General features: G+C 62.6%; 57 protein-coding genes and 2 tRNA genes (1 of these 59 only partly in view). 43 read left to right on the top strand and 16 right to left on the bottom strand.

Annotated elements, in window-relative coordinates:
* From putA to RBA95_RS12985, 5 genes are all read left to right on the top strand, one after another.
* A protein-coding gene (gene putA / locus RBA95_RS13005; RefSeq protein WP_306017300.1) for a bifunctional proline dehydrogenase/L-glutamate gamma-semialdehyde dehydrogenase PutA crosses the window boundary here: on the top strand, positions 1-167 show its 3' portion. 2,977 nt of this gene lie to the left of the window's left edge; only the last 167 of its 3,144 coding nucleotides appear in the window; the start codon falls outside the window, past its left edge; the stop codon is at positions 165-167.
* 296 nt (positions 168-463) lie between these two features.
* A complete protein-coding gene (locus tag RBA95_RS13000) occupies positions 464-2,344 on the top strand; it encodes a ribonucleoside-diphosphate reductase subunit alpha (RefSeq protein ID WP_306017299.1) in 1,881 nt (626 codons plus the stop codon).
* Positions 2,345-2,687: 343 nt separating this feature from the next.
* Complete coding sequence (locus RBA95_RS12995; protein ID WP_306017298.1) at positions 2,688-3,494, top strand: lipid A-modifier LpxR family protein; 807 nt, start codon at positions 2,688-2,690, stop codon at positions 3,492-3,494.
* A 45-nt stretch (positions 3,495-3,539) separates the two neighbouring features.
* Entirely contained in the window at positions 3,540-4,553 is a 1,014-nt protein-coding gene (locus RBA95_RS12990) for a lipid A deacylase LpxR family protein (protein ID WP_306017297.1), read from the top strand.
* Between the two features lie 186 nt (positions 4,554-4,739).
* Positions 4,740-5,786, top strand: a complete 1,047-nt coding sequence (locus RBA95_RS12985; protein ID WP_306017296.1) for a ribonucleotide-diphosphate reductase subunit beta — start codon at positions 4,740-4,742, stop codon at positions 5,784-5,786.
* 80 nt (positions 5,787-5,866) lie between these two features.
* On the opposite strand, the gene RBA95_RS12980 is transcribed toward RBA95_RS12985, so the two are convergent.
* Entirely contained in the window at positions 5,867-6,148 is a 282-nt protein-coding gene (locus RBA95_RS12980) for a hypothetical protein (RefSeq protein ID WP_306017295.1), read from the bottom strand.
* A gap of 152 nt (positions 6,149-6,300) precedes the next feature.
* On the opposite strand from RBA95_RS12980, the gene RBA95_RS12975 reads away from it, so the two are divergent.
* Complete coding sequence (locus RBA95_RS12975; protein ID WP_306017294.1) at positions 6,301-6,807, top strand: GNAT family N-acetyltransferase; 507 nt, start codon at positions 6,301-6,303, stop codon at positions 6,805-6,807.
* A gap of 33 nt (positions 6,808-6,840) precedes the next feature.
* On the opposite strand, the gene RBA95_RS12970 is transcribed toward RBA95_RS12975, so the two are convergent.
* Positions 6,841-7,398 carry a GcrA family cell cycle regulator gene (locus RBA95_RS12970; RefSeq protein ID WP_306017293.1) on the bottom strand — a complete coding sequence of 186 codons (558 nt, stop codon included), beginning with the start codon at positions 7,396-7,398 and terminating at the stop codon, positions 6,841-6,843.
* 232 nt (positions 7,399-7,630) lie between these two features.
* On the opposite strand from RBA95_RS12970, the gene RBA95_RS12965 reads away from it, so the two are divergent.
* From RBA95_RS12965 to RBA95_RS12950, 4 genes are all read left to right on the top strand, one after another.
* Positions 7,631-8,467, top strand: a complete 837-nt coding sequence (locus tag RBA95_RS12965) for an ABC transporter permease (protein ID WP_306017292.1) — start codon at positions 7,631-7,633, stop codon at positions 8,465-8,467.
* Between the two features lie 63 nt (positions 8,468-8,530).
* Entirely contained in the window at positions 8,531-9,715 is a 1,185-nt protein-coding gene (locus RBA95_RS12960; protein ID WP_306017291.1) for an aspartate aminotransferase family protein, read from the top strand.
* Between the two features lie 26 nt (positions 9,716-9,741).
* Complete coding sequence (locus RBA95_RS12955) at positions 9,742-10,725, top strand: Hsp33 family molecular chaperone (protein WP_306017290.1); 984 nt, start codon at positions 9,742-9,744, stop codon at positions 10,723-10,725.
* On the top strand, positions 10,725-11,225 hold the full coding sequence (locus RBA95_RS12950) for a GrpB family protein (protein WP_306017289.1): 501 nt from the start codon (positions 10,725-10,727) through the stop codon (positions 11,223-11,225). The genes RBA95_RS12955 and RBA95_RS12950 overlap by 1 nt, the downstream gene beginning before the upstream one ends.
* Here the strand turns inward: RBA95_RS12950 and RBA95_RS12945 are convergent.
* On the bottom strand, positions 11,222-12,679 hold the full coding sequence (locus tag RBA95_RS12945) for a TrkH family potassium uptake protein (protein WP_306017288.1): 1,458 nt from the start codon (positions 12,677-12,679) through the stop codon (positions 11,222-11,224). The genes RBA95_RS12950 and RBA95_RS12945 overlap by 4 nt on opposite strands.
* Positions 12,680-12,698: 19 nt before the next feature.
* On the bottom strand, positions 12,699-13,091 hold the full coding sequence (gene apaG, locus RBA95_RS12940; RefSeq protein ID WP_306017287.1) for a Co2+/Mg2+ efflux protein ApaG: 393 nt from the start codon (positions 13,089-13,091) through the stop codon (positions 12,699-12,701).
* 185 nt (positions 13,092-13,276) lie between these two features.
* Between apaG and RBA95_RS12935 the strand changes: the two genes are divergently transcribed.
* The 3 genes from RBA95_RS12935 (at position 13,277) to RBA95_RS12925 (ending at position 15,198) form a co-directional block, all read left to right on the top strand.
* Positions 13,277-14,296, top strand: a complete 1,020-nt coding sequence (locus RBA95_RS12935; RefSeq protein WP_306017286.1) for a 2'-deoxycytidine 5'-triphosphate deaminase domain-containing protein — start codon at positions 13,277-13,279, stop codon at positions 14,294-14,296.
* 78 nt (positions 14,297-14,374) lie between these two features.
* A tRNA-Gly gene (locus RBA95_RS12930) sits at positions 14,375-14,448 on the top strand.
* 90 nt (positions 14,449-14,538) lie between these two features.
* The gene (locus tag RBA95_RS12925) at positions 14,539-15,198 is read left to right on the top strand and encodes a YqaA family protein (RefSeq protein ID WP_306017285.1); all 660 of its coding nucleotides are present in this window, start codon (positions 14,539-14,541) and stop codon (positions 15,196-15,198) included.
* 68 nt (positions 15,199-15,266) lie between these two features.
* Here RBA95_RS12925 and RBA95_RS12920 read toward each other — a convergent pair whose 3' ends face one another.
* The gene (locus tag RBA95_RS12920) at positions 15,267-16,838 is read right to left on the bottom strand and encodes a glycosyltransferase (protein WP_306017284.1); all 1,572 of its coding nucleotides are present in this window, start codon (positions 16,836-16,838) and stop codon (positions 15,267-15,269) included.
* 60 nt (positions 16,839-16,898) lie between these two features.
* Positions 16,899-17,396: a histidine phosphatase family protein gene (locus tag RBA95_RS12915; RefSeq protein ID WP_306017283.1), complete on the bottom strand. Its 498-nt coding sequence runs from the start codon at positions 17,394-17,396 to the stop codon at positions 16,899-16,901.
* A 117-nt stretch (positions 17,397-17,513) separates the two neighbouring features.
* On the opposite strand from RBA95_RS12915, the gene RBA95_RS12910 reads away from it, so the two are divergent.
* The 10 genes from RBA95_RS12910 (at position 17,514) to RBA95_RS12865 (ending at position 23,507) form a co-directional block, all read left to right on the top strand.
* Positions 17,514-18,149 carry a peroxiredoxin gene (locus RBA95_RS12910; protein WP_306017282.1) on the top strand — a complete coding sequence of 212 codons (636 nt, stop codon included), beginning with the start codon at positions 17,514-17,516 and terminating at the stop codon, positions 18,147-18,149.
* Positions 18,150-18,291: 142 nt separating this feature from the next.
* Positions 18,292-18,429: a hypothetical protein gene (locus RBA95_RS12905; protein ID WP_306017281.1), complete on the top strand. Its 138-nt coding sequence runs from the start codon at positions 18,292-18,294 to the stop codon at positions 18,427-18,429.
* A 22-nt stretch (positions 18,430-18,451) separates the two neighbouring features.
* On the top strand, positions 18,452-18,694 hold the full coding sequence (locus tag RBA95_RS12900; RefSeq protein ID WP_306017280.1) for a hypothetical protein: 243 nt from the start codon (positions 18,452-18,454) through the stop codon (positions 18,692-18,694).
* A gap of 30 nt (positions 18,695-18,724) precedes the next feature.
* The gene (locus RBA95_RS12895) at positions 18,725-19,138 is read left to right on the top strand and encodes a hypothetical protein (protein WP_306017279.1); all 414 of its coding nucleotides are present in this window, start codon (positions 18,725-18,727) and stop codon (positions 19,136-19,138) included.
* A complete protein-coding gene (locus RBA95_RS12890) occupies positions 19,135-19,335 on the top strand; it encodes a helix-turn-helix transcriptional regulator (protein WP_306017278.1) in 201 nt (66 codons plus the stop codon). Before RBA95_RS12895 ends, RBA95_RS12890 begins: the two co-directional genes overlap by 4 nt.
* Positions 19,336-19,427: 92 nt before the next feature.
* On the top strand, positions 19,428-21,023 hold the full coding sequence (locus tag RBA95_RS12885) for a lysine--tRNA ligase (RefSeq protein ID WP_306017277.1): 1,596 nt from the start codon (positions 19,428-19,430) through the stop codon (positions 21,021-21,023).
* Positions 21,024-21,291: 268 nt separating this feature from the next.
* Positions 21,292-21,543, top strand: a complete 252-nt coding sequence (locus RBA95_RS12880) for a hypothetical protein (RefSeq protein WP_306017276.1) — start codon at positions 21,292-21,294, stop codon at positions 21,541-21,543.
* 40 nt (positions 21,544-21,583) lie between these two features.
* Positions 21,584-21,838, top strand: coding sequence for a hypothetical protein (locus RBA95_RS12875; RefSeq protein WP_306017275.1), 255 nt, complete (start codon positions 21,584-21,586; stop codon positions 21,836-21,838).
* 636 nt (positions 21,839-22,474) lie between these two features.
* A complete protein-coding gene (locus tag RBA95_RS12870) occupies positions 22,475-22,801 on the top strand; it encodes a UrcA family protein (RefSeq protein WP_306017274.1) in 327 nt (108 codons plus the stop codon).
* Positions 22,802-22,976: 175 nt separating this feature from the next.
* Entirely contained in the window at positions 22,977-23,507 is a 531-nt protein-coding gene (locus tag RBA95_RS12865; protein WP_306017273.1) for an adenine phosphoribosyltransferase, read from the top strand.
* Positions 23,508-23,586: 79 nt separating this feature from the next.
* On the opposite strand, the gene RBA95_RS12860 is transcribed toward RBA95_RS12865, so the two are convergent.
* Together RBA95_RS12860 and RBA95_RS12855 are read right to left on the bottom strand one after the other, a co-directional pair.
* Entirely contained in the window at positions 23,587-25,080 is a 1,494-nt protein-coding gene (locus RBA95_RS12860) for a S10 family peptidase (RefSeq protein WP_306017272.1), read from the bottom strand.
* Between the two features lie 172 nt (positions 25,081-25,252).
* Entirely contained in the window at positions 25,253-27,820 is a 2,568-nt protein-coding gene (locus RBA95_RS12855) for a zinc-dependent metalloprotease (RefSeq protein ID WP_306017271.1), read from the bottom strand.
* A 147-nt stretch (positions 27,821-27,967) separates the two neighbouring features.
* On the opposite strand from RBA95_RS12855, the gene RBA95_RS12850 reads away from it, so the two are divergent.
* A complete protein-coding gene (locus RBA95_RS12850; RefSeq protein ID WP_306017270.1) occupies positions 27,968-28,861 on the top strand; it encodes a 23S rRNA (adenine(2030)-N(6))-methyltransferase RlmJ in 894 nt (297 codons plus the stop codon).
* Positions 28,862-28,867: 6 nt separating this feature from the next.
* On the opposite strand, the gene RBA95_RS12845 is transcribed toward RBA95_RS12850, so the two are convergent.
* The 5 genes from RBA95_RS12845 to RBA95_RS12825 all read right to left on the bottom strand — a co-directional run bounded on the left by RBA95_RS12845 (position 28,868) and on the right by RBA95_RS12825 (position 35,351).
* Positions 28,868-30,112, bottom strand: a complete 1,245-nt coding sequence (locus RBA95_RS12845; RefSeq protein ID WP_306017269.1) for a multidrug effflux MFS transporter — start codon at positions 30,110-30,112, stop codon at positions 28,868-28,870.
* A 44-nt stretch (positions 30,113-30,156) separates the two neighbouring features.
* Positions 30,157-31,032, bottom strand: a complete 876-nt coding sequence (locus RBA95_RS12840) for an enoyl-CoA hydratase-related protein (RefSeq protein ID WP_306017268.1) — start codon at positions 31,030-31,032, stop codon at positions 30,157-30,159.
* A 73-nt stretch (positions 31,033-31,105) separates the two neighbouring features.
* The gene (gene ychF / locus RBA95_RS12835; RefSeq protein WP_306017267.1) at positions 31,106-32,203 is read right to left on the bottom strand and encodes a redox-regulated ATPase YchF; all 1,098 of its coding nucleotides are present in this window, start codon (positions 32,201-32,203) and stop codon (positions 31,106-31,108) included.
* A gap of 103 nt (positions 32,204-32,306) precedes the next feature.
* On the bottom strand, positions 32,307-33,533 hold the full coding sequence (locus RBA95_RS12830; RefSeq protein WP_306017266.1) for a methyl-accepting chemotaxis protein: 1,227 nt from the start codon (positions 33,531-33,533) through the stop codon (positions 32,307-32,309).
* A gap of 117 nt (positions 33,534-33,650) precedes the next feature.
* The gene (locus RBA95_RS12825; RefSeq protein WP_306017265.1) at positions 33,651-35,351 is read right to left on the bottom strand and encodes a methyl-accepting chemotaxis protein; all 1,701 of its coding nucleotides are present in this window, start codon (positions 35,349-35,351) and stop codon (positions 33,651-33,653) included.
* A 288-nt stretch (positions 35,352-35,639) separates the two neighbouring features.
* Here RBA95_RS12825 and mnmA point away from each other — a divergent pair, with 288 nt between their 5' ends.
* On the top strand, positions 35,640-36,776 hold the full coding sequence (mnmA, locus tag RBA95_RS12820; protein WP_371933615.1) for a tRNA 2-thiouridine(34) synthase MnmA: 1,137 nt from the start codon (positions 35,640-35,642) through the stop codon (positions 36,774-36,776).
* Here mnmA and RBA95_RS12815 read toward each other — a convergent pair.
* Entirely contained in the window at positions 36,773-37,159 is a 387-nt protein-coding gene (locus RBA95_RS12815) for a type II CAAX prenyl endopeptidase Rce1 family protein (protein ID WP_306017263.1), read from the bottom strand. The genes mnmA and RBA95_RS12815 overlap by 4 nt on opposite strands.
* Positions 37,160-37,358: 199 nt before the next feature.
* Here RBA95_RS12815 and RBA95_RS12810 point away from each other — a divergent pair, with 199 nt between their 5' ends.
* Positions 37,359-38,546, top strand: coding sequence for a thiolase family protein (locus tag RBA95_RS12810; protein WP_306017262.1), 1,188 nt, complete (start codon positions 37,359-37,361; stop codon positions 38,544-38,546).
* Positions 38,547-38,603: 57 nt separating this feature from the next.
* Here the strand turns inward: RBA95_RS12810 and RBA95_RS12805 are convergent, their stop codons facing one another.
* On the bottom strand, positions 38,604-39,068 hold the full coding sequence (locus RBA95_RS12805; RefSeq protein ID WP_306017261.1) for a hypothetical protein: 465 nt from the start codon (positions 39,066-39,068) through the stop codon (positions 38,604-38,606).
* A 363-nt stretch (positions 39,069-39,431) separates the two neighbouring features.
* Between RBA95_RS12805 and RBA95_RS12800 the strand changes: the two genes are divergently transcribed.
* From RBA95_RS12800 to lpdA, 8 genes are all read left to right on the top strand, one after another.
* Positions 39,432-40,661 carry a thiamine pyrophosphate-dependent enzyme gene (locus tag RBA95_RS12800; RefSeq protein ID WP_306017260.1) on the top strand — a complete coding sequence of 410 codons (1,230 nt, stop codon included), beginning with the start codon at positions 39,432-39,434 and terminating at the stop codon, positions 40,659-40,661.
* Positions 40,662-40,664: 3 nt separating this feature from the next.
* Positions 40,665-41,678 carry an alpha-ketoacid dehydrogenase subunit beta gene (locus RBA95_RS12795; protein WP_306017259.1) on the top strand — a complete coding sequence of 338 codons (1,014 nt, stop codon included), beginning with the start codon at positions 40,665-40,667 and terminating at the stop codon, positions 41,676-41,678.
* A 2-nt stretch (positions 41,679-41,680) separates the two neighbouring features.
* Positions 41,681-43,006 (top strand): dihydrolipoamide acetyltransferase family protein, encoded by a 1,326-nt coding sequence (locus RBA95_RS12790; RefSeq protein WP_306017258.1) that lies wholly within the window; start codon positions 41,681-41,683, stop codon positions 43,004-43,006.
* Positions 43,007-43,741: 735 nt separating this feature from the next.
* Positions 43,742-44,191, top strand: coding sequence for a YiiD C-terminal domain-containing protein (locus RBA95_RS12785; RefSeq protein ID WP_306017257.1), 450 nt, complete (start codon positions 43,742-43,744; stop codon positions 44,189-44,191).
* Entirely contained in the window at positions 44,191-44,811 is a 621-nt protein-coding gene (locus tag RBA95_RS12780; RefSeq protein WP_306017256.1) for a TetR/AcrR family transcriptional regulator, read from the top strand. The genes RBA95_RS12785 and RBA95_RS12780 overlap by 1 nt, the downstream gene beginning before the upstream one ends.
* A 68-nt stretch (positions 44,812-44,879) precedes the next feature.
* Positions 44,880-45,977 carry a serine hydrolase gene (locus RBA95_RS12775; protein ID WP_306017255.1) on the top strand — a complete coding sequence of 366 codons (1,098 nt, stop codon included), beginning with the start codon at positions 44,880-44,882 and terminating at the stop codon, positions 45,975-45,977.
* Between the two features lie 58 nt (positions 45,978-46,035).
* Complete coding sequence (locus RBA95_RS12770; RefSeq protein ID WP_306017254.1) at positions 46,036-46,233, top strand: hypothetical protein; 198 nt, start codon at positions 46,036-46,038, stop codon at positions 46,231-46,233.
* 114 nt (positions 46,234-46,347) lie between these two features.
* Positions 46,348-47,766, top strand: coding sequence for a dihydrolipoyl dehydrogenase (lpdA, locus tag RBA95_RS12765; protein WP_306017253.1), 1,419 nt, complete (start codon positions 46,348-46,350; stop codon positions 47,764-47,766).
* A 5-nt stretch (positions 47,767-47,771) separates the two neighbouring features.
* Here lpdA and RBA95_RS12760 read toward each other — a convergent pair whose 3' ends face one another.
* Positions 47,772-48,287: a hypothetical protein gene (locus RBA95_RS12760; RefSeq protein WP_306017252.1), complete on the bottom strand. Its 516-nt coding sequence runs from the start codon at positions 48,285-48,287 to the stop codon at positions 47,772-47,774.
* Positions 48,288-48,443: 156 nt separating this feature from the next.
* Here RBA95_RS12760 and RBA95_RS12755 point away from each other — a divergent pair, with 156 nt between their 5' ends.
* From RBA95_RS12755 to RBA95_RS12720, 9 genes are all read left to right on the top strand, one after another.
* The gene (locus tag RBA95_RS12755) at positions 48,444-49,394 is read left to right on the top strand and encodes a cation diffusion facilitator family transporter (protein ID WP_306017251.1); all 951 of its coding nucleotides are present in this window, start codon (positions 48,444-48,446) and stop codon (positions 49,392-49,394) included.
* A 172-nt stretch (positions 49,395-49,566) separates the two neighbouring features.
* A complete protein-coding gene (locus RBA95_RS12750) occupies positions 49,567-49,893 on the top strand; it encodes a TonB family protein (protein WP_306017250.1) in 327 nt (108 codons plus the stop codon).
* A gap of 81 nt (positions 49,894-49,974) precedes the next feature.
* The gene (locus RBA95_RS12745) at positions 49,975-52,014 is read left to right on the top strand and encodes a methyl-accepting chemotaxis protein (protein ID WP_306017249.1); all 2,040 of its coding nucleotides are present in this window, start codon (positions 49,975-49,977) and stop codon (positions 52,012-52,014) included.
* A gap of 107 nt (positions 52,015-52,121) precedes the next feature.
* Positions 52,122-52,198, top strand: a tRNA-Met gene (locus tag RBA95_RS12740).
* A 327-nt stretch (positions 52,199-52,525) separates the two neighbouring features.
* Positions 52,526-53,098 (top strand): RHS repeat-associated core domain-containing protein, encoded by a 573-nt coding sequence (locus RBA95_RS14535; RefSeq protein ID WP_371933614.1) that lies wholly within the window; start codon positions 52,526-52,528, stop codon positions 53,096-53,098.
* The gene (locus RBA95_RS12735) at positions 53,091-53,573 is read left to right on the top strand and encodes a hypothetical protein (RefSeq protein ID WP_306017248.1); all 483 of its coding nucleotides are present in this window, start codon (positions 53,091-53,093) and stop codon (positions 53,571-53,573) included. Before RBA95_RS14535 ends, RBA95_RS12735 begins: the two co-directional genes overlap by 8 nt.
* A 166-nt stretch (positions 53,574-53,739) precedes the next feature.
* Positions 53,740-54,114, top strand: a complete 375-nt coding sequence (locus RBA95_RS12730) for a hypothetical protein (protein WP_306017247.1) — start codon at positions 53,740-53,742, stop codon at positions 54,112-54,114.
* 122 nt (positions 54,115-54,236) lie between these two features.
* Complete coding sequence (locus RBA95_RS12725) at positions 54,237-55,244, top strand: efflux RND transporter periplasmic adaptor subunit (protein ID WP_306017246.1); 1,008 nt, start codon at positions 54,237-54,239, stop codon at positions 55,242-55,244.
* On the top strand, positions 55,241-56,058 hold an 818-nt coding region (locus RBA95_RS12720; protein WP_306017245.1), incomplete at its 3' end, for an efflux RND transporter permease subunit. The genes RBA95_RS12725 and RBA95_RS12720, both read left to right, overlap by 4 nt.

Below are 56,058 nucleotides of genomic sequence, written 5' to 3'. Positions count from 1 at the left end.
TCACCGGCGCTGTGGTCGGCGTTCAACCCTTCGGGGGTGAAGGCCTGTCCGGCACGGGTCCGAAAGCGGGCGGTCCGCACTATATCTACCGCTTCGCGGCCGAGCACACCGTGACCATTAACGTGGCGGCCCAGGGCGGCGACCCCGAGCTTCTGTCTCTGGGTTAACCCGACCCACGTTGCGGGCTTTAGGGTTCGCAACAGATATCCACAAGAAACCGCATTTATCCCCGGGCCCGGACTCCTTAACGAGTCCGGGCCCGGAGCGTTTTCTGGTAGGACTTTGTTTACGAAAAAAGCGGCTGGCGGCCGGTTTGACCCGTTGACGGTCAGTGGGGACGCTAGCACTATATGTTGCGGTTTCCGGGGGAAGCCGCACACCATGTATAGGTTTTTCTTAAGCAGCGCGCGGGAAAAGGCCTCTCGCAGGCATAACGCGCGACGCTGAATTGGAGCGGGTAGAGATGACGCCTTTCGACCAAGCCCACGCTACCGGAGCCCGCGAGCAGGAGTCCGCTTCGGCCCTGCGCGGCAAGCCCAAGGCTGTTCAGCTTCGTCTGGTTGATAAGGTTAAGACGGACCCCAGCCGGGATGCGCTTCTGACCGATTTCGGCAAGAAGACCCTGGTCGACCGTTACCTGCTGCCCGGCGAATCCTACCAGGACATGTTTGCGCGCGTTTCGACGGCCTATGCCGACGACCTCGAGCACGCCCAGCGTCTTTATGACTACATGTCGAATCTGTGGTTCATGCCGGCGACTCCCGTGCTCTCCAATGGCGGCGCGGATCGCGGCCTGCCCATCTCATGCTTCCTCAACTCGGTGGACGATTCGCTGGGCGATATTGTGTCCACCTGGACCGAGAATGTGTGGCTGGCCTCCAATGGCGGCGGCATCGGCACCTATTGGGGCAGCGTGCGCTCCATCGGCGAGAAAGTGGGCCAGAACGGTCAGACCTCCGGCATCATTCCGTTCATCCGCGTGATGGATTCGCTGACGCTGGCGATCTCCCAGGGCTCGCTCCGCCGCGGATCCGCAGCCGTCTATCTCGACATCCATCATCCGGAAATCGAGGAATTCCTCGAAATCCGCAAACCGTCGGGCGACTTCAACCGCAAGAGCCTCAACCTTCACCACGGTCTCAACGTCTCTGACGCGTTCATGGAGGCCGTCGCCAAGGATGAAGAGTTCGAGCTGATCTCTCCGCGCTCCGGCGAGGTGGTGAAAACCGTCAACGCCCGCAAGCTGTGGCAGAAGATCCTGGAAGTTCGTCTTCAGACCGGCGAGCCCTACATCCTGTTCTCCGACACGGTGAACAATAATCTGCCTGCTCACCAGCGCAAGCTGGGCCTGAAGGTGCGTCAGTCCAATCTGTGCTCTGAAATCACGCTGCCGACTGGCGTGGACCATCTGGGCAATGACCGCACCGCCGTGTGCTGCCTGTCCTCGCTGAATGCCGAGAAGTTCCTCGAGTGGAAAGACGACGAACGCTTCCTCGAGGACATCTTCCGCTTCCTCGACAACATCCTGCAGGACTTCATCGAGCGCGCGCCCGATGAGATGGAGCGCGCGAAATACTCGGCGGCCCGCGAGCGCTCGGTGGGGCTGGGCCTGATGGGATACCATTCCTTCCTGCAGAAGATGAATGTGCCGTTTGAGTCCGCCATGGCCCAGTCCTGGAACAAGCGCATGTTCCAGCATATCCGCCAGGGCGCAGACAAAGCCTCGGTCAAACTGGCTGAAGAGCGCGGCGCTTGCCCTGACGCGGACGAGAACGGCGTGAAGGCGCGCTTCTCTCACAAGCTGGCGATCGCGCCGACGGCGTCGATCTCCATCATTTGCGGCGGCACTTCTGCCGGCATCGAGCCGATCCCGGCCAATGTCTACACGCACAAGACCCTGTCCGGCTCGTTCACCGTGAAGAACCCGTATCTCGAGAAGCTGCTTGAGGAGAAGGGCAAGAACACCCCGTCCGTGTGGGCGTCGATCCTTGAGCATGAAGGGTCCGTCCAGCATCTTGATTGCCTGGATGAGCTGGAGAAGGACGTCTTCAAGACCGCGTTCGAGCTTGATCAGCGCTGGGTCATCGAGCACGCGGCCGATCGCTCGCCCTATATCTGCCAGGCGCAGTCGCTGAACCTGTTCCTGCCGGGTGACGTGAACAAATGGGACCTGCACATGCTGCACTGGTCGGCGTGGGAGAAGGGCGTGAAGTCCCTGTATTATTGCCGCTCGAAATCGGTGCAGCGCGCCGCCTATGCCGGCGCGGGTGAAAAGGACGAGATGGCCAAATCGCTCAACGATGCTGCGCCCAAGGATTATGACGAGTGCCTCGCCTGTCAGTAGGCGCGAAAAAATTTCGGGCATAAACGAAGAACCCCGGCGCCAGCCGGGGTTCTTTGTATTTAAGCGTATGAATTTACAGGGCTAACTATTTTTATGAACCGTTAACTATAAAGAAGCCTCCTTGATCAAAGAATGGCCATTGTTCATGGTATGATTTGATCACGCTAAGTTGAAACCGATGGGGACCGGTATGATCACGCAACAGGAGTGTACAGCAGGACCAGCCGGCCGGAGCGCACCCGCTCTTGCTGCGCTGCTTGCTGCAGCAAGCCTGAGTGTGTTCAGCGGTCCGTCTGAGCGCGCTTTTGCACAGCAGGGGCAGGCATCTCAAGAAACGCGCGCCATGATTCTCGGCCCCCTTCAGGCCGAGTTTGCGCCCGGCGCCGCCGTTCGGTCGTCCAGCGACTATCAGAGCCGTCCGACCCTGGGGCGCTCGCCAGGTTACAGCGAATTTATCGGATCTGATTCGGCATCCGCGCGACCGGACGCGGCGCGTCTCGCCGGGGTGGCGCTCAGTGTTCGTTCCGACAGCGCGGCCATGGAGGGTTTTTCAGCGTTTTACCAGGCTGGGACCACGCTTGTGGAAATGCCCTCTGGCGGCCGGATATCGGTCTCCCTGTTCGACGGGCGAGCTCCGGATGCCGCGCTTTCGGTCCTGTCCGATTCCTATGCCGATATCGCCGGTAGCGAGCTTGACCCTTCCGGACGAGCCAATCGCCGCATGACACTGCGCTATGAGAATGCTTTTGACTCGCGCGGCGGTCTGGACGGTCTGGATGTCGGTGTGGCGCCGCGTGCAGGTGTGTCCATTGGTCAGAACGGCCCCGCAGCGGAAGCGGGCGCCACTGTGCGTCTGGGTCAGTATCTGGATGAAGGATTTGGCGAGGATCGTCCGGCCTGGTGGTTCTTTGCAGGGGCTGATCAACAGGCGCTGATGTATGATCCCGGCGCCGGTTTCAACATGCGCAATGCGCTGGCCATGGGGCCCTATGCCACCGTCGGTGATGCGCAGGCCGGCATTGCTGCTCGTTTTGGCGGCGCAGACATCTCCTTTGCCTATATTCAGCGTGAAACCCGCTATGCGCTTCCCACGGAATCCTGGGAAACATCAGAAGGGTTCGCAGCGTTCTCACTGACACTGCGTCGATAGGGCTTCAGAGCGTCGGACCTGAACGCGGCGGAAGGATTGCACGTCATGATAAAGCTGACCTCCGCGCTCTTCGGGGCGGCGGCATTGTTATGTGTGATCGCGACCCATGCTGAAGCGCGCGACCATCCCCGCAATGCGCCGCCTGAAGACGGCGGCGTTCTGACTCTTGTGGTCGAGAACGACCTGTTTGGCGGGACGGACCGGCATTACACCAACGGGGTGCGGCTGGAATGGGTGGCGCCCGAGGACGAGGTCAGCCGCTGGCTGACCCAGGCGGCGCGGACGCAACCCTTCGTCAATCTCAAGGGCGCGCGCGTGCGTCAGGGCTTCGCGCTTGCCCATACGCTTTATACGGCGAGCGATATCTCGCTTGAATCGCCGCCGCTCGATGACCATCCCTATGCGGCGCATCTGAACGTGAACTGGTTTGCATCCGCCCGGACTCCCAATAGCGAGCACACCATTCTCATCGATGTGGGCATGATCGGTCCGAGCGCCCAGGGCGAGTTCGTTCAGTCCAGCTGGCACCAGCTGATAGACGGCAAGGAGCCGCAGGGCTGGGACACCCAGCTTCATGACGAGCTGGTGTTCGCGATTTCAGGCCAGCGCACCGAGCGTCTGCATCAATGGCGATTCGGCCATTACGCCGCCGATATCATGGGACATGCCGGATTGACGCTGGGCACGCTGCGCACAGATGTGTCCGCCGGGGCGACGGTTCGCTTCGGTACGGATTTGCAGGATGCGTTTTCCCCGCCGCGTTTGCGGCCGGCGCTCGCGCCCTCCAGCCTCTACACGCCCACACAACATATTGCGGCCTACGTGTTCGCCGGCGTGGGCGGTTATGCCGTGGCGCGCGACGTTTTCCTGGACGGCAACACCTATCGTGACTCGCGCTCGGTGGATCGCAATGTCTGGGTCGGCGACCTGCAGGCCGGCGCGGCGCTGCACATCAATTCCTTCCGGCTGGCCTTTACCTATGTGGTCCGAAGCGAGCAGTATGCGAGCCAGAGCGGGCCGCAACGCTTTGGCGCGATTTCGCTATCGCGCGCCTTTTAGCCGATGGCCGGTTTGAGTCGCGTCCGGGTCAAGTTTCTTCCAACGTGGATAACCGGATTAATACACTGGAAACCAGACTCATTGCGACACAATATGTAGTGGACCTGAGGGGCTGAAGCGCTATCTGTCGTGCTGAAAACGTTCCTGCCCCTCATACCGAACGCGCAGAGCCGAGAAAGAAACGCCATGCTTACCGTCGCTTCAGACCGCCCGGGCCTTTTGACTCCCAGCCTGACCTACAAGCCGTTCCGCTATCCGTGGGCGTATGACTTCTGGAAGGTGCAGTCCCAGGTGCACTGGCTGCCTGAAGAGGTGCCGCTGGGCGAGGACTGCAAGGACTGGGCGACCAAGCTGACCGACAAGGAGCGCAATCTGCTGACACAGATCTTCCGCTTCTTCACCCAGTCGGATGTGGAAGTCGGCGCGAACTACATGGAAAACTACATGCCGCTCTTCAAACCGGTTGAAGTGCGCATGATGCTCGCCGCCTTCTCCAACATGGAGACGATCCACATCGCAGCCTATGCGCTGTTGCTGGAAACCATTGGCATGCCCGACACCGAGTTCTCCGCCTTCATGGAGTACGAGGAGATGGCGGCCAAGCACGACTATCTGGGCAAGTTCGGCTGTGAGACCGAAAAAGACATCCTGACTTCGATGGCGGTGTTCGGCGGCTTCACCGAAGGCCTTCAGCTGTTCGCCAGCTTCGCGATGCTGATGAATTTCCCGCGCTTCAACAAGATGAAGGGCATGGGCCAGATCGTGTCCTGGTCGGTGCGCGATGAGTCGCTGCATTGCGAAGGGATGATGAAGCTGTTCCACACCTTCGCCGATGAAACCGGTGCGCTGACCAAGAGCGTGAAGGACGACATCGCCGATTGCTGCCAGACAGTGGTCAAGCTTGAGGACAAGTTCATCGAGCTCGCGTTCGAGGCCGGCGAAGTCGAAGGCATGACGCCTGAAGACATCAAGAACTACATTCGCTACATCGCCGACTGGCGCATGAAGCAGCTCAAGCTGCCCACAATCTATGGCGTGGAAGAGCACCCAATTCCGTGGCTGACCGAGATCCTGAACGGGGTCGAGCACGCAAACTTCTTCGAAGCGCGGGCCACGGAATATTCCAAGGGCGCCACCCAGGGCGACTGGCATGGCGATGCCGGCGTCTGGTCGAACTTCGACAACATGATGATGAAGCGCGCGGTGAATGCCGGCGCAACGCCGGCGGAATAAGGCGGGCCCTTATCTCTGGTTCTGACAACCCCGGCGAGTTCTGCTCGTCGGGGTTTTTCATGGGATCAAGCGCGTTTCTGCTAACGACGTTCCGCACGGATATTGTGCGGTATGATCACAATATGGGCGATCAGAGGCGGCATGTAGATCAGGGCGAGCACGGGGAGCAGGTCATATGCATAGGCGACTGCCGCCAATGCCGTGACGAGGGCCAGAAAGGCCAGCACGATCCCTGTTAATCCACCGTGCCGGTGCACCCATTTCCATAATGGGTTGTCCTCTGCCTCGATGCCCCATCTCAGGATATTGTGGACTGTAAACGCCAGATCCAGGAGGGCGGGAAGTAGGCTGAGCCAGATCAAGTCAATCGCTCCGGAGCCAGGCGGAATAAAGCGCGAGCGAGAATGATCTCACTCTCCAGCGGTCAATGGGTCAAGCGCGACAGGCCATGTCTGGCTGGATCGTGACCGGCTATTGATTGGGCCTTCGCGCTTTGGCGCTATATTTCAGGGCCATGATTGACCAAGTCTCCTCATCCCTCCGCTTTGATGATCTGGGCGCTGTCCCGCCCGAGCAGCTCGTGACGCACATGAATGATCCGCGCGTGGCCGCCCACCTGCCGCTGCTGACGCATCCTTGGACCATACAGGACGCTCAGGCCTTTCAGGCTGCCAAGCGTCAACGCTGGATCAAGGACGGTTTGGGCCATTGGGCGATCTATTCAGGGGAGCGCTATGTGGGCTGGGGCGGGTTCGAAAAGGACGGCGAAACCTGGGATTTTGGCCTGGTTTTGACCCCGGAGGCGTTCGGCCTGGGGCGATCCGTTTTTCTCAAGGCGCTGGAGTTCGCCCGCCATGATGAGCGGATCGAGGTGATCAGCTTTCTTCTGGCGCCGTCACGCCGCTCCCTTTCAGCCCTGACGCGCTATGGCGCAGTGTATGCCGGAGAGGATGATCATGCCGGTCAGCGCTTTCTGAGATACGAGCTTTCGCTCGCGCCACGAAAAAGCCCCGGCCAATGACCGGGGCTTTTGTGAGTCTGATGTGAGGTCAGACTAGAAGTTCACGCGGCGCGCCGCCTGCAGGCTGTCGAGCACGGCCTTGGCGTCATCGCCGGGCTTGCGCTTGCGCTTGGCTTGAGGCTGGTAGGCCAGCTGGGCATGGGCTTCGCAATAGGCGTTGCCAATGCCGGAATGGCGGCCGCAAAAGCGGAATTCAGTGTCGGTCGGGTCGCCGATCGGCCATTTGCACATGCCTTCGCGCAGGGTCAGCACAGTGGCGTATTCGCCATTGGGGAGCTTCGCGGCATCCTTGGGAGCGGCCAGCGGCGCGGACTTGGCTTCGGCGACAACAGGCTTGGGCTTGGCCGGTGCAGCCTGCGGCGCAGTCGCTTTCGCCACGGCGGGTTTGGCCGCGGGACGCGGGGCCGGCCGTGGGGCCGGACGGCGCGCTGGGCGCGAGGGCGCCGCGCGGCCGGACAGGCCCAGACGGTGCACTTTGCCGATCACGGCGTTACGGGTGACCCCGCCCAGCTGCTTGGCGATCTGACTGGCGCTCAGGCCATCAGCCCACAGCTTTTTCAGGGTTTCCACACGGTCTTCGGTCCACGCCATGGCGGTGCGCTCCTCGCCCAATTAAGCTCATCCACATATTCTACACCTAGTGATAGGGTCATTGCCTTGCCCTACATCTGGGGTGTGAACACGAGATACAGTATCCCCTGCGTCGCTAGGCACAAGATGCCGACTCGATTCGCCCGTGGATAACTTCTTGCGCATTGCATGGCCTCAACAGGCCGCGACCGGCGTGCTAGATGCGCGTACAGAGCCTTAAGGGGAGTCGCTCATGTCAGATCAAGCCGCCTCGGCGCCGCAATCCACAGCTGTTTCCACACCCCCGCAGCCGCGACCGCTGGGCGCTGTGAACTGGCTCGGCTTGTGGACGCTCTACAAGAAGGAAGTGCGCCGGTTCCTGAAGGTCAGCTTCCAGACCGTACTGGCCCCTGTGGCGACGACTCTGCTTTACATGATCGTCTTTTCGCTCGCGATCGGATCGCGGCGGGGCGAGGTGATGGGCGTGGACTTCACTGCTTTTGTCGCCCCCGGCCTGATCATGCTGGGCATGCTCAACAACAGCTTCGCGAATTCCTCTTCCTCACTCATCGTGGCGAAGGTGCAGGGCAATACGGTGGATTTCCTGATGCCGCCGCTCTCGCCGGGCGAGCTGGCCGCCGCCTTCATTGGCGGCGCGGTGACGCGCGGAGTCATCGTCGGGACGGCTACGGCGCTCGCCGTTGCGCCCTTTGTGGACGTGTCGATCAGCCATCTCTGGGCGATGCTGTATTTCGGGCTCTCGGCGGCGGCGATGATGTCGATGATCGGTCTGATCGCGGGTCTGTGGGCGGAGAAGTTTGATCACCTCGCGGTGATCACCAACTTCATCATCATGCCCCTGGCGTTCCTGTCCGGCACCTTCTACTCGGTCGAGATCCTGCCCGAGCCGTTTTACACGATCAGCCATGTGAACCCGGTCTTCTTCATGATTGACGGCTTCCGCTATGGCTTCATCGGCGCCCATGACAGCCCGCTTCTGATCGGCGGTCTCGTGGTGCTGGCCATCAATATCGCGCTGCTGGTCGCGTCCTATCTGCTTCTGCGCTCAGGCTGGCGCTTGAAGAGCTGACGCGTCTGGTCCTAGATCAGCGCACCTCTCATTGTTCACCCCTTTCCACCCAGGGAGCCTCTCATGCCCAAGCCGTTGATGAACACCTATTCGCCGCCGGATCTCGATTTCGTCCGCGGTGAGGGCGCTTACCTGATCGAGAAGAATGGTGAGCAGTATCTCGATTTCATCTCCGGCATTGCGGTGAATGCGCTGGGCCACGCCCATCCCAAGGCGGTGGCGGCTCTGAAAGAGCAGGCGGACAAGCTCTGGCACACCTCCAACATGTTCCGGGTGCCGGGCCAGATCGAACTGGCGCAGAAGTATTGCCGCGACAGCTTTGCGGACCGGGTGTTCTTCACCAATTCGGGCACCGAAGCGGTGGAATGCGCGCTGAAATCGGCCCGCCATTACCATTTCGCCAATGGCCGTCCGGACAAGTATCGCATCATCACCTTCACCGGCGCCTTCCACGGTCGCTCCTATGGCGGCATCAATGCCGGCGGCAATCCCAAATACCTCGAGGGCTTCGGTCCGGCGATGGAAGGGTTCGATCAGGTCGAGTTTGGCGATCATGACGCCCTGAAAGCGGCCATCACCGAAGAGACCGCCGCGATCATCGTCGAGCCTGTACAGGGCGAAGGCGGCGTGCGCGCCATTCCGGATGTGTGCCTGCGCGGCTTGCGTGAGCTGTGCGACGAGCACGGCCTTCTGCTGATCTATGATGAAGTCCAGTGCGGCGCCGGCCGGACCGGCAAGGTCTGGGCGCATGAATGGGCCGAAACCGCCAAGCCCGACATCATGGCCGTGGCCAAGGGCGTGGGCGGCGGCTTCCCCATGGGCGCCTGCCTGACCACGGACGCCGCAGGCGAGCACATGGTCGTGGGCACGCACGGTTCGACCTTCGGCGGCAACCCGCTCGCCATGGCGGTCGGCAATGTCGTCTATGACGAGCTGACCAAGCCCGGCTTCATGGAGCACGTCAATGATATCTCGAACACGCTGCGCCAGGCCCTGTCAGGCGTTGCGGACGAGCATTCTGACAAGGTTGAGGAGCTGCGCGGCCGGGGTCTGCTGATCGGGCTGAAGCTCAAGGACGGCTTCGTCAACCGCACGCTTGTCGGCAAGGCGCGCGATCACCATCTCCTGATGGGCGCGGCCGGGGACAATGTGGCGCGCATGGCCCCGCCGCTGATCATCACTGAAGATCATGTGCGTGAAGCAGTCAGCGCTCTCGACAAGGCGCTTGGCGAGCTGCAGCCTGAGTAATCAACAAGCGGAACGAGACGGAACGTATGACTGATATGACTTCCACTCCTGGCCCTGACGCACTGGGCGCAGGCGACAATATCGTTCTTACGTTCCAGCTCGAAGGCTTAAGCGTGCGTGGACGGTTGGTCCGTCTGGGCGAAACGATCGACAAAATCCTGTCCACGCACAACTACCCGGCTTCTGTGTCCCGTCTGGTCGGCGAATGCGCCCTTGTGGCCATTCTGATCGGGGATTCCCTGAAATTTGACGGACGGCTGATCGTTCAGGCCAGTGGTCCGGGCTCTCAGGGGCAGGCGATTGAAGGCGATGGCGCGGTAGGCTTTGTGGTCGCCGATTTCGTGCCGGGGCAGGGCGTGCGCGCCTACGCCAAGTATGACCCCGACCGTGTTCAGGCGCTTGAAGCCCAGTCCGATGGCCCGCTCAAGCCTGTGGAGCTTCTGGGCAAGGGCCATTTCGTCATGACGATCGATCCCGGTGAGGGGATGGAGCGCTATCAGGGCGTGACGGCGATCGAGGGCGATACCCTGGCCGCCAGCGCAGAGCATTATTTCGCCCAGTCCGAACAGGTGCCGACCCGGCTGCGTCTGGCTGTGGGCCAGCAAATGCTCGAAGGCGGGCAGACCGTCTGGCGCGGCGGCGGGGCGTTGATCCAGAAGCTGGCGGCTGATGACAGCCGTCCGTCCGACGCCGAGGATTTCGAGCACGCGCTCGCCTTGTTCAACACGGTCGAGGATGACGAGCTGATCGATCCGGAGCTGACGGCGGGACGGGTGCTCTACCGCCTGTTCCATGAGGATGGCGTGCGGGTCCAGGCCGAGCGCGAGGTCGAACGGTACTGCACCTGTGGTCGGGCGCGACTGGCCGAGCTCCTGGCGCGCTTCCCTGCGGATGATCGCGAGCACATGGCCAAGGATGATGGCTCGATCGCGATGACCTGCGAGTACTGCAAGAGCGAATGGCGCTTCACCGCAGAAGAGATCGACGCCTTTGCAAAAGCGAACGATTGATGAGCGATGATTCCGCGCTCTTCCTGCTAAGCCCGGACCCCGAGGATGCGCGTCAACGCGCCTTGGCGGCGTTCGAGACATGGCGGCGTCAGCACGCCCGGCAACTGCCGCGCTCGGCCGAGGCGCTGCATGTGGGCGCAACCGCCATCGAAGGGTGCGAAACCAAGGGCGATCTCGATATCGCCGTGCGCGTGCCCGAAGAGGATTTTGAGGCGGCGCGCGATTATCTCGACCGCACCCACACCCCCAACCCTAGGTCCGCCCGGCGCAAGGGCTTTGTCGCCTATCTTGCCCCCGGCTACGCCATGGAGGTCGATGTGAAGCTCGTCGTGAACGGCGACGAGTTTGATCGCTTTACCGATTTTCGGGACGCGCTGCTGGCGGACAAGGCCCTGCTTGCCCGGTATAACGCGCTCAAGCGCGCCTATCGGGGGCGTGAGATGGAGCGCTATCGCGACGCCAAGGGCGCCTTCATCCGCGATATCCTCAAAGGCGTCTAGCCACGCCAGAAGCGCGGCGCCAGCAGCACGAAAATCACCATGATCTCCAGCCGGCCGATGATCATATTGGCGGTCATGACCCATTTGGCGGTCGCGGGCAGGGTCTGGAACGAGCCGGCGGGGCCGATGATGTCGCCCAGGCCCGGACCGACATTGGCGAGCGTGGTGGCGGCGCCGGTGACGGCGGTGACCGGATCCAGTCCGATCAGGGCGAGCAGCGAGGCGCTGATCCCGAAGGTCAGGAAGAACAGGAAGAAAAAGCCCAGAACCGAGCGCACCGTCTCATCGGGAACCGTCTGATTGCGATAGCGGATGGGTTTGACCGCATTCGGTCGTGCGTACTGGGCGATATAGGCGTTCATCGCTGAAGCGGCGATCTGATAGCGGAAAATCTTGACCGAACAGCTGGTCGATCCGGCGCAGCCGCCAATGAACATCAACACAAAGAAGATCCCGGCCGCGCCCCCGCCCCAGAGCCAGAAATCGGTCGAGGCGTAGCCGGTGCCCGTCAGCACCGAGACCGCGTTGACCGCGGCCAGTCGCCAGGCCGGCAGATAGTCATGGTCATGTGGATCCTGCACCACCAGAAACAGCGTCAGGATGAGTGAGGCGGTCACCACCACCAGGAGGAAGGCGCGCGCCTGAGTGTCGAAAATCAGAAGGTCCGGGCGCCCCTGGGCGGCGCGCAGGAACAGCACGAAAGGCAGCCCCGCCAGCACCATGAACACAAGCGCCACAAGATCGGCGCCGCCGCCGACAAAGGCGCCGATCGAGGCGTCATGCGTGGAGAACCCGCCGGTCGCCACCGTGGTCATGGCGTGGTTGATCGCCTGGAAGGGCGTCATGTCGGCGCCCAGATAGGCCAGGAAGCACAGGAAGGTCAGTACGAGATAGATAAGGCCGACCGCGCCTGCGATCTGCCCGGCGCGGGGCAGGGCCTTTTCAGATGTGTCAGAGCTTTCAAGCCGGAACAGCTGCATGCCGCCAATGCCCAGCAACGGCCAGATCGCCATGGCGGTGACGATGATGCCGACCCCGCCAATCCATTGCAGGATGGAGCGCCAGAGCAGGATGCCGGCAGGCAGGTCCTGAAGCCCGGTCAGCACGGTCGCGCCGGTGGTGGTGATGCCGGAGGTGGCCTCGAACAGGGCGTCCGTCCAGCTGATGTCCAACCCGGACAATTTGAGCGGGATTGCCGCGGCGACCGACAGCACGATCCACGCCCCTCCGGTCAGAAGGATGGCGCCGCGTGGCGTCAGGTCCTTGGCCGTGCCGCGGCCCATCAGGGTCATGATCCCGCCAAGCGCGAGCCCGAAGGCGCCGGCGCCAAAGAAGGCGTGCGCCGCCTGGCCGTCGTCTTGCAGGTCGGCGATCGCCGGTGCGAACATGGCGGCGGACAGGCTGGCGAGCATGACTCCCAGCACGAACAGAACGGTGCGGCCTGATGCGCTCAAAGGATTACTCGCAGCCGCTCTAGTGCAGGGTGACGGTGTTATAGGGGGAATCGAGCGCGAATCCGGGGATCACCGCCTCGAACTTCTCCCCGCTTTCTGTGCGCATGGCGTAGCTGCCGCGCATGAAGCCCGATGGCGTCCGCAAGGGCGCGCCGGAGGTATAGGCGAACACTTCACCCGGTTCGATATGGGGCTGCTCGCCCACAACGCCCGGCCCGCGCACGATTTCAGTCTGGTTGAACGCGTCGGTGATGCGCCATTCCCGGCTCATCAGCTGGACGGTCTCAGCGCCCTGGTTCTCGATCTCGATGGTGTAGGACCAGACATAGCGGCTGTCATCGGGCTCGGAATCATCCTCGCGAAAGGCAGGGCGCACGCGGATCAGAATGTCCCGGGTGACTTCTTCATACATGGGTGGCCTTCCCTTGGTGAGCTCGCAAGCATCAGACCCAGATAGACGTCCGGGCTCAAGCAAAATAGTGCGCGGACGCAACAGGGGCTTGTGCGACAGACCTGCTTGCTGGACAAGCCCCGGTTCTAGCGCGGACACTCTGAGCGCTGAATTGATTCTGTTCGCCAGCCCGAATTGTTGACCTGATGACCCTCGCTCCCGGCATTCTGCCCGACCGCGCCCTTCATGACGCCCTGCCCAAAGGCTGGATCCGCGCCATGACCGATCTCGAACCGGGCCAGATCCAGCCGGCGAGCCTGGATCTGCGTCTGGCGCGTCGCGCCTGGCGCTTGCGCGCGAGCTTCCTGCCCGGGCCGGAGCGGACTGTGACCGCATGCCTCGATGACGATGTGGTGATGCACGAGCTCGACCTTGAGGGCGGGGCGGTGCTGGAAACCGGCTGCGTCTATCTCGCCGAGCTTCAGGAAGGCCTGACCCTGCCCGACGCGGTGGCCGCCTTCGCCAATCCCAAGAGCTCCACAGGGCGTCTGGATGTCTTCACCCGCGTGATCGGAGATCGGTCCAGCGCCTTTGATCAGGTGTGCGCAGGCTATGATGGCCCGCTCTATGTGGAGATATCCCCGCGTACCTTTTCGGTGCTGGCTCGGCCCGGCGACCGCCTGGTGCAGGTGCGTCTGCGCGCAGGCGAGATGAATGCGCTTGATGCGGTCACGCTGTCCGTCGATCTCAAGGCCGGGGACGGCCAGCCCGTGGGCTATCGCGCCAAGCGTCACAGCCCGCTGGTGGATCTTGTGAAAGTGGGCGCGCACGATCCGGACCGCTTCTGGGAGCCGATCTACGCGCCCAATGGCCGTATCGTGCTCGATCCGGGTGAATTCTACATCCTGTGTTCGCGTGAGGCCGTCAGTGTGCCGGTGGATCAGGCCGCCGAAATGGCGCCCATTGCGCCCGAAATCGGCGAATTCCGCGCCCATTACGCCGGCTTCTTTGATCCGGGCTTTGGCGTCGATGCGGCGGGCGGGACGGGCTCGCGCGCCGTGCTGGAAGTGCGGGGTCGCGACGTGCCCTTCATCCTCGATCATGGTCAGGCGGTCGCTCGCCTCGTCTATGAACCCATGTCGTCAGATGTGAAAACGCCCTATGGCGCAGCGGGCTCGAACTATCAGGCCCAGGGCCTCAAGCTCGCCAAGCATTTCAAGAGCTGATCAGGCGCCGTGCTGATCGCTCCTGCGCCAGAACGCTTGTCGCGGACCGGCAATCTGGTAAGAACATTTCAGCGCCTTGCGGGTGTAGCTCAATGGTAGAGCGAGAGCTTCCCAAGCTCCAGACGAGGGTTCGATTCCCTTCACCCGCTCCACGCTTTTCCTGACATTGTTGTCCTGCTGCCCCTCCCCCTGCGGCGACGCGACCGGGTGCTTGGTTAACGCTTGCAGTGTAAGTCAGTCTCATGAGCGAGACTCGAGCGCCCTTCAAACGCCGTATGAGCTGGCGTCGCCGGATCCGGATCTGGCGCGCACGGCTGGACCGGGCGGCGCGGGGCGTCTGGGCCCTGCCGGCGCTGTTTGCAGGCTCTGTGCTGGAAAGCACGCTTCTGCCCTGGCCGATCGAGTTTCCGCTGCTGGCCTACATGTTGCGCGGTCGCCGTCAGGTGGTCGAGGCGACACTGGTGGTCACGCTCGGGTCGGTGCTGGGCTGTGTCTTGAGTTACTGGGCCGGGCGACTGGCGCTCGATCTTGCGGCGGACTTCATCAGCGCGCGCCCTGATCTGGCGTTGTCTTTGGAAGGCGCGCGCGAGCGGATCGATGCCTATGGCGCGTTCGCGGTGGGCCTGTCCATGCTGACGCCCGTGCCGGTCCAGCTCAGCGCGTTTGCGGCGGGGGCGGCGCAGATCCCTGCGCCCCTGTTTGTCGTGGCTGCCCTGATTGGTCGCTTGATGCGCTATGGCGCCATGGGCGTGCTGATCTTCATCTTCGGACGCCGTGTGCTCTGGGTCTGGGCGCGCCTGCCGCTCTGGCTGCGACAGATGATCATGCTGGGCGTGCTGGTGCTGTTCGCAGTGATGATGGGGGCTGCGATCTATCTGGTGGCGGGCGCGCCTAGCGCATGAGCCGTTGACCGGTTTCGATGCCGAACAGGCCGAACATATGGGTCAGCAGCATCATGAAGAACACACCGCTAGCGATGGCCAGCAGGGTCCACGGAATAAGCCGCGGCTTGAGCGGATTTGAGGGCCTGCCGCTGCGCCAGGCGGCGAACGCGAACAGGGCGGCGGCGGCGGCCATGAGGCTGAGTGTAACGGTAAGCGTCATCGGGCGTTTCTCTGCGGGCGCTGGAAACGCCGTGCTGGGTCTTGTCCCACAGATAGGGTTGGCGCGGCAGTTCGCGCAAGGCCTTGATGGCGGCGGGCGCTTGCAGCAACCAGTAGGCGGGCATGGTGAGCACATGCCAGAGGCTGGCGCGGAAGCCGGCGCGCCGGGCCGCGACGACGGCGCAGGTCATGGCGGAGACATAGGCAAAGCCCATCATCACGGCGCCGGCGGTCCACAACACGTCCCAGCCGGGCAGGACGCCCAGCAGACAGGCGCCCAGCGCCATCAGGGCCAGAGACGGGGCGTGAACCAGGGCGCTGACCATGTTGGCGAGGACCGTGAAACTCAGGCTCAGCATGCCGCCCCAGCCCAGCGTCTGGAGGAGGCCCCTGGGGTCACGCATATGCACCAGCCAGGTGACGAAATGGCCTTTGAGCCAGCGACTGCGCTGATGTGTCCAGGCTTTCAGCGAGATGGGGGCTTCTTCCAGCGTGCCCGGTTCGATCAGTCCGGCGCGCCATCCCATCCGACCGAGTCGAAAGCCCAGATCCGCGTCTTCGGTGACATTGAACGGGTCCCAGCCGCCGCTCTCGACCAGGGCGCTGCGGCGGAACACATTGCTGGTGCCGCCAAGCGGCAGGGCCCATCCCAGCCGCGCCAGGCAAGGCAGAAGCGCATGGAACTGGGTGGCGTATTCCAGTGCAAACTGCGCCGTCAGCCAGTTGTCCGACCTGTTGTACCATCCCAGCGGAGCCTGCACGACGCCCAGCATGGCATCTGATGCGAAAGTCTCCGCTGCGGCGCGCAACTGGTCAGGGTGGGGCGCATCCTCGGCATCATAGATCGCGATGAGATCCCCCCGTGCGGCCTGGAGCCCTGCGTTCAACGCGCGCGGCTTGGTCATCGGCCCCAGGGGCGGCAGGACCACAACGCGCAGCGCCTGTCGTGAGGACAGGGCGCGCGCCGCTAGTCGTGTGGATTGATCATGCGCTTCCAGCGCCAGGATGATCTCGAGCTTGTTCCTGGGATAGTTGAGCCGGCTCAGCGCGGTGACGAGTCCGGGCAGAACCGCCGCCTCGTCGTAAAGGGCGACAATGACGCTGATGACCGGCAGTGCGTTCTCAGCCAGGCTTTGGGTGGAAGCAGCTTGGGGCGACAACAGAGCTGCAGCCAATCGCAACAGGCTCTGTCCCAAAACCGCCAACGCAGCGACGGCCAACAGCAGCACCAGGACATGGCCCTGCAAGATGATGATCAGGACCCCGGCAAAGCCGAGCGGACCCAGCATCAGGACGGGGGGCGGCCAGAGCGCACCACCTGCGCTTGATTGCGGATGGCGTGTCCGCAAGCCAAAGGCGGCGTCATGGATGTCGAGAGGTTGTGCTACCCGCAGATGGGGAAAGCGCCCGTAGCGAAGGGCCCTGTAGGCCATAACCATGTGCTGCAGCCCCCTGAACGCCCGAGCTGCGGCATAGTTAATATTCTCTTAACAGGAGAATCAATCGGCTTTCGGATTGAAATACAAAACCCGTCGCGATGCGACGGGTTTTTTGTTCTGCACGCTGACTTCAAAGGCGGCGAGCGCACTGGTCGGCCAGCCATAGGGCAGGTCGGACGCGGCGTCCGCTTGACCGGCCAGAAGATGCGCCAGCGCGCCAATGCCCGGATTGTGACCGACCAGCATGATCGCTTCGGCGCCCTCCTCGAGCTGTTCGCCAATGGCGCGTTCGAGCATGTCGGGCGACGCGTGATAGAGCGCCATCGGGTCGGTGACCGGCGGTTCGCCCACGCTTGCGGTAATGCGTTTCCAGGTCTCACGCGTGCGCCGCGCCGGGCTGACCAGGGCATGCGTGACGCTCAGCCCGGCTTGCTCGATTGCTGAAGCCGCGCGGTCCGCATCCGCCACGCCCCGTTCGGTCAGTCCGCGTTCGAAATCATCCTCCGCCTGCATCCGGTCGACGGCTTTGGCGTGGCGCATGGCGATCAGAAGCGGCATGGGATGAAATCCTCGGGCACGGCATTTACAGGTCGGTATGGGTTGCGTTGGACGCCCCCTCACGCCAAGTAAAGCCGTGTTTGACGCCCCTCGCAAATGCTGAGATGGAGAATAATTATGGGTCTGCTGCTTGGCGATATCGCCCCGAACTTCGAAGCGGAAACCACCGAAGGCAAGATCAAGTTCCACGACTGGATCGGCGATGACTGGGTGGTCTTCTTCTCCCACCCGGCCGACTACACCCCGGTCTGCACCACCGAGCTGGGCTACACCGCCAAGCTCAAGGATGAATTCGCCAAGCGCGGCGCCAAGGCCATTGCGCTGTCCGTGGACCCGATCGCCGATCACCATGGCTGGGTGAAGGACATCGAGGAGACCCAGGGCTGCACGATGAACTTCCCGATCATCGCCGACACCGACCGTTCGGTGTCCGAGCTGTACACGATGATCCACCCGAATGCGGATCCGAAAGTGACCGTGCGTGCGGTCTACATTATCGATCCGAACAAGAAGATCCGCGCCACCTTTACCTATCCGCCGAGCGCGGGCCGGAACTTCAACGAGATCCTGCGCCTGATCGACTCCCTGCAACTGACCGACGGCCACAAGGTCGCCACGCCGGTGAACTGGGAAGATGGCCAGGACGTGATCGTGGTGCCGACCCTCTCCGATGAAGACGCCGACAAGCTGTTCCCCAAAGGCTACAAGAAGATCAAGCCTTATCTGCGCACCACGCCGCAGCCGAACAAGTAAGTCTGACAACGCTTTAGCGTGAAATGATGGCCGCTCCGATCCCGGGGCGGCCATTTTTTTCAGGTCTTTTGGTCAAGGGTGCTTGACGTGAAGTGAGCTTTACATCATATGTGAAGCACGCTTTACAACAACGGAGGGCGAGATGTCTGCAGAGGGAATGAAGGCGATGTGCTGGCTGGCGATGTATGCGCTCGCTTTTGCTCTGGCCCCGTTGGGCCATACGGCCGCCGGACAGAATGCGCCGACCTCGGCCATCACAGACACTCAGGCTGAGGCCTGATCTTTCCGACAGGAGAAAGACCATGACGTTTGCACAGAATTTCCGCCGCATTGCGGCTGTTGCACTGATGGGCGTTTGCGTCCTGTCCTGGGTGTCGCTGGGGCTTGTGGTGCTGCTGGATGGCCCCAGCGCAGTGCTGGTCATCGCCGTCATTGCGGCCGCTGTGTCCACCGAGGCGCTGTTCTGGGTTGGCGGCGCACTGCTGGGCTGGACCGCCTTCGCCAACCGCGCGCGCATCTGGAAGAGACTGACCGGATCGGCTTAAGACAGGGCAGGTCTCAGTCAGGAGGTGGGCGTGGATCGCATTCTGGACATCATCATGCCTGAAACGGCGTCTGCGCCGCCCAAGGCGCGCAAGCGTTATGTGCGACGCTCATCACTGGCCGCACTGGCGATTGTGCTGAGTAGCGGTCTGGCGGTGAGTGTCAGGCCGGAGGCGCTTTTCTTCGGAGTGGAGGCGCTTCTGATCATGTTTCTGGTCTGGGAATTCAGTGTGTTGATGCGCGCGCTGGACGAGTTGCAGTTCCGCATCCACATGACGGCTCTGGCGATTGCGGGCGGTGTCGCCGCAACGTCCTGCACTGTGTTGTCTGTCCTCGCGCTTGCCGGAGAGGGGCAATTGCCTGCGCTGGCCGGCGCTCTCGCTTTGCCTGTGATGGGTATGGGCTATTACTTCGCCCTGTTTGTCATTGCCCGGCGCTACTCATGAAGAACACCATCAAGGCGCTTCGGGCCGAGCAGGGCTGGAGCCAGGCGGCGCTGGCGGACAGGCTCGATGTGTCGCGCCAGACCATCATCTCCATCGAGAACGGCAAGTACGATCCGTCCCTGCCGCTCGCCTTCAAGATTGCGCGGGTCTTCGGTCAGCCGATCGAACAGATTTTCAATGACGAGGATGAGCTCTGACGCGTCAAAACCGGCGGCATGAGTTGACCAAATCCCTCCCCGGTTCTACTTGGCCTGCTTGATTTCACCCTCAGCAGGAAAAGAGACCCGCGATGACCGATTTCGCCGCGCTCGCCCAGAACGCCAAGGCCTGGCCCTTTGAACAGGCGCGCCTGGTGAAGAAACGGGTGGAGAAGAGCGGGCTCAAGGGCGATGCGGTCATCTTCGAGACCGGCTATGGTCCGTCTGGCCTGCCGCATATCGGCACCTTTGGCGAAGTGGCGCGCACCGCCATGGTGCGCCATGCCTTTCGCGTTCTGACCGAGGACCAGTATCCGACCAAGCTCATCGCCTTTTCCGATGACATGGACGGCATGCGCAAGGTCCCCACGAACCTGCCTAATCAGGACATGCTGGCCGAGCATCTGGGCAAGCCGCTGACCGATGTGCCCGACCCGTTCGGCACCCATGACGGCTTCGCCCAGCACAATAATGCCCGTCTGCGCGCCTTCCTCGACAGCTTCGGCTTCGAGTACGAGTTCCGCTCCGCGACGCAGGAATACCGTTCAGGCGCGTTTGACGACGCGCTGATCCGGGCGCTCGAGAAGTTCGATGACATCATGGCGGTGATGCTGCCCACCCTGGGTGCGGAGCGTCAGGCGACCTATTCGCCTTTCCTGCCGATTTCACCCACTACGGGCCGTGTGCTGTATGTGCCGATGAAGGCGATCGACGCCAAGGCCGGCACCATCACCTTTGAAGATGAAGACGGAACCGACACCACCCTGCCGGTGACGGGCGGGAACACCAAGCTGCAATGGAAGCCCGATTTCGGCATGCGCTGGGCTGCTCTGGGCGTGGATTTCGAGATGTTCGGCAAGGACCACCAGGCCAATGCGCCGGTTTATTCCAAGATCTGCCGCATCCTGGGAGTCGAAGCGCCCGTGCAATATGTCTACGAGCTGTTCCTGGATGATCAGGGCGAGAAGATTTCCAAGTCCAAGGGCAATGGACTGTCGGTCGAGGAATGGCTCAGCTATGCGCCGCAAGAATCCCTGTCCATGTACATGTTCCAGAAGCCGCGCACGGCCAAGCGGTTGTATTTCGACGTCATCCCCAAGGCCGTGGATGAGTACCGTCAGCATCTGCGGGCCTATCCGGGACAGGCTGAAGACAAGCAGCTGGAGAACCCGGTTTATCACATCCACGATGGTGAGCCGCCCAAAGCGGGCGCGGATATCAGCTATTCGCTCTTGCTGAATCTCGTCTCGGCCGCGAACGCCAATGACAAGGCGACCTTGTGGGGCTTCATTGCAAAGTATGCGCCTGATGTGACGCCGGAGAGCGACCCGTTCCTCGACCGTCTGGCGGGGTATGCGCTCTCCTATTACGAGGATCAGGTCAAACCGCATAAGACCTATCGTGCGCCCACCGATATGGAGCGCGCGGCAATGGAAGACCTGCTGGCGCGTTTCAAGGCGCTGGATCCGGCAGAGACCGATGCCGAGCTGATCCAGACCGAGGTGTATGCCGCGGGCAAAAGCCAGCCGTTCGACAATCTGCGCGACTGGTTCAAAGGGCTTTACGAGGTGCTGCTGGGACAAAGCCAGGGGCCGCGCTTTGGTGGTCTGGCGGCGCTTTATGGACTGCCGGGCACCATCACCCTGATTGAACGCGCGCTGGCGGGTGAAGACCTGTCGAAGGGCTAGCCCTGTCAGAAGCACGCTCAACCCCGCCTTCCTCGGGAAGGCGGGGTTTTTTGTGTTGGCGTCGTCAATCACAAGTGAGTTGACCAAACAACTCATGGGGGTATTCTGGTCCGGCATGGGAGCCAGCACCGACTTTTCGGGGCGTTCCGTTACGTCCACGACGGTGCTGGATAACTGAAACTGCGTCGATTCCTGCCCCCTTGGGGGTGTTCACCCGTTTTCACATTGACCGACAGGCCATGTGAAAACGCGAGGAGGAGACGAACTCATGACTTTCAGAGTTTTCGGTGCTGCTGTGGCGGCCGGTGTCGTTCTGAGCGCGGCATCCATGGCCATGTGGCCGGATGTCGAGCGCATGTATGAGTACACCTATTACAGCGACGCCAGCAAAACCACGCAGGTCGGATTCGCATTCGATCAATGCATCAACGGACATGTCGTTCTGGGTCAGGCCCATGGGACAGCGACCCAGTATTATACGCGTTCCGTTATCGGCCAGTGCCCCGGCTATTTGTACTAGCCCGACGCTCCTCGCAAATCCCAATCAATTGGAGAGTTTCATGCTGAACTACAAAGCTGTTCTGGGCGCTGCTGCGCTGGCTGCAGGCGCCATGGCGGGCCTGACATCACAGGCCGGATCTGCAGAGCCGATGTACTTCTATTTCTTCTATTCAGATGCCAGCAAGACCGACATGGTCGGCTTCCGCCGGGATATCTGCAATAACGGCTATATCACGTCAGGCCCCGTGGCCGGCCAGGTGACGGCTTACTATGACACGGAACTGATCGGTCAGTGCCCGGGCTATCTGTACTGATGGGGTGCGCGAGGGGTGATCGATTGTCCGCCCCTCGCGGCCTTTCAGCGGGCCAGCTGCCCGGGTTTGAGCCATTCTCTTCGGCTGAGCGCGTAACCGGGATACAAAAGTCCACAGACGCATCCCGACCGATACGATGACCGCTGAGGCGCTTCAGTTGTCTTGCGGCTGACATGATGAGCCAGACCAAGGTCTGGAATCAGATCGTGAAATTTCACAAGATATTGATAATGAAGACAATAAAGAAATATCCACAGGCTTGCAAACAGCATGACATAAAACTGAAAAAATATCAGAAGCCATTTAAGTGCCTCTGAAAACAGCAGATTTAAGCACGTCACACACTGAGCTCCGAGACAAGTGTCTGCCAGGCGGCCCGATTGTATAAATAATATCAATGAAATACACATTTTAGGGAATCGTGAAGTTTAAATCGGCTCCCCACTTTTCATCCGTATCCAGATGTATTACATTTATATGACTGTTGGGTGACAGAACGATAACCGAGGCGAGAGACGAGACTTCAGCGCGCAGGATTCACCCCCCTGGAGAAGGACTGAACCGGATCAAGCCCCAAGAGCGGACCGTAAAGCCGAGAGGCCCGGCGGGCCGCGTCAATAATGAGGAGTGAACCCAATGAAGCACCTGATCAAAACCGTCGCTGCCGCGTCTGTTCTGGCCTCTGCAGGCCTTTTCGCAGTCTCTGCGCAGCAAAGCCAGGAATTCACCTTTGCGGTGGACCGCGCTGAACTGACGTCCGAGCAAGCGGTTCGCGTGGCGTACCAGCGCCTCAACGTCGAAGCCCAGCGCTATTGCGAAGCCCTGGCGATCGAGTCCAGCGAGCAAGCCTATTGCCGCGCTGACGTCGTCGAGCATGTGGTGGGCGCCGTGTCCCATGAGGGTCTGAGCGATCTTCACATCGAGCGGACCCGTGAAGCCCGCTATGTGGCGGATCGCGGCTAACACCCGCACTGACCTTTCGGGCTGATCCTTCAGCACCGATCAAGACGGCCCGCCAGCGCAAGTTGGCGGGCCGTTTGTTTGGGACGGAGTGCTTGACGCTGTGTCCGGGCTCTTCAATGCTTGGCGTTCAGAGGGCAGGGTGCGCCTGCCTGTCATCTTTGAGCCGGAGCACCCCATGGACCACATCAAGTCCGCCATTCGCACCATTCCCGATTACCCCAAGCCCGGCATCATGTTCCGGGATGTGACCACGCTGCTGGGCGACGCTGGCGCCTTTCGCGCGGCGGTGGACGCCATGGTCTTTCCCCATGCGGGAAAGAAGATCGACAAGGTGGCGGGCATCGAGGCGCGCGGCTTTATTTTGGGCGGCGCCGTGGCGCACCAGCTCAGCGTCGGGTTTGTTCCGATCCGCAAGAAGGGCAAGCTGCCCCATGACACGCTCAGCCAGTCCTATGAGCTCGAATACGGCACCGACGAAGTCGAGATTCACAAGGATGCGATCCAGCCGGGCGAAACCGTGCTGATCGTGGATGATCTCATCGCGACAGGCGGCACCGCCGAGGCGGCCATCAAGCTGATCCGTGCAGCGGGCGGCGAGGTCGTGGGCTGTTCCTTCGTCATCGATCTGCCCGATATTGGCGGCGCAAAGCGGATCGAAAGCCATGGCGTGAAAGTGGCGAGCCTGGTGGCGTTCGAAGGCGACTAGGGCCTTTCGCAAGGACGATCATGAAAAAGCCCCAGAGCCTGGCTCCGGGGCTTTCTCTTTGAGGGTCTGCGTGCGCGGCTTACTCGATGAAGTCGCGTACATCCTGCGCCATCTGTTCGATGGAGGGCTGGTGCAGATACATCATGTGGCCAGCCGGATAATAGGTCAGCTCAATGCGATCCTGATCGTAATAGCCGGGGCGGTTGAAGGTCATCTCGGTGGCGAAGAACGGGGTCGCCAGGTCATAGATGCCATTCGTGGCGAGGACCCGCAGGTCCTGGTTCTGACGCATGGCGCGTTCCAGCCAGACGGACACGTTGACATAGTTGTTGCGTCCGCCGCCCGGACCGGCATCCCAGTTCCAGTCGCGCACGCCGCCCAGAGTGGTGTAGGGGCGGGTCAGGTCAACGCCGAGCACGCGGGTATAATAATCCATCATGGCGGCGGTGTAGGCGCCATCAATGCCATAGCCGGACGGATCGCCCTCGGGGCTGTCGGAAACGCCGATCGGCTCGACGCCGGTGAAGCGCGAGTCAAAGCGACCCACGGATAGCCCCTGGTCGCGCAGCAGCTCGGTACGGAACCGCGACAGAGTCACGCGCAGATCGGACCGGTCGATATACTGCTCGGACAGGCCGGTCAGCTCGCTCATGCGCGAGATCACCTCGGCCTTGCGCGCCGGATCGATGTCATGGCCTCGCACGAGCGCGGGCAGGTATTCGTCTGTGGCGAAGGCGCGGGCATCGTCCAGGAAGGCTTCGGAATCATTGTTCCAGGCCGCGCGGTCCACAAGGTTGTGGTGCCAGGCGGTCGCGGCATAGCCGGGAAGCAGGCCGACATAACCGATTTCATTGCCCGGATTGGTTGCGTCCAGACGGAAGTCCAGAACGACGGAAATCAGCACGACGCCATTGATCGAGACATCATTCCAGCCCGCTTCCAGCTGACGCATTAGCGCGCCGATCCGGGTGGTGCCATAGCTTTCACCCAGAAGGTATTTCGGCGAATTCCAGCGCTCGTGCTCGGTCAGCCATTTGCGAATGAAGGCGGCGACGGAGGCGGCGTCCTCATCCACGCCCCAGAACTCTTCCGCCGGGTCGGTATCGCCCAGGGCGCGGCTCCAGCCGGTGCCCACGGGATCGATGAAGACCAGGTCGGCTTCACCGAGCAGGGTTTCGGGATTGTCACGCAGATCGAACGGCGCGGCGCCATCATCGCGTGCGTCGCTGGGCAGGACCACGCGCTGCGGGCCGAATACGCCCATATGCAGCCAGAGCGAGGCCGAACCCGGGCCGCCATTGAAGATAAAGGCCACCGGACGGGTGCGCGGATCGGAGACGCCGTCGCGCAGATAGGTGGTGGAGAAGATCGAGCCGGTCGGCGTGCCGTCCTCGTCCTCGAGATAGGTTTCGCCCGCGATCACGCTATAGCGAATGCGCTCACCATCGGCGGTGATCTGACCGCTGGATTCCCAGCGTTGCGGTTCAGGAATCTCAGGCGTGTCGTCCTGAGCCAGCAGTGGGCTTGTGAGCATGAGCGCTGCGCTGAGCGCAGCCGCGGCAGTGCGGATCATCTCCGTCTCCTTTTCCCCAAGTCGCCTCGCGTCCCAACACAGAGGCCGGCGCGAGTGTTATAATGAAACGTTGTGAGGGCCGGGGCTTGGCCGGTCAAGTTCAGACATATGACTCCGCCCCAAATGCAAACCGCCCCCGTCCGGAGACGGGGGCGGCGGCAAGTGTGTCGCTCTAGTTTTCGAACGCGTTGATCAGCGTGCGAAGGTGGGCGCGGTGCGCCTTGGCTTCGCGAGAGCCGGTCAGGTCAGGCATCCAGTCCGGGCCGATCCAGCCCTTTACGTCCTGGATCGAGGCCAGAGCCGCCGAGCGGGCCACCGGGGAATAGTCGGTGTTGGCCGTAATGCCGATCAGGCTGCGCAGATACTCAACCTGCAGGTTCTGACGATAGGTGTTCGGCTCGCCGCGGATATCGTCGGCATAGACCATTTGGGTCAGGTCCTGCAGATAGTCCGCGACCGGGTAATCTCCGCCATACTGACGCGCATCATTCATGCGATCGAGCATGTTCGGGTGCAGCAGGTGAGCCATGACGGCGCGCTGCTGGGTGAACGCCCGATCGTGCAGGGCCGGGTCTTCATCGGTGCCAAAATGGTCGAAGAAGCGGCGCTGACGCTGCAGGTGGTCGAGATAGTCCTCTTCCGCCTCGAACGCGTCCGGGCCGAACAGGGCGGCGTCGAGCACTTCAAGCGCCTGTTCCTGCTTTTCGCGCGGGACCGGGATGAAGGGCGTTTCAGCGCCTGGCTGACCCACAACAGAGCGGTTGTTGTAGATCCCGCCAATGTGACGGCTGGCGACATTGGCCGCGCCGAAGCGTTGACCGGACAGCACCAGATAGCTGGTCAGAAGCGGCTGATAGGTCTCGCCCTCGATCTCGAACTGCTCGGGCAGGGTGCGCAGGGTGTCGTTGATCACCGACACGCGTTCGCCGGCCCAGGTCACCGGATCAGACGACAGGTCGTTGATCATGACGCGCGGGTCGGAGTGGATGCCCGGGCTGCGCAGGTCGTCGGCGTCATTGCCGAAAGCCAGGGCCGGATCGGTCGAGCGCTCCAGAATGGCCGGCAGGGCGTCCTCTTCCGGAGTGTAGCCATAGCTGATCGCCCAGATGTCGTACGGTCCCGGGATCTCTTGGGAGTACTGAACTGTCTCTTCGTCGTTATGCGGCAGGTTCAGCGCCGGATAATCCATGATGGAGCCGGTCACGCGTTCGCCATTGGCCAGCTCTTCCAGAGAGATGGTGGAGGTGGCGCGCATATTGTGCATCAGGCCCAGCGTGTGGCCGATCTCGTGGATGACGAGATAGTGCAGGGACTGACGGATCAGCTCGTCGATTTCGACGGTGGTTGCGCCCTGCGCCTGCAGCGTGGCGAGGCCCGCCAGGGTCTCCATTTGCAGGTGCTCGGCGAAATTGCACATGGCGCCGTGGGCGTCGTGATCATGCTCGACCACGGGCTCACCGGTCATCTCCGCCAGCTGGTCCGCCGGCAGCCACTGGCTCAGGCCGGCCACGTCAAACAGCTCGGAATAGCGGATGCGGTTCGTCAGGAAGACGTATTCCAGCATGATGTCCGCGCCCATGATCTCGCCGGTGCGCGGATGCGTGAAGCTCGGGCCATAGCCGCCGAAAGGCGGGGTCGGGGACGAGGTCCAGCGCAGGACATTATAGCGGATATCGCCGGCATCCCAGTCGGCATCGTCGGGCTGGACCCGCACTTCGATGGCGTTGGAGAACCCGGCCTCCTCAAAGGCGATGTTCCAGGTCAGGGCTGCGTCGCGAATGGTGTCGCGCAGCTCGACCGGGGTGGTGTTCTCGATCCACCACACGATCGGTTCGACCGGATCGGAGACCTCTGCGGTCGGGTCTTCCTTCACCAGACGCCAGCGATTGATGACGTCGTCATACGGCGTCACGGTGGTGTCGGTCAGATTGGTGACGCGCTGGCCGAAATACCCCACGCGGAAGTCATCGGCGCGCGGCTCATAGCCCTCTTCGGGCAGGGCCAGGAAGCTGTGCTGGACCGTCACGGCCACCGCACGGGCGTCCGTGATTTCAGCGCCGCCGCCATTGCGCGGGGAATCTTCGGTGTAGACGTACTCCACCACAACATCGGTGTTTTCAGGATAGTTGCGCACATCCAGGACGCGGGTCCGGTCACCGGACAGGCGACCCATGGAGAACGCATTCTCCGCGCCCGGTCCGCGCGGCGGGTTGGGCTTGATCTGGGACAGGTCCTCGCCGCTCAGAAGCGAGTCGATCTGGACCAGATAGCGCTCACCATTTTCTTCATCGCCTTCGGATTCAGCGGCGATGTCGAGCACGGCCAGCGGCGCGCGGGTGATATTGGCTTCCGAGGCGCGCGACAGGGCGTTGTCCTGGTCAAACGAGAAGCTGGTGTTTTCGGCGCTGATCTCGATCTCGCCGTAATGCTTGGCGAAGCTCAGGACCCGGTTGTCGCGGAACTGGCCGCGGAACAGGCCGGTGCGCGGCGCGCCATCCTCGGCATAGGTGAAATAGACAAACTCGTCATCGAGCTGGTCGGCAGCGATCTCCATGTAGAGATCACCGTTCTCCGGATTGCGATAGAGCGGAAACAATCCATCGATGGCTTCAAACTCTTCGGTGAAGCTTTCAATGGTTTCCGTTTCATCGTCTTCGCCCTCGTCTTGGGCGAATGCGGGCGCGCCCGCTGAAATGGCTGCGATGGCCGCTGCGAACCATAGGCTGCGAAACTGCGACATCTCCAAGCCCTCCCCTCTTGATTGCCGTACAAGTGTGACAAACTAGGCTGGACCACCGCCGAGAGCAAAGACGTGATCTCTTACAGTTTGGTCACAATTGTTCAGACCCCGGCATTTCGAATTGAAAACACGCGTCAGCGAGGCCTCATGAATTACCGTCACGCCTTTCACGCAGGCAATTTCGCCGATGTCCTCAAACACCTTGTCCTTGCGCAGTGCCTCGAGCATCTGGGCAAGAAAGCCAAGCCCTACCGCGTGATCGACACCCATGCGGGCGTCGGCGTCTATGACCTGACCGGGGACGAGGCGCGTCGCAGTCCGGAATGGAAAGCGGGTATTGGCCGCGTGCTCAACGCGGACATTCCCGGCGATCTCCATGATGCGCTCGCGCCCTATCTTGATGTCGTGCGGGCGATGAATGAGAGCGCATCGCTGACCGCTTATCCCGGATCGCCTGAAATCGCGGCGCGGCTCGCGCGTCAGGATGACCGCATCCATCTGTGTGAATTGCACAAGGATGATTCCGTCACACTGGATCAGCGTTATGCCCGCGATGCGCGGGTGAAGGTCCAGCCCATGGATGGTTATCGCGCCCTGCCGGGGCTTGTGCCGCCGCGGGAAAAGCGTGGTCTGGTCATGATCGATCCGCCCTTCGAGCATCGCGACGAGATGGCCTTCATGGCCCAGGCGGCCAAATCCGCCCTGGAGCGCTGGCCCACGGGCACCTTCATCTTCTGGCGCCCGCTCAAGGATCTGTGGGCCCAGGAACGCTTTGATGTGGGGCTCGCCGAATGGCTGATCGCCGATCAGGGGCTGGAGGGCGAGAAGCTCCTGCGCGCCGACATGTGGGTGCGCGAGCTGAGCGAGGAGGGCCCGCTGGCGGGCGCCGGCGTCGTGGTCGTGAACCCGCCCTTCCAGCTTGAGGAGCGTCTCCTGAAGCTATTGCCCTGGCTGACCGATCTGCTGGCGCAGGATGAGGGCGCAGGCTGGCGGCTTGATGGCTGCATTACCGATGACAGCCTGATGGTGGATGAGTTCTAGACCGCTTCAAGCGTCAGGCTCATTGGCTTCGCCCACGCCGAACAGCTTGCCCTTTTCGGTCCACAGGACAACGCCCAGGGCGATAGCGCCCAGCACGGTGAAACCCGCGGTGATGGGCAGCACGGTGCCGTCATAGGTCTGCCCTATGACAGAGCCCAGGACCGCTCCGGCCATGGCGGTCGAAGAGCCGTACAGGGCGGCGGTCGTGCCGGCGCGATCACCGGCGGGCTCCATGGAGAGGGCGGAGAAATTCGCCCCGATCATCGAGAACAGCATCAAGCCCGCCATCAGCAGAAGGAAATAGGCGAGGAAGGGCGGCTTGCCGAACAGTGCGAGCGTCATGTTCGCCCCGTTCACCAGCAGATAGGCGATCAGCGCACTGTGGGAGATACGCCGCATGCCCAGCTTCCGGACAATCTTGGCGTTGACGATATTGGCGCCGGCCAGCCCCAGGGCGATTACCGCGAAGGCGATGGGGAAGTACGGTCCCAGCTCATAAAGCTCGGCCAGCACCTGTTCAGATGTGGCGATAAAGGCGAACAGCGCGCCCATGATGAAGCAGGAGGCGGACAGATAACCCAGGGTGATGCGGTTGGACGCAGCCAGCGCGTAATTCCTGAGCGCCGAGCCCAGACGCAATTCAATACGCTTTTCCGGATGCAGGGTTTCAGGCAGGCGCGTCAGCATCCAGACCGCCAGGGCGCTCGCCATGACGAACAGGAAGATGAAGATCACCCGCCAGTCTCCGCCGAACAGGATCAGCTGACCGATGCTGGGCGCAAGGATGGGCGCCACGGTGAACACGGTCATGGCGAAGGACATGATTTCCGCCATGCGGCGACCGGAGACGAGATCGCGGACAATGGCGACCGCGATCACCCGGGTTGCGGCGGCGGCGATGCCCTGCAGGGCGCGTGCGGCGACCAGCGCCCAGAGCCCTTGCGACACCAGGCAAAGCACAGTCGCCGCCAGATAGGCCACCAGCGCAATCAGCAAGGTCTTGCGTCGGCCCATGGCGTCCGACAGCGGGCCGAACCCCAATTGCGCCAGGCCAAAGCCGAAGACGTAAGAGGTGATCACCAGCTGGCGGTCATTGCCCGGCGCGCCCAGGGCCTGCCCGATTTCGGCCAGGGCCGGGAGCAGGATGTCGATCGACAGGGCGTTCAGCGCCATCAGGCAGCCGACCATGGCGATCAGCTCACGCGTGGTGATCTGGGGGCGCAGGGGATCGGGAGATTGCAGGTGCTGCATCAGGGCCTCCTAAGCGCCTCCCGACCCCGTCACAGGTGGGACAGTCAGTATTCGGGGTCTTGGTCCCAGGGCCAGCCGGGCGGGTAATCCGCCGGAACCGCGCCTGGAAAGTCGGGGGTACGCTTCTCCAGGAAGCTTGTCACGCCCTCAGCCGCATCTGGCGACATGCCCCGATGAAGAATGGCGCGGCTTTCCAGACGATGCGCCTCCATGGGATGGCTCGCGCCCAGCATGCGCCACAACAGGCGACGGTTCATGGCGACCGAGACCGGCGCCGTGTCGCGAATAAAAAGATGCGCCCGTTCCAGCGCGCGCTCGAGCACGGCTTCGGGCGTGTCGTCCAATTCGCTGACGAGGCCACGCTCGTGGGCTTCCTCTGCGAGGAAGGTTCGACCCGACAGCCCCCAATCGAGCGCGGCTTCCACCCCCACCAGACGCGGCAGGAACCAGCTGGCGCACCCATCCCAGGCGATGCCGCGCTTGGTGAAGGGCAGGGCGAATTTCGCGCCCTTGAGCGCGACCCGCGCATCCATGGGCAGGATCATGGTCGCGCCTATGCCGACCGAGGCGCCATTGATGGCGGCGACGACGGGCTTTTCGCTGTCATAGATCCGAAGGTTCAAGCGCCCGCCGAAATCACGCCATTGCGGATCGGTGTCCACTAGCTCGCCCTCGGCCTGGGCGGTGGCGACGGCGTTGAAGGTTTCAGCGCCCAGCGACAGATCCGCTCCGGCGCAGAAGGCGCGGCCTTCGCCGGTCACGACCATGGCGCGCACGTCAGGATCAGCGTCCGAGCGGTCGAACGCGTCCGCCATCTCCTCGCCCATCTGGGTGGTGAAGGCGTTCATGGCGTCGGGCCGGTGAAGGGTCAGAAGGGCGATGCCGTCCTGAACCTCATAGCGGATGGTGGAATAGCTCATATCACTCCCCGGATGTGTTTTTCCGGGGAGCTTAAGCGCTTAATGCTGGTCCGTCAGCTCTTGCGTGAGGCTTCTAGACGTTGAATTTGAACAGCATGACGTCGCCATCCTGGACGACATATTCCTTGCCTTCCTGGCGCAGCTTGCCCGCTTCGCGCGCGCCGCTTTCCCCGCCATTGGCCACATACTCGTCATAGGCGATGGTTTCGGCGCGAATGAAGCCGCGTTCGAAATCGCCATGGATGACGCCGGCCGCCTTGGGGGCGGTCCAGCCCTTGCGGATGGTCCAGGCGCGGGCCTCTTTCGGGCCAGCAGTGAAATAGGTCTGCAGGTCCAGCAGCGTATAGCCGACGTGGATCAGGCGATCGAGGCCGGGTTCTTCAAGGCCGATCTCGTTGAGATATTCCTCGCGCTCGTCATCTTCCAGAAGCGCCAGTTCGGACTCGATCTTGGCGGAGATCACGACACAGGCTGCGCCTTCCTGGCTGGCGCGCTCTTCGACCACCTTGGAGAATTCATTGCCCGTTCCGGCGCTGTCCTCGTCCACATTGGCCACGAACATCACCGGTTTGGAGGTCAGGAGCTGGAGCATCTTCCACTCCTTGGCCATGTCCTCGGGCACGTCGGCGCGCCGGGCCGGGCGGCCTTCGCGCAGTTCAGCCAGCGCCAGGTCCACCAGCTCGATGGTGGCTTTCGCCTCCTTGTCGCCGGACTTGGCTTTTTTCTCGAGGTTGGCGCGGCGCTTTTCGAGGCTCTCCATGTCCGCGAGCATCAGCTCGGTCTCCACGGTCTCGAAATCGGCCAGCGGGTCGATCTTGCCCGCCACGTGGGTGATGTCGCCGTCTTCAAAGCAGCGCAGCACATACAAGATGGCGTCGGTCTCGCGGATATTGGCGAGGAACTGATTGCCGAGGCCTTCGCCCTGCGACGCGCCTTTCACCAGCCCGGCGATGTCGACGAAGTTCATGCGCGCCGGAATGACATTCGCGGAGCCGGCGATTTCAGCGAGCTTGGTCAGGCGCGGTTCGGGCACCGCCACTTCGCCGACATTGGGTTCAATGGTGCAGAACGGATAGTTCGCCGCCTGGGCCGCCGCCGTCTGGGTCAGCGCGTTGAACAGGGTGGATTTGCCCACATTCGGCAGACCGACAATCCCGCATTTGAAACCCATGGCGCACGCCTCCTGCTCATCCTTGCCGCGACCGGCTCGCTTTGGCGGGCCGTATAGGCCGGATGCGCCTGTGAGGAAAGGGGGGCGGGCAGACGGGGACGGGTCAGGCCGCGTTCACCGCTTCGAGGAAGCCGTCGATGCGGCTGGACAGATTGTCGGAGTTGGTGCGCAGCTCTTTGGCCATTTCGGCGATCTGTTTGGCGGCGGCGACGGCGTTCTCCGCGCCTTGGCGGACCAGAACGCTGTCTTCGTCCACGGTCTGGGTTTTCTGCGCCGCGGTCTGGGCGGTGCCGGAAATCTCGGCCACAGCCGCGGTCTGTTGCTCGACTGCTGACGCGCTTTCAGCGGAAGCGGCATCGATCTCGCTGATCTCCTCGACGATTGCGGCCGCGGTCTTGGAAGCGTCCTGCACGCTCGCTTCAAAGCGGGAGATGCGTTCGCCAATGGTCTCGGTGAGCTTTGTGGTCTGGGTGGAGAGCGCTTTGACTTCGCTGGCGACCACGGCAAAGCCCTTGCCCGCTTCGCCTGCGCGGGCCGCCTCGATGGTGGCGTTCAGCGCCAGAAGATTGGTCTGCTCGGCGACCGCATTGATGCCGGAAATGATCTCGACCATGTCGGCCAGGGCCGAGGCCATCTCGTTCATGCTGGCCTGGCTTTCTTGCGTGCGCTCCGCCGTACGGCGGGTCAGCTTGGACACGCGATCGGCGGATCCGCGCACTTCATTGATCGACACATTCAGCTCTTCGGTGGCCGCCGCCATGGTCTGAACGCCATTGCTGGCCTCGCGCGCCGCCTCGTTCATGGAAGAGGCGCGGCTCTGGCCGTCCTCAGCGGCGCTGCGCGAGGTCTCGGCGGCGTGAACCACTTGCTCCAACAGGGATTCCACGGCGCGCAAGGTCTGACCCGCGCCGGTCTTGAAGGTCTCGATCTCGGCCTGGAGCCGCTGGGCGCGTTCGGCTTCGGAGGCCTTGCGCGACAGCTCGCCCGCCGAGGCGGCTTCCGCGTCCCGCAGCTGAGCGGTCATGTGATTGAGCGCCTTGGAAATGCGCCCGATCTCGTCATTGCGCGCATCCAGGCTCTCATCGGTGCTGCGATCACCTTCCGAGACCGCATCCATGCGCGCTGCGAGGTCGAGCATGGGCTTGAACATGCGCTGGATGACCGGCCAGGCCGCGGCGGCGGTGATCCCGCCTGCAATGGCGGTGGCCAGCAAGAAGCCCTGCCATCCCGCTCCCAGAGCCGCGTAGATCGCGGTCTTCAACATGACGCCGAAGGTCATCAATCCCAGAAAAACCAGAATGAAGCGAACGGAAAGCGGTAGGGCGGGCATGCGGCATCTCATCAGCTTGGACTAATACGCTGATGCGGCCCGTTCGGTTAATTCCCCCCTAATGGATGTGGCTAAAGCCACACCCACCAGAGGGGTATCGGGTGAATAGTCTTATGCTTAGGCGGCGCGGACCGACTTCAGGAAGTCATTGATGGTCTGCGACATGGAGGAGGCGCTGGATTCCAGCTCCTCGCATAATGCGGCGATCTGTTCGGCATTGGTCACGGACTGTTCCGCGCCCTGCATGACCGTGCTGGTCTCTTCATCCACCAGGCCCGTGCGCTCTGCGGCGGTTTGGGCGGACCGGCTGATTTCGGACACGGCCGCGGTCTGCTGTTCAACGGCCGAGGCGCTTTCCGAAGAGGCCTGATCGATCTGGATCATGGCGTCGGCCACGCTGTCGGTCGCCTGTCCCGCTTCATCGACGAGGGATTTAAAGTTCTGAATGCGGGCGTTGATGGTCTCGGTCAGCTTGGTGGTCTGTTCGGCCAGCGCCTTGACCTCGCTGGCGACCACCGCGAAGCCCTTGCCGGCTTCGCCCGCGCGCGCCGCTTCGATGGTGGCGTTCAGCGCCAGCAGGTTGGTCTGTTCGGCGACGGCATCAATGCCGGCGATGATCTCGGTCATGCCGCTCAGGGATTCGCTGATGTCTTCCATCTTGGCGCGGCTCTGCTGGGTCTGGCCCGCCGAAGCGGACGTCAGTTCCGCAACCCGAGCCGCAGACCCCCGCAATTCCCCGATCGAGGCGTTCAGCTCTTCGGTTGATGCGGCCATGGTCTGCACGCCGGCGCTGGCGGCCTGGGCCGCTTCGCTGACCTTGATCAGACGGTCCCGGCTTTCCACGGAGGTCGCGCGGGTGGCGTCGGCCGAGGCATGCACTTCGCGCGCCGCTTCGATCACTGCGCCGAGCACCTTGTGAGCGGCAGTCTCGAACTTGGAGATTTCCTCCGCCAGGCGTTTGGCGCGTTTGGCTTCGGTCGCCTGGTTGTCGAGCTCGGCCTTGCGCAGGGCTTCGGCGTCCTGAAGCTTGCCGCACAGATCACGCACGGCTTTGGCGATGCGTCCGATCTCGTCCTTGCGGTTGAGATGTTGATGGTTCGGCGCGTAATTGCCGCTGGCCACTTCATCAATGGTGCCGGCGACCGTGTGCAAGGGCGACAGCGCCCGGCGGCTGACCCAGAAGCCGACCCCGCCGGCGATCGCCAGCGCCATCAGCGCCAGCAGGCCGGTGATCATCAGAACCTGGTTGCGCGTGGCGATGATCGCGGCTTTCTCGACGCCCACATACAGGATGCCGATGGTCTCCCCCTCGGGCGTGAAGACCGGCTGGTAGGCGGTGAAATAGTCCTTGCCCAGGATCGTGGCTTCGCCGCGGAACCCCTGGCCCGCCATCATCGAGTCATACACTGCGCCCTGGCCGAGCGGGGTGCCGACGGCGCGATTGCCATCGGGTTTGACGATATTCGTGGTGCGGCGGAAGAAGTCGCGCTCCGCCTCTGACCAGATGAACAAGGTGGCGGTCTGGCCGGTTTGCTGACCGATGGAGTCGATCATCTCGTGCGAGCTGAACTCGGGCAGGGCGGGCGCGACAAGCCGTGAGATATCGCCCTGGCTATCGTAGCTGATTTCAAGTTCGGGCAGGCGCGTGGTCTTCAAGGTCGCGGCCGCCACCCGCAAGTTCATTTCCTGAGCTTCAGACGCAGAGCGGGAAATCGAATTGTTGATCACCCATCCTGACGAAACCGCCGTCAGCAAGATCCCGATGGCGACGAGCCCCAAGATCAGGGCGACGAGCCGTGTAACAAGAGAGTTGGACATCAAAATCCCCATGTATGGACCGCACCCACGAACTCATGAGTGTGCCTAACAAAAGCTGAAAAAGTCTCCGGCAAAGGCGTTAACAAAGAAAATGTGATCTGGTTGTGTGGTGTTGCGTGGCTTTTGGCCTTATATGCCGCGCTCCTGTTGCTGTTCGTCGTCGGCCTTGAACCGGCGAGGGAGAGGATGATGACCACACTGATTTCCAACGCGCCGCGCACTGATGCGGGCGCGCCTACGCCTGACATGCCGGCGCCGACCCTTGATGAAGCGCGCGTGGACGCGCTGATGGCCGAATACGGGCTGACGGGCGAATTTCTCAATCTGGGCGGCGAGCCTTCCGACCATCGCGTGGTGGCGGCCATGTCCGGCGGCGTGGACAGCTCTGTCGTGGCGGCGGTGCTGCATCGTGCGGGCTATCAGGTCGTGGGCATGACCTTGCAGCTCTATGACCATGGCGAGGCCGTGCACCGCAAGGGCGCGTGCTGTGCGGGTCAGGACATCCATGACGCTCGCCGCGTGGCCGAAGCCATGGGGTTCGCCCATTATGTGCTCGACTATGAAACCCGGTTCCGCGAGGCGGTGATCGAGGATTTCGCCGACACCTATCTGGCGGGCTTCACGCCGATCCCGTGCGTGCGCTGCAACCAGTCAGTCAAGTTTGCCGACCTGCTGGCGACCTCCAAACAACTGGGCGCGGATTGCCTTGTCACGGGCCATTACATCCAGCGCACGATGAACGGCAACCGGCCCGAGCTGCGTCGCGCGGCGGATGCGGGCAAGGACCAGTCCTATTTCCTGTTCGCCACCACTGAGGAGCAGCTTGATTATCTGCGCTTCCCGCTAGGGCATCTGAACAAGGAACAGACCCGCGAGCTAGCAGCCGCGCTGGGGCTGATCGTGGCGGCCAAGCCCGACAGCCAGGATATCTGCTTTGTCCCGGACGGCGACTATGCCTCGGTGGTGGAGAAAGTGCGTCCCGGCGCCTCCCGCCCCGGCGAAATCGTGCATCTTGATGGCCGCGTGATGGGCCAGCATGAGGGGGTGTTGCGCTATACGGTCGGCCAGCGTCGCGGACTGGGCATCGCCACCGGCGAACCGCTGTACGTGGTGCGTCTGGATGCGGAAGCCGCGCAAGTGATCGTGGGGCCGCGCGAGGCGCTGAAAGTGCGCAGGATCGCGCTGCATGACGTGAACTGGATCGGCGATGGCGATCTCGACGAGGCTGACGGTCTGACAGTCGGGATCAAGGTGCGCTCCACCCGTCCGCCCAAACCGGCTGTGCTGGAAGTCAGCGAGACCGGCGTCTTTGTGCTTCTGGAAGCGGGTGAAGAGGGCGTCGCGCCGGGCCAGGCCTGCGTGTTCTATTCCCATCCCGATCATGATCGGGTGCTGGGCGGCGGTTGGATCAGGGCGACGGCTTAGCCCGACCCCGCTTTCCAGCCGATCACCACAAGCCAGTGCAGGATGATGGCGGGCCACAAACTGCCCGAAAGATGGGTGAGGGCCGTACACAAGGCGCCCAGAATGGCGACGAGCAAGAGAAAAGCAGGCTCGGTGAAAACCGGTTGCGCCATCGGCAGGCCGAGCCAGACCTGCACTGGATGCCACAGTACGAACCCGGCGAGCGACAGGAGGGCGAGACTCCAGTCCTTGGAGCGACTCACGGCCCGGGGTTGAAGCGCGCCCCTGAAGACCAGCTCCTCTCCCAGAGCGGGTGCAAAGAATGCAATCACTGCCAGAAGTAGAAATGCATCCGGATCATTCCGCAATCCGGGCAGGCTCATAGACAGGTGAATAGGGCTCATAAGTATGTGAATTGCGAGGGCGCACGACAGGAAAACCCCGACCGCGCCTAGCAATTGAGCCAGGCTTTTGCGATCCGGCCATCGCCTCAGCCGGACTGCTGCGTATGCGAGCAGACTTGACGCGGTGCGAAACAAGGCCTTTCTCTCCCCCTCAATGACCGGCCGCCGAGCCGGCCGCAATAATGATAGGAGACGGACAATGAGTGCCGAAGATCCGATTGTCATCGTTGGCATGGCGCGCACCCCGATGGGCGGCCTGATGGGCGAACTGGCGGCGCTGTCCGCCAATGAGCTGGGCGCGGAAGCGGTCAAGGCCGCCCTCGCCGAAGCCGGCGTCGCGGGCGATGATGTGGACCTCATCTATATGGGCAATGTGCTCAGCGCCGGTCAGGGCCAGGCCCCGGCTCGCCAGGCGGCCATCAAGGGCGGTCTGCCCAAATCGGTCGAGGCGACCACGCTGAACAAGATGTGCGGTTCGGGCATGCAGGCGGCCATCATGGGTCGCGCCTCCATCGCCTCGGGCGATGCCTCGGTGATCGTGGCGGGCGGCATGGAATCCATGACCAATGCGCCGCACCTGCTGCCGAACCACCGCACGGGCTTCAAATACGGTCACGACACCATCAAGGACCATATGGCCCAGGACGGTCTCGAAGACGCCTATGAAGGCAACGCCATGGGCGTGTTCGCCGACATGATCGCACGTGAGCACCAGTTCACTCGTGAAGACCAGGACGCCTATGCGCTGGAAACCCTGGCGCGCGCCACGCGGGCGACCGAAAAGGGCGATTTCAAGCGCGAGATCACCCCGGTCACGATCAAGGGCCGCAAGGGCGATGTGACGGTCGAGACCGACGAGCTGCCCCGCAAGGCGCGTCCGGAAAAGATCCCGAGCCTGAAGCCGGCTTTCGGCAAGGACGGCACGGTGACGGCCGCGAACGCCTCGGCCATTTCCGACGGCGCGGCTGCGCTGGTCATGATGCGCCAGAGCGAAGCGGAACGCCGTGGCCTGAAGCCGCTGGCGAAGATCGTCGCCACGGCGGCGCACGCCCATGAGCCGGCCTACTTCACCACCGCGCCGGTTCCGGCCATGCGCAAGGTGCTCGAGAAGGCGGGCTGGACCAAGGATGATGTGGATCTTTGGGAAATCAACGAAGCCTTTGCCGTGGTTCCGATGATCGCGATGAAAGAGCTGGGCCTCAGCCATGACGTCGTGAACGTCAATGGCGGCGCCTGTGCGCTGGGTCACCCGATCGGCGCGTCCGGCGCCCGCATCATGGTCACCCTCATTGCGGCGCTCGAGAGCCAGGGCAAGACCAAGGGCGTGGCGTCGCTGTGCATTGGCGGCGGCGAAGCGACGGCGGTCGCCATCGAACGCCTGAACTGATCAGCGCTGATCTGCTGAACGTCAAAGCCCCGGCTGTCAGGCCGGGGCTTTTTCATGTCAGTCCAGATAGAAGATATCATCCGTGTCATCGGGCGGCTTGGAGTCCTTTGGCCGTGGGATCAGCGAGGGTAACGGGTCCTCGATCGAGGCGCGCAGGCCCACCGTCATCAGCGCCATTTCCCAGTTCACGCAGTATTGCGACAGCGCGCCAGCCCTCTGGGCCGCCTGGGCGAGCTGGCGGGCGGCATGGGAGCCGCGTGAATGCGCCAGCCAGGCGATGGGCAGGCCATGGGGCGTATAAGCGTCCACGCCCTTCAAGAACCCCATCCAGTCCTGTTTGGGGTCATAGCCGTCCAGTTTTCTGAAATCGATGATCGCGCCCTGAATGCGGTCCGCCTGGACCCGATGCTGGAGGGTCTGCAGATTGCCCATGGCGCCATGAATGGTCTCGACGCCGCCCACCGCCAGATACCAGATGCGCGGACGGCGTGCGATCAGCATGTCAGACAGGTTGGTGCGCATGAGGGAGTCCCTGCAGCATAACGGGATATCCCGAGCTTGGCGGGGTAACGCTTACGTTTCCTGAATCATCTGGACTGAGATTATAAGCGGCTATGGCGGGTTTCCGGTCCGCAAGCGCAGGGGTGGCGCTTGAGCGCGCCCGCGCCATCCGTGCTGAGATGGCCCATCTGGACAACAGGATCGGGGCGGCTGACGCCCGCCTTCAAGGGCGCGCCAAGGCGTGTTCCTTCAACGCAGAACGAAGATTTATGATGCGGTGCAGCATGGCTTTGTCCGCTGCGCGTCGCTTGCCAAACCCGTCTCAGATCGCTACCTCGCAGCCCGAAAAGCCTTGTGTGGCTTGAAGAAACGTACGGACAAAGCATGTCGAACGGCCAATCCCGCTTCCATGTTCCGACCCCGCCTTATCGGCCGGGGGACGAGCCCGATTTCACCCATCTCGACCTTCAGAAAGCCGGCGCGGCGCCGCGCCCGGATCCGGCGGTCGGCTGGGAAGAGACCCGCGATCTGGCCACCGGCCTTGTGGGCGTTCTCGACCATAACCACCAGGCGGTCGGGGCGTGGAACCCCGAGCTCAGCGCGGAAGTCCTTCGTGAGGGGCTGAGCCATATGGTGCTCACCCGCATTTATGACGAGCGCATGCTGAAGCTACAGCGCCAGGGCAAGATGAGCTTCTACATGAAGTCCACGGGCGAGGAGGCGGTCGCCGTCGCCGCGGCCATGGCGCTCAAGCCCACCGACATGGTGTTCCCCAGCTATCGCCAGCAGGGCATCCTGTTTGCGCGCGGGCGCAACATCGTGGACATGATGTGCCATTGCATCTCCAACAGCCGCGACAACCTCAAGGGCCGTCAGCTGCCGGTGCACTACACCTGGGCGGAAGGCAGCTTCTTCACCATCTCGGGCAATCTGGGCACGCAGTTTCCCCAGGCCGCCGGCTACGCCATGGCCTGCGCCTACAAGGGCGAGGATCAGATCGCTGCGAGCTGGATCGGAGACGGCACCACGGCCGAAGGCGATTTCCACGCCGGCCTGACCCTGGCCTCCACCTATCGCGCGCCGGTCATCTTCAACGTGGTGAACAACCAGTGGGCCATTTCCTCCAACCAGAACATCGCCCGCGGCGATGCGCCGACCTTTGCGGCGAAAGGGCTGGGCTACGGCCTCGCCTCGATCCGGGCGGACGGCAATGACTTCCTGGCCGTGTACGCCGCGACCCAGTGGGCCGCCGAGCGCGCGCGCCAGGGCAAGGGCGCCACGCTGCTGGAGCTGTTCACCTATCGCGGGGATGCGCACTCCACATCGGACGATCCGACCAAGTATCGCCCCAAGACCGAATTTGACCGCTGGCCGCTGGGCGATCCCATCGAACGCCTCAAACAGCATCTGATCGGCAAGGATGAGTGGGACGAAGACCGTCACGCCAAGCTTGAAGAGCAGATGACCGCGCTGGTGGTGAAATCCTACAAGGAAGCGGAAAGCCACGGCACGCTCCATGAGGGGCCGCTCAGCCCCACCGAAAGCATTTTCGAGGACGTGTACGCCAAGCCCGACTGGCGCCTGCGCCGTCAACGCCAGGATCTGGGGGTTTAATCCATGCCGGCCATGAACATCATTCAGGCGCTGAACTCCGCCATGGACGTGCTTCTGGAGCGTGATCCGGACGTTGTGATCTTTGGCGAGGATGCGGGCTATTTCGGCGGCGTCTTCAAGGCCACCGACAAGCTGCAGGACAAGTACGGCCTCGACCGGGTGTTTGACACCCCGATCAACGAGGCGGCGATCGCCGGCATGGCGGTCGGCATGGCGGCCAAGGGACTCAAGCCCATCGCCGAGATCCAGTTCGCCGACTACATCTTCCCGGCCATCGACCAGATCGTGTCCGAGATGAGTCGCATCCGCTATCGCTCGGCCGGCCAGTTCACCGCCGGTTGCGTGGTGCGCGCCCCCTGGGGCGGCGGCATTCGCGGTGGCCAGACCCATTCGATGAGCCCGGAAGCCTTCTTCACCCATGTGCCCGGTCTGCAGGTCGTCGTGCCGTCCAACCCGTATGACGCCAAGGGTCTTCTGATCGCGGCGCTTGAGAGCGGCGATCCGGTGATCTTCTTCGAGCCCAAGCGGATCTATAATGGTCCGTTCGACGGCGTGCCAGACACGCCGCTGAAATCCTGGGCCAAGCACGCCAAGGGCGAGGTCCCCGAAGGCCATTACACCGTCGAGCTGGGCAAGGCCGAAGTGGTGCGCGAAGGCGAAGCCTGCACCGTGCTCGCCTATGGCACGCTGGTTCATGTGGCCCAGGCGGCGGCGGAAGCGTCAGGCATTGATGCGGAGATCATCGATCTGAAGACGCTCGCGCCCTATGACATCGAGACCATCGCCCAATCGGTGAACAAGACCGGCCGGGTCGTCGTCGCCCAGGAAGCGCCGCGGACCTCCGGTTTCGCCGCCGAGCTGGCCGCGCAGATCCAGGAAGAATGCTTCTATGCGCTGGAAGCGCCGATCTTCCGCCTGACCGGCTGGGACATTCCCTATCCGCACGCCCATGAATGGGCGTACTTCCCCACGCGCGACCGCTTTGCGCGCGCGATGAAGACCGTGACGGAGGCCTGAGCATGAGCGAATACAAGTACAAGCTCCCCGATGTGGGCGAAGGCGTCGTCGAGGCGGAAATCGTCGAATGGCACATCAAGGCCGGCGACAAGGTCACCGAGGACCAGCACATCCTGGATGTGATGACCGACAAGGCGACCGTGGAAATCCCCTGCGCGGTGAACGGCGTGGTCAAATCCATTGTCGGCGAGCCCGGTGAAGTCATTGCAGTGGGCACCGAAATCCTGGTCATCGATGTGGATGGTGAAGTCCCCGATGATGTCGAGGAGATGGCGGAGCCTGAAACCAAGGCCGACGCTCCCAAGGAGGAGCCCAAGGCCGAGGCGCCCAAGGACGAGCCTAAATCCGAACCGAAACCTGAACCCAAGCCGGAGCCGAAACCGGCCGCTCCGGCGAAAACCGCAGCACCAGCGCGGTCCAATGGCGAGCGTCCGCTGGCCAGCCCGGCGGTGCGTCAACGCGCGCTCGACGCCGACATCGATCTGGCGCATGTGCCCGGCACAGGCCCGGCGGGTCGGATCACCCATAATGATCTCGATGACTTCATCGCCGCGGGCGGTCGCCTGGTCTCCAAGGCGGGCGGTTCGGGCGGCGGCAAGGCGCCGCGCACCGGCAGCGAGGAGATCAAGGTCATCGGCCTGCGCCGCAAGATCGCTGAGAACATGGCGCACGCCAAGCGCACCATTCCGCATATCACCTATGTGGACGAGATCGATCTGACCGCGCTCGAAGATCTGCGCGCGCACATGAACGCCAAGAAGTCCGATGATCAGACCAAGCTGACCATCATTCCCTTCCTGGTCATGGCGCTGACGAAAGCCCTGCCCAAATTCCCGCAGGCGAATGCGCATTTCGACACCGATGGCTCGCTGCTGACCCAGCATGACGGTATCCATTGCGGCATCGCCGCCGCCACGCCCAACGGGCTGATGGTGCCGGTGATCAAGCACGCCGAGAGCCTTGATATCTGGGAAGTGGCCGCTGAGGTGAAGCGCCTGGGCGACGCCGCGAAAGCGGGCAAGGCCACCAAGGACGAGCTGACCGGCTCCACCATCACCATCACGTCGCTGGGCGCCATTGGCGGCATCGTCACCACCCCGGTGATCAACCATCCCGAGACGGCGATCATCGGCGTGAACAAGATGCAGACCCTGCCGCGTTATGACCGCGAAGGCCGTCTGGTGCCGCGCAAGATCATGAACCTGTCCTCGAGCTTCGATCACCGCATCGTGGACGGCTATGAAGCCGCCCTCTTGGTGCAGGAGATGAAGGCGTATCTGGAAAACCCCGCGACGCTCTTCATGGATTATGGCGTCCGCCCTGTCTGACATGCTCAAAGCCCGGCCCTCGCGCCGGGCTTTTTGCTTGCAAGTTGAAACCCCGGCCAAGCGCAGCGCCGAGCCGGGGCCTCGTGCAGGAAAAGCGCTTTACGTGAAGGGAGGTCCCGGGTCTTCGCTCCGCTCGCCCGGGAATTCAGGCTTTGTATGACACTCTTCCCCTGCGCAGGCAGGGGCCCAGAGCCGGATATGCCAGCGCTTGATGATCTCTGGGTCCCCGCCTGCGCGGGGAAAGAGGGATGACTCAAAGCCCCTCAAGTGTCATCCCGGACGCCGAAGGCGATCCGGGATCTACCGGAGCCGCTCTGTCCTGATCACAGAGACGCATGCAGGCGATCCCGGCTCAAGGCCGGGAGGACAGGGTGTGCTTCATGGCAAGTGTGGCATGGGCCTCCGGATCAAGTCCGAAGGACGAGTCGGTTGAGCTATGAAGTCTCGGTCCTCGGGCTAGACCCGGGGACCCATAAAACAGGTCGGCTGCCAGGATAACCTCGACATTGGCGAGCGTCCCTCTCCCCTTTTTGAGGGGAGAGGGCAGGTGAGGGGTGAGCAGCGCTTGATCTAGCAAGCGTGACCCTGGCTGAAGCGCACCCCCTCACACGGCCTCTCCCCCTTGTCCAAGGGGGAGGGGGGAAGCTTTTGCGCCTCAACTCAGTGGTTGTTTCCCCCCTTGCCACACAAACCTCCGCCTCCTAATGTCACCAGTGGTGACATTAGGAGGGTTTGATGTCGATCTATGAGATGATCCGCGATCATATGGATGCGTCGGTGCCGTTTGCGAAAGTGACGGGCGTGGAGCTGGTCGAGGTCTCGCCCGAGCGCGGCGTGGCGCGGCTGAAGAAGCGCCCGGACGTGGAGAACCACATCCAGACCATGCACGCCGGCGCCATGTTCACCCTGGGCGAGGCGGCCTCGGGCGCGGCGCTGGGCGGCGTGTTGGGCGACCAGCTGATGGCGGCGCGGCCCGTGGCGGCGGATGCCAGCATCAAGTATCTCAAGACCGGCAAGACCGATTTGACCGCCACGGCGACCGCCAATTCGGACGCCGAAGCGATCCGCCAGGAGCTTGAGGAGGTCGGCAAGGTGGTGTTCGACATCAATGTCGCCATCACCGACGCCGAGGGCGTGACCGTCGCCGAAATGGTGGTGAACTGGCACGTCAAGAAAACCGGCTGATGGCCGGGCGCAAATACCATCATGGCGAGGTGCGCGAGACCGCCGTCCGAGCGGCGCTCGACCTGATTGAGGCGGAGGGCTCCGACGCGCTGACCATGCGCGCGCTGGCCAGGGCGGTGGGCGTCGATCATCGCGCGCTCTACCGCCATTACCCGGACCGGGACGCGGTGCTGGCCGAAGTCGCCGCCGAGGGCTATCGCCAGCTTCTGCGCGATCAGCAGGCCGCGTGTGAAGCCGCAGAACACCCGCTTCAAACCGCGTTCGAGGTGTTTGTCCGCTTCGCGCTCGACCGTCCGCATCTGCACGCCCTGATGCTGACCCGGTCGCGGGCGGCCATGGATGCGCACAAGGCGCTGGGCGAGGCTGTGAAGGCCGAGCTTGAACAGCTCATGGTCTGGTCGCGGCGTGCGCTGGCGGCGGAAAAGGGAGAGCGCGAGACAGATGCGCGTGATCTGGCCTTCGCCGCCTTATCGGCCGCTTATGGCCTGGTGACACTGGCCAGCACGGCGTCCCTGATGCCGCGCAGCCCGGACGATCTCAAGGCGTTCGTCATCGATCAGGTGCGCGGGGTGCTGGAAGGCCAGCTCTTGCGGTTTGGCGCTCGTTCCGCCGAGGCGTGACGCCTTACGCCGAATTCATCCAAGCGACCGGCCCATCTGCTAGGCTTTCTTCCACAAGGAGAGCCGAGATGATGAGACACGCCGCATTCGCGAAAGCGCTGACGCTGATGGCCGGTGGGCTGGCCTGGGCCCAGACGCCTGCACAGACGTTTGAGAGCGGACTGGCCGAGTATCGCCGCGCGCATCAGATCCCCAGCCTGTCCGTACTGGTGTTGCGCGATGGCGAGGCCGAGGTCGAAGCCTATCTGGGCTGGTCCGATGACGAAGGCGAAGTCGCAACGAGCGCCGACACGACCTATTTCACCGCGTCTGTCACCAAGACCGTGACCGGAACCACGCTGTTTCTCGCAGATCAGGCGGGCGAGATCGATCTCGATCGCCCCATGGCGGACGCCGAGGACTGGCGCGGCCTGTGTGAGTGGTTTCCGGACTCCGACATTCCTCTGGCGGGCGGAGATGTGGGGGGCGTGATGTTCCCGGACTTCACCTGTCAGGGCCAGACCCTGCGCCAGGTGGTGAACATGCAGGTCAATGGCGAGCCGGGAACGGACTTTTACTATAACGCTCTGGTCTTTGCCCGGCTGGGCCGGTGGGTGGATGAGGTGCATGAGCGGGACTTCCGCGCTCTGGTGCGCGCCTATGTGCTTGATCCGCTTGAGATGACCGACACCATGGCGGGTTGGCGCGACACCCGGAATTACCACGTGCTCAGCCATTTGGCGCCGCCCTTCCTCTTTGATGGCGAGCGTCTGGTGAAGCAGGCTTTTCCGGATGATGATTTCCGGGGTGCGGCGGGTCTGTACATGACGCCTATGGATCTGGCGCGCTTTGACCGGGCGCTGGATGACGGCACGCTTCTGACCGATGCCCAGAGACAGGCGATGTGGACGCCGCCGAGCAATGCCGACGGCACGCCCTCGGACTACGCCCATGGCTGGTTTCTTCAGGATTATCAGGGAGAGCGTCTTGTGTTTCATTCCGGCTGGCAGCCGGAGGCCTATTCCGCGATCTATCTGAAAGTCCCCGAACGCGGCCTGACATTGATCGCCTTCGCCAATACCGAAAGCCTGTGGTGGGGGAACCGGCCGGACCGGTCCGAGGTGCACCGCTCCGATCTCGTTCAGGCCTTTTTCGCCGCCTATGACATTGGCCAGGGCGCGCCCTGATCGGAACCTTCGCGTGCGACATCGCGTTTCTTACCCAGCACAGACAATGGGTGATGAGATGAAAACCTTCGGCATTTTCCTTCTGGGCGCGCTTCTGGCGATTGGCGGTCTGACCTGGGCGCTGGTCCAGCTGGGCATTCCGGCGACCTGGGTCGTGATCGTGGACATGATCTTTCTGGGCATCGCCGTCGCCAGCGGCGCCGGGCTGACCAAACGATGGGCGGATGACACCAAGGTCAATGTCGAGAAGACGTAATCTGTACGGACCTTTACTGGCGAAAGGGGCAGGTTTCAGCCTGCCCCTTTTTTGTTGTGCGCCGAGCGTCTAAACATCACGCCAATCTATACCGGACCCGCAGGAGTTTTGCTCATGGCCCAGTCTAAAACGTGTCAGGTTCTCGTCGTCGGCGGCGGCCCGGGCGGCTATCCGGCCGCCATTCGTGCGGGCCAGCTGGGCCTGGACACCATTATCGTGGACAAGCACGGGCTGGGCGGCACCTGCCTGAACCGGGGCTGCATCCCGTCCAAGGCCTTCATCCATGCCGGATCGAAGTATGAGGAGATGGTTCATCACGCCCAGAAGGACGAGATGGGCCTGAAGGTCGCGGATCCGACCCTCGACATGGCGGGCGTGACCGAATGGAAAGACGGCATCGTCTCCAAACTCACCAAGGGCGTGGGCCAGCTGCTCAAGGCGGCGAAAGTCGAGGCGATCGCCGGCTGGGCGACCTTCAAGAACGCCAAGACCTGTGTTGTGGAGATGGAGGATGGCGAAACCGTCGAGATCACGGCGGAGAACGTCATCCTGGCCACCGGTTCGAAAGAGACCGAGCTGCCCTTCATGAAGTTCGGCGGTGATGTCATCGGCTCGACCGAGGCGCTGGAACTGACCGAACGTCCGGAAAAGCTGGTGGTGGTTGGCGGCGGCTATATCGGCCTCGAGTTGGGCATCGCCTTCCGCAAGATGGGCTCCGAGGTCGCGGTGGTGGAAGCGCTCGATTCCATTCTGCCCAGCTATGACAAGGAGCTGATCCGCCCGGTCCAGATGTGGCTGAAGAAGAACAAGGTCGCGCTGCACACCGGCTGCAAGGCCAAGGGCGCGGTCGAGGAGGGCGGCCAGACCTATCTCGAGTTCGAGGACGCCAAGGGTGAAACCCAGCGTATCGAGGCGGACAAGGTCCTCGTCGCGGTGGGCCGCAAGCCGGTCACCGAGGGCTGGGGCCTGGAGAATATGGGCGTCGACATGGATGGCCCGTTCGTGAAGATCGACCATCAGTGCCGCACCGCCATGCGCGGCGTCTACGCCATTGGCGATCTAGTGGGCGAGCCGCTGCTGGCGCACAAGGCCACCAAGCAGGGCGAGCTGGTCGCCGAGATCATCGCCGGTCACAAGCGCGCCTATGATCCGGTCTCTGTCGCCGCGGTCTGCTTCACCGAACCCGAGCTTGTCGGCGTCGGCCTGAGCCCGGATGAAGCCAAAGCCAAGGGCGAGACCGTAATCACCGGCAAGTTCCCGCTGGCGGCGTCCGGCCGCGCACTGACCATGGAAGGCGGCGCGGATGGCGGCTTTGTGCGTGTGACCGCGCGTGAGAGCGATCATGTGATCCTGGGCATTCACGCCGTGGGCAAGCATGTCTCCGAATTGTCCGGCGAGTTCGCCCTGGCGCTGGAGATGGGCGCGACCCTGGAAGATGTGGCGGGCACCATTCACGTGCACCCGACCCTGACCGAGGGCTTCGCCGAAGGCGTGCTCACGGCGCTGGGTCACCCCATCCACATCTCGGCCTGATCCCGTCAGGCGTCGCAGGCCTGGGTGAGGCTGTCTCCGAACAGCCTTGCCACATCTGCATCCCGGGCGGCGCGTCGATAATCGCTCTGGGCATTGGGACGGGTCCAGACATTGGCGCGCGCGTCTGAACCGCAAACCTGTCCGGCCTGAAAATGCGTCTCGACCAGGAAGACGAGTGATGCGGTTTCGTCCGAACTGAAGCGGTCGCGCAGTGTCTCAGCACGACGGGCGTCTGCGGGCGAAAGCCTCAGAACGATCGGACGGTCCTCTGGGGCGAGGCCGAGGAAGGGCAAACGCTCGACCGGATCGTCTTCCACGATGAGCGCGAACTGCGCCTCTTCCAGCGTTTCTCCATCCCTTTGCAGTGTAGTGGTCACGGTCCATCGACCCGGATGATCCGTCAGGCCTGGATAGTGAATCGCCAGACGCGCCGCCGCGAAATCGATATCCTCAGCTTCAAGCCGTGAATAAGCGGCGAGCGTGGTTAGCGGCACGCTCGTACACGCGGCCAACAAGATCATGAAATAAACGAGTGTGAGCGTGAAGCTGTGCCTGAACACCGCCACTCCCCCAAAGAGCGAACAATTATTTCAATTTCCCTCATTGCGGGAGGGTGTTCAAGCCGTAACGTTATGTCATGGCTTCCTTTGTTCGGGGCGAAGCGCTAGGGGAGAGCCATGACTGACGATCACGCCCATTCCCACAATCACTCCGCTCACGACCATGGCGGTCATCACCATCATGGCCATGGTCATGCGCACCCCGTCGATGGCCGCAATGAGCGTCGCACGCTGATCGCTGCGGCGTTGACGGGCGGGTTCATGCTGGCCGAGGTGATTGGCGGGCTGCTGACCGGGTCGCTGGCGCTGCTGGCGGATGCGGCGCACATGCTGACCGACTTCGCCGCGCTGATCCTGGCCTGGGGCGCGTTCCGCCTGTCGCGGCGTCCGGCCACGGACAAGCGCTCCTATGGCTATGACCGGCTACAGATCCTCGCCGCTTTCGCCAACGGGGTGACGCTCTCCATCCTGGTGGTGTGGATCGCCTGCGAAGCCGTGATGCGCCTGTTTGATCCCAATGAGATCGAAGCCACCGGCATGGCGGTCATTGCGGTGCTGGGTCTGTTCGTGAACATCGCCGCGTTCGGCGTGCTGCATGGCGCGGACACCGACAATCTGAATATCCGCGGGGCGCTGGCCCATGTGATGGGCGATTTGTTGGGCTCTGTCGCCGCCATCATCGCGGCGGGCGTCATCTGGTGGACCGGCTGGACGCCGATTGATCCACTGCTGTCGCTGCTGATCGCCGCACTGATCGGCATTTCGGCCTGGCGGCTGGTGCGCGATGCGGGCCGGGTGCTGCTCGAAGCGGCGCCCGACCATATAGACCCCAGCGTTCTGCGTGCGGATCTGACCGCCGCCATTCCCGACGTGCTCGACATCCATCATGTGCACGTCTGGTCCTTGACGCCGGACCGTCCTATGGCCACGCTGCATGCGCGGATCGAGCCCGAGGCGGATGCGCCCGCCATCATCGTGGCCATCAAGGGCCGGCTGGCCGAGCGCTACAAGTTGACCCATGTCACCGTGGAGGTGGAAACGGGTCCTTGCGCAGACGATAAAACCTGATCGCGAAATTTACTCGCCGTTAGGCATACACTTTAAACGAAGATTCAGCCCTTCCTGTCATAAAGCTTCCCTGTCGGACGAAATAAGAGCGGGCGACACGCTCAATCGTCGACGTTTTGGGATCAATGCGGGCCTCAAAAAGAGGGCCCCCTTGCAAGGTTTGGGTGTGACTATGAAAAAGTTTGCTGGTGTAATCGCTGCCGTCTCCATGATCTCCGCTTTTGGCGCCGCTCCGGCGCTGGCGCAGGAGCCGGAACTGGTCGAGGCTTCCGCTCCGGAATTTCCCCGTGCGGCCGAACGTCGTGAGATCGAAGGCCATGTGGTCGTGCGTTACAATGTGACCGCCGACGGCGCCGTGGCTGATGTTGAAGTGGTCGAGGCGACCCCGGCTGGCGTGTTCGAACGCTCCGTGATGCGCGCCCTTGAAGACTGGCGCTACGCATCGGGCGCCGGCGCCCAGGGTGTTGAACGCCGGTTCGATTTTAACTTCGGCGGATAAACCTTTTATCAAGACGGCGCAGTCAGAAATGACTGCGCCGTTTTTGTATTCGTGACTATTAACCTTAATTGGGGCTGACTAATGGCGATCTCGTTCCACTCTGTGCAGACACGTCTGCTGGCTGCGTTTGCCGCCGTGATCGTGATTACTCTGGCGACCAGCGCTGCAGGATTGTTCGCGTTCTCGAGCTCGAAGAACGCCCTGGACGCCATCGTCGAGGAAACCGCCCCTCGCGCCGCCGCTGCACAAAGACTTGAAGCCGCCTCGGGCGCCCTGACCGGCGAACTGGCGGCTTTCTCGCGGTCGCGCGACACGATTGACCAACAAGTTTCCGCCTCCCGACTGGACGCGCTGATGGGTGAGGCGAGCGCCTCCATCGAAGCCCTGCGTCAGGCCGGTCTGAGCGCGGCCAACGCCGATGCACTGAGCGAAGCGCTCAACGGTGTCGGCTCCGCCGTGTCTGAAGCCTCCGGCCCGGTGAGCGCCAAGCTCGAAGCCAGCGCCGCCCGTGAACGCGCCATGCGCGATGTGCTGCGTCAGCGCGCCGAGGTCGCCCAGATGCTCGAAGCCGCGCTGGATGAAACCACCGATGAAGGCGTGATCGAGACGCTGCTGCGCTCGTCCATGGCCGTGAACCTGGTCGCCGCGCGCTTCGCCGAGCTGAGCACCGCTGACAGCCCGGGCGAAGTCGCTGAAATCCAGGACGAATATTACTACGCCGCTGATGATCTGAGCATCAACATGGCCATTCTGGGCGATGTGGCGACGCCGGAACTGCGCGAGGCGGTCGATGGCCTTCTGGCCTATGCCGAGGGCGATCAGGGCATGTTCTCCCTGCGCGAAACCGAACTGGCGATGATCGACGAGACCGAGATGCTCGTTGAAGATGCGCGCATCATGGATGCCGCGCTCGCCGAGATCGTCACCCAGACCCGCGAATCCGCACTCGCCGACCAGGCCGAGGCCAGCCAGGGCGGTCTGAACGCCATGGCGTTCGGCTCGGCCCTGATGTGGGTGTTCGCCATCCTGTCCGTCGCTGTGGGCGGCGCTGTGGGATACTTCTACGTCTCCCGCAATCTGCTCGACCGCCTGACCCGCATTGCGCGCGCCATGAAGGACCTGGCCCAGGGCAATCTCGGTCAGGAAATCGAGGACAATGACAAGGACGAGATCGGCGAGATGGCCAAGGCCGTCGCCGTGTTCCGTCAGAACGCCATCGAGCGTCAGCGTCTGGAAGAGGAAAGCGAAGCCGAACGTCTGGCCCGCGAAGCTCGCGCCAAGCGCATCGAGGAGCTGGTCGCCCAGTTCGACGATGTGTCCCGTCGCGCGCTGGATGCGGTGGGCAACGCCGCCGAGGAAATGGAAAGCGCCGCCACGGCTCTGGATCATTCCTCGCGCAGCGCTGGCGAGACCACGGCCCGCGTGAACGCCTCGGGGGGCCGCGCCGCCGAGAACGTGGACACGGTGGCCGCCGCCGCCGAGGAGATGACCGGGTCGATCGCCGAGATCGCCCAGCAGATCTCCCGCTCCACCGAGATCGCCCAGGATGCGGCCAACCGCGTCCAGCAGACCAATTCGGATGTGGCCCAGCTGGATGAAGCCGCCTCGCGCATTGGCGATATCGTCAACCTGATCGAGGGCATCGCCGAACAGACCAACCTGCTGGCGCTGAACGCCACCATCGAGGCGGCCCGCGCCGGTGAAGCCGGCAAGGGCTTTGCGGTTGTGGCCAGCGAGGTGAAGACCCTGGCCGAGCAGACCGCGAACGCCACCAAGTCCATCTCCGACCAGATCTCCGGCATTCAGGGCGCGACGGGCAAGACCGTCGGGGCCATCGAGAATATCGGCGAGGTCATCTCGGAGATGAACAATATCTCCGCCGCCATCGCCGCCGCGATGGAAGAGCAACGCGCCGCGGCGTCCGAAATCACCCGCGCCGCCCATGAAGCGGCGTCGGGCACCCGCGAAGTGGCCGAATCCATCGGCCAGGTGGACGCCGCCGCCGCCGAGACCGGCCAGTGCGCCGCCCAGGTGAACTCGGCCAGCCATGCGCTGAACACCGAATCCTCGGGTCTGCGCAAGGCCGTCAGCGAGTTCCTGTCCTCGGTGCGCGCTGCGTAACTGAATTTGGTGTCGCCGTATCAGCGCGGGCCCCTTGCAAGGCGGCCCGCGCGCGGCTATACGCCTCCCTCCGGTTCGCAGCCCACCCTGCTGCGGACACATGGTTTGGCTGGGTAGCTCAGCTGGTTAGAGCGCACGACTCATAATCGTGAGGTCGGGAGTTCAAGTCTCCCCCCCGCCACCACCCCTTTTCCTTTGAAAACCTGAACCGTCTGAGCGCCCCCGCGGGTGACCGCGAACGCTGGGCGCATCCCAACCGTCTGGGCTCCACGATTGTGATCAGCGACGGCACGGGCGCAGTGATCGACACGCACACCTATTCCCCCTTCGGCCAGGCGGGCGAGGGCGATGGCGGCTTCGCTATTTCAGGTTTGATCGCGTCCGCGATCGGGCCGCTTCACGGGCCAGAAGCTGGGTGAGATCATCCCGCCACTGGTTCGAGGGATGATCGAACGAAACCGGGCTCTATTACTACAAGGCCCGCTATTACGACCCCGAGCTCGGTCGCTTCCTGCAGACCGATCCCATCGGCTATTCCGACCAGATGAATCTCTACGCCTATGTGGGCAATGATCCGATCAACGCGACCGATCCGACGGGGATGTGTGGGCCAGCAATTGGTGCATGTATAGCTCTTTGCGCGACTAATCCCGCTTGTGCGGCGGCTGTGGGGACAGGGATCGTTGTGACTGGGGTGATAATTACCGACGCGTGGCAAAAGTCGGGAGCGCCTGAGTTTCTCGAAAATATATTTACGAATGAAAATGCTAGTGAAGACCGAGAAAGATCTGAACGGGGGCGAGATGTTGTCCGCGGTGGTCGTGAACCGGCACGAGGCGAACGTGAGATCGATATGACTGATCAAGATCGGTCCGTAGAAGGGGTATTGGGAGAGGCTGCTGAGGCAGCAGGCGTTGAGGTGGAGAGCACTGCCGATGGTAAGCCAATAGTATATCTGCCTGACGGTGGGCGGATTGTCGGCTATCCTGAATCTACGAGCGGGGGCGATCCGTCGATTACGATACAAGGCCGTAGAGGGCGCGTGATCAATAAAACTAGAGAGGCTCGTTATCTTGATGAATAGTGATTTTAAGAACTTGGTACATCGGACTCTTCCTAATAAGAAAGGCAATGTTTTGATCGGTGTTTCGCAGATTCAGATTGATCGCAAATTGGAATATATGCTTTTTTCTAAAAAATACTTTGCTTCCTATGAGGCGGAGACCTTTTCATCTAGATTTAAATCCAAACTCAAATTTACTGAATGTGAGCAATTTAGGTCAGAGTTATTGGATTCGGTTTATACGGAAGACTTCGTGGTTTATGATGGCGGAGGAGGTTGTTTTTGGATTAATTCTTTGCGTGATAATATTTCTGTTATTTATGTTGAAAATGGAGTCCATATTCCGCAATCGCTTATTGTCGAGTGGGATTCATCATTGGCTAATGAAATAATTTTTGGAGGATTGGCTTGGGATGATCTATTGACGCTAGGTGTGTTTTCCTATTTTACCAGCGAGAGGCTGAATTCTATTAGGGAGTGGATTAAAGAATATTGAGTGGGGTTCGTAATTAAATATGATTGCATAGGTTTAATTTGAATCCTCTTTTTTCAAGATTCCCATAATGCCTCTGTGCAAGTTTTGAGTTTGCTAGCATGAACGGGCTATTCGCATAACTACGCAGGTGCTGAGCTGGCGAAGACCTAAACCCTGACGTGCTCAGTTGATTGAACGCCTCGCCAGTATCGCCTATGACGCCCAGTCGCGCCGGCAGAGCGTGAGTTACGCCAATGGCGCAACCGCGCTGTTTGGCTATTCCGCGCGCGGGGATATTCGCTGTCATGACATCCATCTGACCGGCGCTGCGGCCTCGGCGTGCAATGGCGCGGGGGCGGAGGTGGCTTATGACTTCACCTCCAATGGCGTGGGTCAGATCCTCAGTGAAAGCCTCAGCAGCACGCTCAGCGGCGAGGATCTGGTCTGGCGGCCGTCCTTCTCGGCGAACGACAATTACGCCAGCAATGGCCTGAACCAGTACACGTCTGTGACGCGTGACACGTGCTTGCTCAGGTTCACCCGAGCCTGCCCTCCCACGTGAAGCGCCGTTGAGGTGCGGCAGAGCAGCGCGGGGCGGTGACAAACCTCCAACACTTATCTATTTTGATAAGTGACAAGTGCGCCGGGATTGAGTCTCTATGAGCGCGCACAAGGAGGACGTGCATGATCCGTTCATTGCTGCTGGCATCGCTCACGCTGGTGTTGAGCCCGGCCTCTGGCTGGGCGCAGACAGAGGCGTCTGAGCCTTATGAGGTGCGCGAGACCGAAATCACCGATCAGAAGGCCGTGTTCGCCACGGTGCAGAGCGTGGATGTGACCATGGCGCGGGCGCGCCTGTCGGGCACGATCGGCGAATTGCGCGTGGATGAGGGTGATCGCGTCGAGGCGGGCGAGGTGCTGGCTGTGGTCGTGGATGACCAGCTCGCCCCCCAGATCGGCTCGCTCAACGCCCAGCTGGCGGCAGTGACCGCCCAGCTGGACCAGGCTCGCGCCGATCTTCAACGGGATGAGCGCCTGTTCGAGCGCGGCCTGGTCGCCGAAGCGCGCCTTGAATCGACGCGCACCCAGGTCGAGGTGTATGAGAACCAGGTTGCGTCTGCGCGTCAGCAGCGCGCCGTGACCGTGCAGCGCTCGCGTGAAGGCGATGTGCTGGCGCCCGCCACCGGCGTGGTCCTGTCCGTGCCGGTGACCGCCGGAACCGTGGTGATGCCGGGCGAGCAGATCGCCGAAATCGCCACCGATCTTTATGTGCTGCGCCTGTCTCTGCCCGAACGCCATGCCCGGTTCATCGCCGAGGGCGATCCAGTTCAGCTTGATGTGCAGCATCCTGACGGGACGAGCCTCGCCGCCACCGGCACAATCCGTCAGGTCTATCCGCGGATCGAGGCGGGGCGCGTGACGGCTGATGCCGTGGTGGAGGGGCTTGGGGACTTCTTTGTGGGCGAGCGGGTGCGCGTCCGGGTCAATACCGAAGCCCGCATGGGCATTCTGATCCCTGCAGACCTGATCGAGACCCGCTACGGGCTGGATTATGTCAGCGTGCTCGATGCGGACGGCCATCCTCATGACGTGGTGGTCCAGCGTGGCGGCGTCAGCGTGGGCGAGGCGGGCGCCGAGCAGGTGGAAATCCTGTCGGGTCTGAAAGCCGGTGATCGTCTGGTGCAGCCATGAAGCTGGGCCTGTCCGGATATCTTGCGAAGGGGTTCATCCGTTCGCCGCTGACCCCGCTCCTACTGCTGGCCGCGCTTGGCCTGGGGCTGATCGCGCTTTTGACCATTCCGCGCGAGGAAGAGCCGCAAATCTCTGTGCCCATGATCGACATCATGGTGCGCGCGGACGGTTTGGCGGCGGCCGATGCGGTGGAGCTGATCACCGAGCCGCTTGAAGCGATCATCTCGGGCATTTCCGAGGTGGAGCACACCTATTCCAACACCATGGATGACCAGGTTCTGGTCACCGCCCGGTTCAAGGTGGGCGTGGCCGAGGACCTCGCCGTCCTGCGCGTGCACGAGGAAATCCGGGGCCATTACGACCAGCTGCCGCTGGGGGTGCCTGAACCGCTGATCATCGCGCGCGGCATCAATGACGTGCCGATCCTGACCCTGACGCTGAGCCCGGAGCCCGGCTTTGGCGAGCGCTGGACGGACGCGTCGCTGCTGACCCTGGCCGAAGAGCTGCAATCGCGCCTGACGGCGGTCGAGGGCTCGGGATTGAGCTTCATCGTCGGCGGTCGCGCCGATCAGGTGCGCATCGAGCCCGATCCCGAGCGCCTGTCGCTCTATGGCGTCACCTTGCAACAGCTGGCGGGCAAGATCGCGGCCGCCAATTCCGCCTTTCCGGTGCGGCCGGTCTTCCGCGACGGCGCGGTGGCGCAAACCCTTGTGGGGGAAACCCTGCGCGACCCCGCCTCCATTGGTCTGTTACTGCTCACAACGCGCGACGGACGCCCCGTCTATGTCCGCGATGTGGCGGACGTGGGGATCGG

Source organism: Oceanicaulis sp. MMSF_3324, assembly GCF_030733545.1.
GTDB lineage: Bacteria > Pseudomonadota > Alphaproteobacteria > Caulobacterales > Maricaulaceae > Oceanicaulis.
Note: the sequence above shows the minus strand (reverse complement) of the source record. Positions and strands in the feature narration are given on the sequence as shown.

Coding starts and splice junctions, on each gene's coding strand:
- RBA95_RS13000 (WP_306017299.1), top strand. CDS start 464: ATGACGCCTTTCGACCAAGCCCACGCTACCGGAGCCCGCGAGCAGGAG.
- RBA95_RS12995 (WP_306017298.1), top strand. CDS start 2,688: ATGATTCTCGGCCCCCTTCAGGCCGAGTTTGCGCCCGGCGCCGCCGTT.
- RBA95_RS12990 (WP_306017297.1), top strand. CDS start 3,540: ATGATAAAGCTGACCTCCGCGCTCTTCGGGGCGGCGGCATTGTTATGT.
- RBA95_RS12985 (WP_306017296.1), top strand. CDS start 4,740: ATGCTTACCGTCGCTTCAGACCGCCCGGGCCTTTTGACTCCCAGCCTG.
- RBA95_RS12975 (WP_306017294.1), top strand. CDS start 6,301: ATGATTGACCAAGTCTCCTCATCCCTCCGCTTTGATGATCTGGGCGCT.
- RBA95_RS12970 (WP_306017293.1), bottom strand. CDS start 7,398: ATGGCGTGGACCGAAGACCGTGTGGAAACCCTGAAAAAGCTGTGGGCT.
- RBA95_RS12965 (WP_306017292.1), top strand. CDS start 7,631: ATGTCAGATCAAGCCGCCTCGGCGCCGCAATCCACAGCTGTTTCCACA.
- RBA95_RS12960 (WP_306017291.1), top strand. CDS start 8,531: ATGCCCAAGCCGTTGATGAACACCTATTCGCCGCCGGATCTCGATTTC.
- RBA95_RS12955 (WP_306017290.1), top strand. CDS start 9,742: ATGACTGATATGACTTCCACTCCTGGCCCTGACGCACTGGGCGCAGGC.
- RBA95_RS12950 (WP_306017289.1), top strand. CDS start 10,725: ATGAGCGATGATTCCGCGCTCTTCCTGCTAAGCCCGGACCCCGAGGAT.
- apaG (WP_306017287.1), bottom strand. CDS start 13,091: ATGTATGAAGAAGTCACCCGGGACATTCTGATCCGCGTGCGCCCTGCC.
- RBA95_RS12935 (WP_306017286.1), top strand. CDS start 13,277: ATGACCCTCGCTCCCGGCATTCTGCCCGACCGCGCCCTTCATGACGCC.
- RBA95_RS12925 (WP_306017285.1), top strand. CDS start 14,539: ATGAGCGAGACTCGAGCGCCCTTCAAACGCCGTATGAGCTGGCGTCGC.
- RBA95_RS12920 (WP_306017284.1), bottom strand. CDS start 16,838: ATGGTTATGGCCTACAGGGCCCTTCGCTACGGGCGCTTTCCCCATCTG.
- RBA95_RS12915 (WP_306017283.1), bottom strand. CDS start 17,396: ATGCCGCTTCTGATCGCCATGCGCCACGCCAAAGCCGTCGACCGGATG.
- RBA95_RS12910 (WP_306017282.1), top strand. CDS start 17,514: ATGGGTCTGCTGCTTGGCGATATCGCCCCGAACTTCGAAGCGGAAACC.
- RBA95_RS12905 (WP_306017281.1), top strand. CDS start 18,292: ATGTCTGCAGAGGGAATGAAGGCGATGTGCTGGCTGGCGATGTATGCG.
- RBA95_RS12900 (WP_306017280.1), top strand. CDS start 18,452: ATGACGTTTGCACAGAATTTCCGCCGCATTGCGGCTGTTGCACTGATG.
- RBA95_RS12890 (WP_306017278.1), top strand. CDS start 19,135: ATGAAGAACACCATCAAGGCGCTTCGGGCCGAGCAGGGCTGGAGCCAG.
- RBA95_RS12885 (WP_306017277.1), top strand. CDS start 19,428: ATGACCGATTTCGCCGCGCTCGCCCAGAACGCCAAGGCCTGGCCCTTT.
- RBA95_RS12880 (WP_306017276.1), top strand. CDS start 21,292: ATGACTTTCAGAGTTTTCGGTGCTGCTGTGGCGGCCGGTGTCGTTCTG.
- RBA95_RS12875 (WP_306017275.1), top strand. CDS start 21,584: ATGCTGAACTACAAAGCTGTTCTGGGCGCTGCTGCGCTGGCTGCAGGC.
- RBA95_RS12870 (WP_306017274.1), top strand. CDS start 22,475: ATGAAGCACCTGATCAAAACCGTCGCTGCCGCGTCTGTTCTGGCCTCT.
- RBA95_RS12865 (WP_306017273.1), top strand. CDS start 22,977: ATGGACCACATCAAGTCCGCCATTCGCACCATTCCCGATTACCCCAAG.
- RBA95_RS12860 (WP_306017272.1), bottom strand. CDS start 25,080: ATGATCCGCACTGCCGCGGCTGCGCTCAGCGCAGCGCTCATGCTCACA.
- RBA95_RS12855 (WP_306017271.1), bottom strand. CDS start 27,820: ATGTCGCAGTTTCGCAGCCTATGGTTCGCAGCGGCCATCGCAGCCATT.
- RBA95_RS12850 (WP_306017270.1), top strand. CDS start 27,968: ATGAATTACCGTCACGCCTTTCACGCAGGCAATTTCGCCGATGTCCTC.
- RBA95_RS12845 (WP_306017269.1), bottom strand. CDS start 30,112: ATGCAGCACCTGCAATCTCCCGATCCCCTGCGCCCCCAGATCACCACG.
- RBA95_RS12840 (WP_306017268.1), bottom strand. CDS start 31,032: ATGAGCTATTCCACCATCCGCTATGAGGTTCAGGACGGCATCGCCCTT.
- ychF (WP_306017267.1), bottom strand. CDS start 32,203: ATGGGTTTCAAATGCGGGATTGTCGGTCTGCCGAATGTGGGCAAATCC.
- RBA95_RS12830 (WP_306017266.1), bottom strand. CDS start 33,533: ATGCCCGCCCTACCGCTTTCCGTTCGCTTCATTCTGGTTTTTCTGGGA.
- RBA95_RS12825 (WP_306017265.1), bottom strand. CDS start 35,351: ATGTCCAACTCTCTTGTTACACGGCTCGTCGCCCTGATCTTGGGGCTC.
- mnmA (WP_371933615.1), top strand. CDS start 35,640: ATGGCCGAATACGGGCTGACGGGCGAATTTCTCAATCTGGGCGGCGAG.
- RBA95_RS12815 (WP_306017263.1), bottom strand. CDS start 37,159: ATGAGCCCTATTCACCTGTCTATGAGCCTGCCCGGATTGCGGAATGAT.
- RBA95_RS12810 (WP_306017262.1), top strand. CDS start 37,359: ATGAGTGCCGAAGATCCGATTGTCATCGTTGGCATGGCGCGCACCCCG.
- RBA95_RS12805 (WP_306017261.1), bottom strand. CDS start 39,068: ATGCGCACCAACCTGTCTGACATGCTGATCGCACGCCGTCCGCGCATC.
- RBA95_RS12800 (WP_306017260.1), top strand. CDS start 39,432: ATGTCGAACGGCCAATCCCGCTTCCATGTTCCGACCCCGCCTTATCGG.
- RBA95_RS12795 (WP_306017259.1), top strand. CDS start 40,665: ATGCCGGCCATGAACATCATTCAGGCGCTGAACTCCGCCATGGACGTG.
- RBA95_RS12790 (WP_306017258.1), top strand. CDS start 41,681: ATGAGCGAATACAAGTACAAGCTCCCCGATGTGGGCGAAGGCGTCGTC.
- RBA95_RS12785 (WP_306017257.1), top strand. CDS start 43,742: ATGTCGATCTATGAGATGATCCGCGATCATATGGATGCGTCGGTGCCG.
- RBA95_RS12780 (WP_306017256.1), top strand. CDS start 44,191: ATGGCCGGGCGCAAATACCATCATGGCGAGGTGCGCGAGACCGCCGTC.
- RBA95_RS12775 (WP_306017255.1), top strand. CDS start 44,880: ATGATGAGACACGCCGCATTCGCGAAAGCGCTGACGCTGATGGCCGGT.
- RBA95_RS12770 (WP_306017254.1), top strand. CDS start 46,036: ATGAAAACCTTCGGCATTTTCCTTCTGGGCGCGCTTCTGGCGATTGGC.
- lpdA (WP_306017253.1), top strand. CDS start 46,348: ATGGCCCAGTCTAAAACGTGTCAGGTTCTCGTCGTCGGCGGCGGCCCG.
- RBA95_RS12760 (WP_306017252.1), bottom strand. CDS start 48,287: ATGATCTTGTTGGCCGCGTGTACGAGCGTGCCGCTAACCACGCTCGCC.
- RBA95_RS12755 (WP_306017251.1), top strand. CDS start 48,444: ATGACTGACGATCACGCCCATTCCCACAATCACTCCGCTCACGACCAT.
- RBA95_RS12750 (WP_306017250.1), top strand. CDS start 49,567: ATGAAAAAGTTTGCTGGTGTAATCGCTGCCGTCTCCATGATCTCCGCT.
- RBA95_RS12745 (WP_306017249.1), top strand. CDS start 49,975: ATGGCGATCTCGTTCCACTCTGTGCAGACACGTCTGCTGGCTGCGTTT.
- RBA95_RS12735 (WP_306017248.1), top strand. CDS start 53,091: ATGAATAGTGATTTTAAGAACTTGGTACATCGGACTCTTCCTAATAAG.
- RBA95_RS12725 (WP_306017246.1), top strand. CDS start 54,237: ATGATCCGTTCATTGCTGCTGGCATCGCTCACGCTGGTGTTGAGCCCG.